Annotated in this window: 38 protein-coding genes and 2 pseudogenes; 29 read left to right on the top strand and 11 right to left on the bottom strand. The window is 64.0% G+C overall.

Annotated elements, in window-relative coordinates:
- Positions 1-920, top strand: a pseudogene (locus NKJ55_RS30155) (class I SAM-dependent DNA methyltransferase); the annotation flags it as partial.
- Between the two features lie 131 nt (positions 921-1,051).
- Positions 1,052-1,240, top strand: coding sequence for a hypothetical protein (locus NKJ55_RS30160; RefSeq protein ID WP_352453058.1), 189 nt, complete (start codon positions 1,052-1,054; stop codon positions 1,238-1,240).
- A 159-nt stretch (positions 1,241-1,399) separates the two neighbouring features.
- On the opposite strand, the gene NKJ55_RS30165 is transcribed toward NKJ55_RS30160, so the two are convergent.
- From NKJ55_RS30165 to NKJ55_RS30175, 3 genes are all read right to left on the bottom strand, one after another.
- Positions 1,400-1,900 carry a hypothetical protein gene (locus NKJ55_RS30165; protein ID WP_352453059.1) on the bottom strand — a complete coding sequence of 167 codons (501 nt, stop codon included), beginning with the start codon at positions 1,898-1,900 and terminating at the stop codon, positions 1,400-1,402.
- 162 nt (positions 1,901-2,062) lie between these two features.
- Entirely contained in the window at positions 2,063-2,284 is a 222-nt protein-coding gene (locus NKJ55_RS30170) for a hypothetical protein (RefSeq protein ID WP_051406161.1), read from the bottom strand.
- A gap of 67 nt (positions 2,285-2,351) precedes the next feature.
- A complete protein-coding gene (locus NKJ55_RS30175) occupies positions 2,352-2,624 on the bottom strand; it encodes a DUF4242 domain-containing protein (protein WP_023677971.1) in 273 nt (90 codons plus the stop codon).
- Positions 2,625-2,766: 142 nt separating this feature from the next.
- On the opposite strand from NKJ55_RS30175, the gene NKJ55_RS30180 reads away from it, so the two are divergent.
- Positions 2,767-5,421, top strand: coding sequence for a helix-turn-helix transcriptional regulator (locus tag NKJ55_RS30180; RefSeq protein ID WP_352453060.1), 2,655 nt, complete (start codon positions 2,767-2,769; stop codon positions 5,419-5,421).
- Between the two features lie 148 nt (positions 5,422-5,569).
- Here NKJ55_RS30180 and secA read toward each other — a convergent pair whose 3' ends face one another.
- Positions 5,570-8,302 carry a preprotein translocase subunit SecA gene (secA, locus tag NKJ55_RS30185; protein ID WP_352453061.1) on the bottom strand — a complete coding sequence of 911 codons (2,733 nt, stop codon included), beginning with the start codon at positions 8,300-8,302 and terminating at the stop codon, positions 5,570-5,572.
- A gap of 252 nt (positions 8,303-8,554) precedes the next feature.
- On the opposite strand from secA, the gene NKJ55_RS30190 reads away from it, so the two are divergent.
- Positions 8,555-9,472: a peptidylprolyl isomerase gene (locus NKJ55_RS30190; RefSeq protein ID WP_352453062.1), complete on the top strand. Its 918-nt coding sequence runs from the start codon at positions 8,555-8,557 to the stop codon at positions 9,470-9,472.
- A gap of 43 nt (positions 9,473-9,515) precedes the next feature.
- Here the strand turns inward: NKJ55_RS30190 and NKJ55_RS30195 are convergent, their stop codons facing one another.
- Positions 9,516-10,172, bottom strand: a complete 657-nt coding sequence (locus tag NKJ55_RS30195; RefSeq protein ID WP_352453089.1) for a TetR/AcrR family transcriptional regulator — start codon at positions 10,170-10,172, stop codon at positions 9,516-9,518.
- Between the two features lie 109 nt (positions 10,173-10,281).
- Between NKJ55_RS30195 and NKJ55_RS30200 the strand changes: the two genes are divergently transcribed.
- Complete coding sequence (locus tag NKJ55_RS30200) at positions 10,282-10,518, top strand: putative antibiotic biosynthesis monooxygenase (protein WP_352453063.1); 237 nt, start codon at positions 10,282-10,284, stop codon at positions 10,516-10,518.
- A gap of 3 nt (positions 10,519-10,521) precedes the next feature.
- On the opposite strand, the gene NKJ55_RS30205 is transcribed toward NKJ55_RS30200, so the two are convergent.
- Positions 10,522-11,748 (bottom strand): caspase family protein, encoded by a 1,227-nt coding sequence (locus NKJ55_RS30205; protein ID WP_352453064.1) that lies wholly within the window; start codon positions 11,746-11,748, stop codon positions 10,522-10,524.
- A gap of 179 nt (positions 11,749-11,927) precedes the next feature.
- Between NKJ55_RS30205 and argJ the strand changes: the two genes are divergently transcribed.
- From argJ to NKJ55_RS30230, 5 genes are all read left to right on the top strand, one after another.
- The gene (gene argJ, locus NKJ55_RS30210) at positions 11,928-13,169 is read left to right on the top strand and encodes a bifunctional glutamate N-acetyltransferase/amino-acid acetyltransferase ArgJ (RefSeq protein WP_352453065.1); all 1,242 of its coding nucleotides are present in this window, start codon (positions 11,928-11,930) and stop codon (positions 13,167-13,169) included.
- A complete protein-coding gene (locus tag NKJ55_RS30215) occupies positions 13,169-13,948 on the top strand; it encodes a GNAT family N-acetyltransferase (RefSeq protein WP_031212044.1) in 780 nt (259 codons plus the stop codon). Before argJ ends, NKJ55_RS30215 begins: the two co-directional genes overlap by 1 nt.
- Positions 13,945-14,367, top strand: a complete 423-nt coding sequence (locus tag NKJ55_RS30220) for a (deoxy)nucleoside triphosphate pyrophosphohydrolase (protein ID WP_023677979.1) — start codon at positions 13,945-13,947, stop codon at positions 14,365-14,367. Before NKJ55_RS30215 ends, NKJ55_RS30220 begins: the two co-directional genes overlap by 4 nt.
- A gap of 127 nt (positions 14,368-14,494) precedes the next feature.
- Entirely contained in the window at positions 14,495-14,800 is a 306-nt protein-coding gene (locus NKJ55_RS30225) for a hypothetical protein (RefSeq protein ID WP_023677980.1), read from the top strand.
- 126 nt (positions 14,801-14,926) lie between these two features.
- A complete protein-coding gene (locus tag NKJ55_RS30230; protein ID WP_352453066.1) occupies positions 14,927-15,106 on the top strand; it encodes a Flp family type IVb pilin in 180 nt (59 codons plus the stop codon).
- 50 nt (positions 15,107-15,156) lie between these two features.
- Here NKJ55_RS30230 and NKJ55_RS30235 read toward each other — a convergent pair whose 3' ends face one another.
- Positions 15,157-16,029, bottom strand: coding sequence for a methyltransferase domain-containing protein (locus NKJ55_RS30235; protein WP_352453067.1), 873 nt, complete (start codon positions 16,027-16,029; stop codon positions 15,157-15,159).
- 54 nt (positions 16,030-16,083) lie between these two features.
- Between NKJ55_RS30235 and NKJ55_RS30240 the strand changes: the two genes are divergently transcribed.
- From NKJ55_RS30240 to NKJ55_RS30260, 5 genes are read left to right on the top strand one after another with little or no spacing between them, the layout of a single operon-like run.
- On the top strand, positions 16,084-16,884 hold the full coding sequence (locus NKJ55_RS30240; RefSeq protein WP_352453068.1) for a ComF family protein: 801 nt from the start codon (positions 16,084-16,086) through the stop codon (positions 16,882-16,884).
- A 28-nt stretch (positions 16,885-16,912) separates the two neighbouring features.
- Positions 16,913-17,182, top strand: a complete 270-nt coding sequence (gene grxC / locus NKJ55_RS30245; RefSeq protein WP_352453069.1) for a glutaredoxin 3 — start codon at positions 16,913-16,915, stop codon at positions 17,180-17,182.
- A gap of 10 nt (positions 17,183-17,192) precedes the next feature.
- Complete coding sequence (locus NKJ55_RS30250) at positions 17,193-18,059, top strand: carbon-nitrogen hydrolase family protein (RefSeq protein WP_352453070.1); 867 nt, start codon at positions 17,193-17,195, stop codon at positions 18,057-18,059.
- Entirely contained in the window at positions 18,056-18,481 is a 426-nt protein-coding gene (locus NKJ55_RS30255; RefSeq protein ID WP_352453071.1) for a DUF1178 family protein, read from the top strand. The genes NKJ55_RS30250 and NKJ55_RS30255 overlap by 4 nt, the downstream gene beginning before the upstream one ends.
- 8 nt (positions 18,482-18,489) lie before the next feature.
- Positions 18,490-19,185 (top strand): hypothetical protein, encoded by a 696-nt coding sequence (locus NKJ55_RS30260; protein WP_352453072.1) that lies wholly within the window; start codon positions 18,490-18,492, stop codon positions 19,183-19,185.
- Positions 19,186-19,262: 77 nt separating this feature from the next.
- On the opposite strand, the gene NKJ55_RS30265 is transcribed toward NKJ55_RS30260, so the two are convergent.
- Positions 19,263-20,063: an SDR family NAD(P)-dependent oxidoreductase gene (locus NKJ55_RS30265; RefSeq protein ID WP_352453073.1), complete on the bottom strand. Its 801-nt coding sequence runs from the start codon at positions 20,061-20,063 to the stop codon at positions 19,263-19,265.
- 180 nt (positions 20,064-20,243) lie between these two features.
- On the opposite strand from NKJ55_RS30265, the gene NKJ55_RS30270 reads away from it, so the two are divergent.
- Together NKJ55_RS30270 and NKJ55_RS30275 are read left to right on the top strand one after the other, a co-directional pair.
- Positions 20,244-21,464 carry a helix-turn-helix domain-containing protein gene (locus NKJ55_RS30270; RefSeq protein WP_352453074.1) on the top strand — a complete coding sequence of 407 codons (1,221 nt, stop codon included), beginning with the start codon at positions 20,244-20,246 and terminating at the stop codon, positions 21,462-21,464.
- A 9-nt stretch (positions 21,465-21,473) separates the two neighbouring features.
- Positions 21,474-22,127, top strand: coding sequence for a Vgb family protein (locus NKJ55_RS30275; RefSeq protein ID WP_352453075.1), 654 nt, complete (start codon positions 21,474-21,476; stop codon positions 22,125-22,127).
- 40 nt (positions 22,128-22,167) lie between these two features.
- Here the strand turns inward: NKJ55_RS30275 and NKJ55_RS30280 are convergent, their stop codons facing one another.
- Positions 22,168-22,653, bottom strand: coding sequence for a MarR family winged helix-turn-helix transcriptional regulator (locus tag NKJ55_RS30280; protein ID WP_352453076.1), 486 nt, complete (start codon positions 22,651-22,653; stop codon positions 22,168-22,170).
- A gap of 100 nt (positions 22,654-22,753) precedes the next feature.
- On the opposite strand from NKJ55_RS30280, the gene NKJ55_RS30285 reads away from it, so the two are divergent.
- Entirely contained in the window at positions 22,754-23,644 is an 891-nt protein-coding gene (locus NKJ55_RS30285) for a DMT family transporter (RefSeq protein ID WP_352453077.1), read from the top strand.
- A 19-nt stretch (positions 23,645-23,663) separates the two neighbouring features.
- On the opposite strand, the gene ubiG is transcribed toward NKJ55_RS30285, so the two are convergent.
- On the bottom strand, positions 23,664-24,413 hold the full coding sequence (gene ubiG, locus NKJ55_RS30290; RefSeq protein ID WP_352453078.1) for a bifunctional 2-polyprenyl-6-hydroxyphenol methylase/3-demethylubiquinol 3-O-methyltransferase UbiG: 750 nt from the start codon (positions 24,411-24,413) through the stop codon (positions 23,664-23,666).
- A 214-nt stretch (positions 24,414-24,627) separates the two neighbouring features.
- Between ubiG and NKJ55_RS30295 the strand changes: the two genes are divergently transcribed.
- From NKJ55_RS30295 to NKJ55_RS30340, 10 genes are all read left to right on the top strand, one after another.
- Complete coding sequence (locus NKJ55_RS30295) at positions 24,628-25,197, top strand: putative glycolipid-binding domain-containing protein (RefSeq protein WP_352453079.1); 570 nt, start codon at positions 24,628-24,630, stop codon at positions 25,195-25,197.
- A gap of 122 nt (positions 25,198-25,319) precedes the next feature.
- Positions 25,320-27,551: a sensor domain-containing diguanylate cyclase gene (locus NKJ55_RS30300; RefSeq protein WP_352453080.1), complete on the top strand. Its 2,232-nt coding sequence runs from the start codon at positions 25,320-25,322 to the stop codon at positions 27,549-27,551.
- 163 nt (positions 27,552-27,714) lie between these two features.
- Entirely contained in the window at positions 27,715-28,968 is a 1,254-nt protein-coding gene (locus NKJ55_RS30305) for an aspartate kinase (protein ID WP_254816709.1), read from the top strand.
- A gap of 175 nt (positions 28,969-29,143) precedes the next feature.
- Entirely contained in the window at positions 29,144-31,414 is a 2,271-nt protein-coding gene (ptsP, locus tag NKJ55_RS30310) for a phosphoenolpyruvate--protein phosphotransferase (RefSeq protein ID WP_352453081.1), read from the top strand.
- 8 nt (positions 31,415-31,422) lie between these two features.
- Complete coding sequence (prfA, locus tag NKJ55_RS30315) at positions 31,423-32,502, top strand: peptide chain release factor 1 (RefSeq protein ID WP_352453082.1); 1,080 nt, start codon at positions 31,423-31,425, stop codon at positions 32,500-32,502.
- Entirely contained in the window at positions 32,495-33,373 is an 879-nt protein-coding gene (gene prmC / locus NKJ55_RS30320) for a peptide chain release factor N(5)-glutamine methyltransferase (RefSeq protein ID WP_352453083.1), read from the top strand. The genes prfA and prmC overlap by 8 nt, the downstream gene beginning before the upstream one ends.
- A 304-nt stretch (positions 33,374-33,677) precedes the next feature.
- Positions 33,678-34,619 (top strand): DUF4167 domain-containing protein, encoded by a 942-nt coding sequence (locus NKJ55_RS30325; RefSeq protein WP_352453084.1) that lies wholly within the window; start codon positions 33,678-33,680, stop codon positions 34,617-34,619.
- Between the two features lie 234 nt (positions 34,620-34,853).
- Positions 34,854-37,460 carry an ATP-dependent chaperone ClpB gene (gene clpB / locus NKJ55_RS30330; protein ID WP_352453085.1) on the top strand — a complete coding sequence of 869 codons (2,607 nt, stop codon included), beginning with the start codon at positions 34,854-34,856 and terminating at the stop codon, positions 37,458-37,460.
- 147 nt (positions 37,461-37,607) lie between these two features.
- Positions 37,608-37,973 (top strand): MmcQ/YjbR family DNA-binding protein, encoded by a 366-nt coding sequence (locus NKJ55_RS30335; RefSeq protein WP_352453086.1) that lies wholly within the window; start codon positions 37,608-37,610, stop codon positions 37,971-37,973.
- A gap of 236 nt (positions 37,974-38,209) precedes the next feature.
- Positions 38,210-39,691, top strand: coding sequence for a L,D-transpeptidase family protein (locus tag NKJ55_RS30340; protein ID WP_352453087.1), 1,482 nt, complete (start codon positions 38,210-38,212; stop codon positions 39,689-39,691).
- A 165-nt stretch (positions 39,692-39,856) separates the two neighbouring features.
- Here NKJ55_RS30340 and NKJ55_RS30345 read toward each other — a convergent pair whose 3' ends face one another.
- Complete coding sequence (locus NKJ55_RS30345; RefSeq protein WP_352453088.1) at positions 39,857-40,489, bottom strand: TMEM175 family protein; 633 nt, start codon at positions 40,487-40,489, stop codon at positions 39,857-39,859.
- A 168-nt stretch (positions 40,490-40,657) separates the two neighbouring features.
- Here NKJ55_RS30345 and NKJ55_RS30350 point away from each other — a divergent pair.
- A pseudogene (locus NKJ55_RS30350) lies at positions 40,658-41,866 on the top strand (MFS transporter); the annotation flags it as partial.
- Positions 41,867-41,985 lie beyond the last annotated feature (119 nt).

Below are 41,985 nucleotides of genomic sequence, written 5' to 3' on the forward strand. Positions count from 1 at the left end.
CAAACCCTTCCGCTGGAAAGCCGACCCCGACAAAATCATCGCAGCCGCAAGCCGAGGGCACCAGACGTTGGATTCAATCCACTAGAGGCTGGCGTGGGTTCTGGATTATCGATTTCGGGTTGCGATCTGAGATCGAAGCGCAACAATATGAACAACCGTTTGAGCTTGCTTGGCATACGATACGCCCCGTCAGGCTGAAGAACTCTGAACAAGTGGCACGCGACAAATGGTGGATTTTCTGGCGACCTCGCCCGGAATTTAAATCGGCGTCTTCTCATTTCAAACGTTTTATTGGCACTCCTCGCGTAGCGAAGCATCGGTTATTCGTCTGGTTGCCAAATGCGGTCTGCCTTGATTCAGCCGCAGTGGGGATTGCACGCGACGACGACACTTTTTTTGGGATTATGCATTCGCGTTTTCACGAGGAATGGTCGCTTCGGCTTGGCACATGGCTCGGCGTCGGAAACGATCCTCGCTATACTCCCACTACTACGTTCGAGACTTTTCCGTTTCCGGAGGGCTTGACACCTGATGTTCCGGCGGCGAACTACGAACGTGATCTACGTGCGAAGCGTATTGCTATTCTTGCAGAGCAACTGGATCAGAAGCGTCGCGCTTGGCTCAGTCCACCCGACCTCGTGGACGTCGTGCCAGAAATCATACCGACCTCCGCATCGGGCGAAGAGCCGGTGAGATATCCCGACCGAATCGTCCCAAAGAACGCCGAAGCGGCGCTGGAGCTGAAGGAGCGGACGTTGACCAATCTCTATAACCAGCGGCCGCAATGGCTGGCGAGCTTGCATGAGGCACTCGACCGCGCTGTGGCGGCCGCATATGGCTGGCCGGAGGATATTTCCACGGACGACGCGCTGGCAAAGCTGCTGGCACTCAACCTGGAGCGGGCTGCGGCGGGGCGGTGATAATTACGCCTGCGCATCCATCCGTCGAAGTCATCGGGAGAGCGGAGGCGCTCGCGCTGGAACGAAGCCGGAACATTTGCTAGCATTGTACTAAGGCCTGCGATTCGCGGGCCAGAATGCCGGAGAGTGAAATGGGAAAGAACACGGGTGAAGGTTTTCGCCGGGGCGCTGTAAGGGAACGCACGCAATTTGAGCGACCGGACGGACTTTGGCAGAAGCGTGACGAAACGACAGGCCATCTGATGGAAGTAAAACAGACAGCAGGGCCATTCAAAGGTATTGCCAAAGAACCTGACGGCCGAGATGCGGAAAACTCGTAAGACTTAATCTCTGACGTCTGCCGGACAGCGCCCCCCTCTGGCCTGCCGGCCATCTCCCCCTCAAGTGGGGAGATCGGCCAATCGCGAAAGTCCGCGCTGCCCGTCATCCGCCCGTCGGGCACCTTCTCCCCGTAGAACGGGGAGAAGGAAGAGCCCCGCCTACATCCCCTTCATCGCATCACATGAAACATTCGGGTTCATGTCCGCGAACGCGCCGGTCGGGTTGCCCTTCCAGGCCCAGACATGCAGCTCGTAGAACGGGCCGAGGCCGTAGCGGTTGGGGGCGCTGTTGAAGTTGAACAGATGCCCATCGAGCGAGGCCGGGCCTTTCGAGGTGATGTATTCGACCGCGATCAGTTTTAGCGTGCCGTCGGCCATCGGCTCGTACATCACCGCTTCCGGCTTGGCGACATCGACCGCGTCGTCCTTGAGGTAGCCGGGATTGACATAGTGGATGCCCATGGCGCCGCCGGTGATGCCGCTGGCGCAGGGAATGGGCGCGTAGCCCTCGGCGGTCGCCGCCGCCACATTCTCGAAGCGGCTGTTGGCCGCGCGTACCTTGTCGGCCAGCGGATTGCCGTCCTTTGCCTGGGCCGCGGTGGCGGCGATCGACAGGATGGCCAGGGCGGCAAGGCGCCCGGTGCAAAGATTGATATTCATGTTCTCTCCGGTTGTTTGAGGACGCGCACCGATCGGGTCTGCTCAACGCTGCGGCGTCCGTTGGAATTTTGCGAAACAGGTCGCTCGTCCTGTTTTCATGTCGGCCGCAATGATGCGGCCGGTTGCACGGCTTGTTTCAGTCCGTCCAAACGGCGCGGCGTACTAATGGTCCCACCAATAATATTCCCAGTATTCGCGCCGCTGCTCACGGTCGGGCAGTCCCATGTCCTGCCTCAGATAATCGTCTTGCGGGGGCAGCCGGCGCCGCCTGCCCAGCAGACGCGAAGGCAGCGCCGCCGCGATCCGCCATAGACGGCCAAGCAGGGAACCGCCGGGGTTTCCCACGACAGGCGCCGGTTCGCCGACCGGCATGCCATCAGGCATGTCGCAATTGCCGCGAATGGCAGTTTGATACTCATCCTTTTGTCCGCCACTTGGGGTTTGCCTGCCATCAACGGTAAAAGTAGGGGTCAAGAACCCGCACCTCCGTGATCTTGTCGACAGGCAGCGAATTCTTCTGGGCGGTGCTGCGGATCGCCTCGGGCGAGGGCGCGTCGTAGATGCAGAAGCTGCGCTTCTTGTCCGGCGACACGTAGGACTGCAGCCAGGTAACGCCCTTTTCGGCATTGCGCATGACGACACCGCCCAGCGCGTCGGCGCCGGCTTCGTTCATCGGCACGTTGAGGCCGTCCGGGAAGGTGCGTTCGATCAGATAGCGAGGCATGGAAGCCTTCCTTTCTCCAGTGGGTCACGCCCGGTTTGAGCGCGGCTCGACATTGATCACGCCCGGCAAGAGCGCACATCGGAGCCTTTCCCCATTTTTGGCGGGACGATTCCCTATGTTGGCAGCGTTATGAGCGGGGGACATGTTGGCGGGTCCATCGCGGGTCCGCCTTTTCGGCGAACTCGATCTGCGTGAGCGAATGATGCTTCTGGAACGGCAGACACAGCTGGAGCGACTCGACGGGCTGCTGGCCGATGCCGGGCGCGGGCGTGGCTGCGTCGCGGTGCTTGCTGGCGAGGCCGGGGCCGGCAAGACCGCGCTTGTCGAGGCCTTCATCGACCGGACTGCGCAAGCCACGCGCATATTCCGCAGCGCCTGCGAGGATCTGTCGATACCCGATCCGCTCGGGCCGCTTTACGATCTGGCGCGGGACGCGCAATGGGCGCTGCCGCAGGCGATCGATCATCGGCAAGGACAGAGGCTGCCGCTGTTTTCGGATGCGCTCGACATCTTCGAGACAAAGGCGCAGCCGACCCTGCTGGTGATCGAGGACTTGCACTGGGCCGATGATGCGACGCTCGATTTCGTCCGCTTTCTCGGCCGGCGCATCGCCAACAGGCATCTCTTGCTGCTGCTGACGGCGCGCACCGATCGCAGCGAGGGACAGATGCGGGTGCGCCGCGCGCTCGGCGAGATACCGGCAGGCAGCGTCGCGCGCATCGACGTGCCGCTGCTCAGCGAGTCGGCGGTGCTGTCACTGGCCGAGGCGGCGGGGCGTGATGGCGACGCCATCTACCGGGCGACGGCGGGCAACGCCTTTTTCGTCACCGAACTGTTGTGCAGCGGATGCGAGGAAAAAACGGCGCTGCCGGCAAGCGTGCGCGACGCGGTTCTGGCGCGGGCCGAGCGCCTGTCGGCCGGCGCCCGCGCGATGCTCGACGCGGTGTCGGTGTTTCCACGGCGGGCCGATGCCTGGGCGTTGCAGGGCCTGTGCGGCGTCGCCAGCGCCGGCCAGCTTGCCGAATGCGTCGCCAACGGCTTGTTGGAGGATCAGGGCGACGGCTATGCGTTCCGGCACGAGATCGCCCGCCGCGCCATCGAGGCGATGCTGACGACGAGCCACCGGCGGCAGTTCAACCAGCGCGCCCTGGCCGCCCTGCTCGAAAACAGTGAGGTCTCCACCGGCCGCCTGGTGCATCACGCGGTGGAGGCGCACAATCTGCAGGCGGTGCGCGAGCTGGCCCCGGTTGCGGCGCGCGAGGCCTCCCGCGTCGGCGCCCATCGCGATGCGGCCGGCTTCTATGAAGCCGTGTTGCGGCAGGCCGACGGCCTGCCGGTGGAGGAGCGCACGGCGCTCCATGAGAAATATGCCTTCGAGTGCCACCTCATCGGCAAGATCGACGAGGCCATCGCCGCGCAGGACCAGGCGCGCCGGCTGCATCAGGCCCAGGGGAATACGGCGAAGGAAGGGGATTGCCTCAGATGGCTGTCGCGCTTTGCTTACCTGCTTGGCGACCGCATGGCTGCCGATGCCCTTGGCGAGCAGGCGGTTCAGCTGCTGGAGACCGCGCCGGCCGGGCCGGAGCTGGCCATGGCCTATTCCAACCTCTCGCAACTGGCGATGCTGGCCGAAAGGCTCGACGACACGCTGCGGCTCGGCAACAAGGCGATTGCGCTCGCCGAACAACTGAACCGGCCCGACATCGTCTGCCACGCGCTCAACAATGTCGGCAGCGCCGAGCAGTGGCTGGATCTGGCAAACGGACGGCTGCACCTTGCTCGCAGCCTGGAGATCGCGCTGGAGCAGAATTTTCAGGAACATGCGGCGCGCGCCTTCACCAACAGCGCCTGCAGCGAGATGAACCAGCTCGGCTTCGCTGAGGCGCGGTCGTTCCTCGATCGCGGCATCAACTATTGCGTCGAAAACGATCTCGTCACCTGGCGCGACTATATGCGCGGCGTGCTGGCCCAGTTGCTGCTGCGCCAGGGGCAATGGGAAGAGGCTGCCGGCGAGGCGCTCGAGGTGATCGCCAACGATCAGGCGACGATGCTGGTCCGCTATCCCGCCGTGGTGGCCCTGGCAAAGTTGCGGATACGGCGCGGCGACCCGTCCGCCGAGCCGCTTTTTGCCGAAATGACGCAGTTCCTGGACAAGGGATTGGAATTGCAGCGGCTGGCGCCCTATGCGGCGCTGATGGCCGAACGGGCGTGGCTCGGCCAGGCTGACAAGGATGAGGCGCTCGGCCTGATCGCACTGGCTGAGAGCTTGTCGACGACGCGGGCGGGTTTCGGCGAGCTGGCGACGTGGCGGCAGAAGCTGGCGCCGGACATGGATCCAGGCGACACCATCGGCATGGCCGCGCCCTACCGGCTGCTGCTCGCCGGCGACTGGCAGGCGGCGGCAGAACTATGGGCCGAGATGAACGCGCCCTACGAACGCGGGCTGGCGTTGGCAGAGGGCGACGAGACCGCGCAGCGCCTGGCGCTGGAGATTTTCGAAAACCTCGGCGCCAGGGCGGTCGCCGTTCACCTGCGCGATATCATGCGCCGCAACGGCGTCAACGGCATCGCAAGGGGGCCGCGCCGAACCACGCGCGCCAATCGCGCCGGCCTGACCCAGCGCCAGATGGAGGTGCTGCAACTGATCGAGCGCGGCTTTTCCAACAAGCGGATCGCCGAGCACCTGACCATCTCGCCGAAGACGGTCGATCACCACGTCTCGGCGGTTCTGGGCAAGCTGGACGCGGTTTGGCGGGGTGAGGCGACGGCCGCGGCGCGCGATTCGGGGTTGATTTGAGCCTGTCTTCTTCGGGTCGCGATCCTTCGCGCCCCCCTCTGGCCTGCCGGCCATCTCCCCCTCAGGTGGGGAGATTGGCTAATCGCAAACGCTGGCTCCGCCCTTCGGGCACCTACTCCCCGTGAACGGGGCGAAGGAAAGCAGTGCCTTACGCAAACGCCCCATGACAATGCTTGTATTTTTTCCCTGACCCGCACGGGCAAGCCTCGTTGCGGCCGACCTTGCCCCAGGTGGCCGGGTTCTTCGGGTCGCGGTCTTCGGGGGCGACGATGGCGTTGGTCTCCTGGCGGACCAGCACGGCCGTCTCGCCGCCTTCGAAATCGTCCTCGCCGGTGAAGCCGTCGATGTGGCTGCCGAACATGTCGGGGGCCTCGGGCGGCGGCGCTTCCGCCGCCTGGCGGACCAGCTCAACGCGCATCAATTGCGCGGTGACGGCCTGGCGCAGATTGCCCAGCATCGCCTGGAACAGCTCGAACGCTTCGCCCTTGTACTCCTGCAGCGGATCGCGCTGCGCATAGCCGCGGAAGCCGACGACCGAGCGCAGATGGTCGAGGTTGACGATGTGCTCGCGCCACAGATGGTCGAGCGTCTGCAACACCACCGAGCGCTCGACATAGGTCATCACGTCGGGACCGAAGCGCTCGGCGCGTTCCTTGGCGGCGGCCTCGGCGGCCTGGCTGACGCGCTCGCGGATGTCGTCCTCGGCGATGCCCTCTTCCTTGACCCAGTCCTCGACCGGCAAATCGAGGTTGAGGAATTCGGCGATCTCGGCCTTGAGGCCGGCGACGTTCCACTGCTCGGCATAGGCATTTTCGGGAATGTTCTTGGCGACGATCTCCTCGATGACGCCTTCGCGCATCTCGGTGATGGTCTCGGACAGGCCCTCGCCGTCCATCAGCTCGATGCGCTGCTCGAACACCACCTTGCGCTGGTCGTTCGAGACGTCATCGTATTTCAAGAGGTTCTTGCGGATGTCGAAGTTGCGCGCCTCGACCTTCTTCTGCGCCTTTTCCAGCGCCTTGTTGATCCACGGATGGATGATCGCCTCGTCTTCCTTGAGGCCGAGCTTCTGCAGCATGCCGTCCATGCGCTCGGAACCGAAGATGCGCATCAGGTCGTCCTGCAGCGACAGGAAGAATTTCGACCGGCCGGGATCGCCCTGGCGGCCCGAGCGGCCGCGCAACTGGTTGTCGATGCGGCGCGATTCATGGCGTTCGGTGGCCAGCACATAGAGGCCGCCGGCGGCGAGCGCCTTTTCCTTCAGCCGGGCGATGTCGTCGCGGATTTCCTTTTCCCTGGCTTCGCGCTCGGGGCCGGCCGGCATGTCGCCAAGCTCCTCGGCGATGCGCATGTCGGCATTGCCGCCGAGCTGGATGTCGGTGCCGCGGCCGGCCATGTTGGTGGCGATGGTGATGGCGCCGGGCTTGCCGGCCTGGGCGACGATCGCCGCCTCGCGCTCGTGGTGGCGGGCGTTCAGCACCTCGAAATCCTTGAAACCTTCCTTGCGCAGGCGTTCGGCCAGCTGCTCGGACTTCTCGATGGAAGTCGTGCCGACCAGCGTCGGCTGGCCCTTGGCGCGGGCTTCCTTGATCTCCTTGACGATCGCCTTGTATTTCTCCTCGACCGTCCGGTAGACCTCGTCGTCTTCGTCAATGCGGATGACCGGCAGGTTGGTCGGGATCTCGGTGACGTCGAGATTGTAGATGTTGGCGAATTCCTCGGCCTCGGTCAGCGCCGTGCCGGTCATGCCGGCGAGCTTCTTGTAGAGGCGGAAATAGTTCTGGAAGGTGACCGAGGCGAGCGTCTGGTTCTCTGGCTGGATCGCCACATGCTCCTTGGCTTCGAGCGCCTGGTGGAGGCCCTCCGAATAGCGGCGGCCGGGCATCATGCGGCCGGTGAACTCGTCGATGATGACGATCTCGCCGTTGCGCACGATATAGTCCTTGTCCCGCTGGAACAGCCGGTGCGCCTTCAGCGCGTTGTTGACGTGGTGGACGATGGCGACGTTCTCGACGTCGTAGAGCGACTCGCCCTTGAGCAGACCCGCATCGCGCAGCATGTTCTCCAGCTTCTCGGTGCCTTCCTCGGTGAAGATCGAGGTCTTCTGCTTCTCGTCGATCTCGTAGTCCTGCGGCTGCAGCTGGATGATGAAGGTGTCGATGGTGTTGTACATTTCCGAACGGTCCTCGAGCGGACCGGAAATGATCAGCGGCGTGCGCGCTTCGTCGACCAGGATGGAATCGACCTCGTCGACGATGGCGTAGCTGTGGCCGCGCTGCACCATCTGGGCGCGCTCGTATTTCATGTTGTCGCGCAGATAGTCGAAGCCGAGCTCGTTGTTGGTGGCGTAGGTGACATCGGCGGCGTAGGCGACGCGGCGCTCCTCGTCGGACAGGCCGTGGACGATGACGCCGACCTTGAGGCCGAGGAATTTGTAGACGCGGCCCATCCATTCGGAGTCGCGCGTGGCCAGGTAGTCGTTGACGGTGACGACATGGACGCCGTTGCCGGCGAGCGCGTTGAGGTAGACCGGCAACGTCGCCACCAGCGTCTTGCCTTCGCCGGTGCGCATCTCGGCGATGCCGCCATTGTGCAGCACCATGCCGCCGATCAGCTGCACGTCGAACGGCCGCATGCCGAGCACGCGGCGGGCGGCCTCACGCACGGTGGCGAAGGCCGGCACCAGGAGGTCGTCGAGACTGGCGCCGTTGGCGATGTCCTGGCGGAACTTGTCCGTGCGGGCCTGAAGCTCGGCGTCGGAAAGCGCCTGCATCTCGTTTTCCATGGCATTGATCGCCTCGACGCGCGGCCGGGTCGATTTGACCCGACGATCGTTGGAGGAGCCGAAAACCTTACGGGCGAGACCGCCGAGACTGACCATCCAATGGCCCTTTCGATAGCATTCCAAGTCATTGCGACGGGCGCCGGCTGGCCCCATCAACTCAACGTGAACGCGGACAAACGCAAAAAGCGCCCGGAAAACGGTTCTGGACGCAAAGTCGTTGGACAGATAAGAGGGGGCTCATTCGATGTCAACGCCGCGCTCGCCCTGTCGACCGCGCCAAATTCCGCCACAATCTTGCTGGTCTGGAAGCCATTCCGCTCTAGCTATCCCGCTTTGGAGATAATCGTAATGTCAGTATTGTTCCGCCGCGCGTCGCTCGCCATCCTTGGTCTGGCATTCGGCCTGTCGGCCCTCTCGCTGTCGCCGCTGATGGCACAGGAGGCCGCCCCTGCCCAGCCGGCAGCACCCGCTCCGGCGGCCAAGCCGGTCGATCCGAACGCCGTGGTCGCCACCATCAACGGCCAGACGCTGACCGAGGCAGACCTTGGGCTTGCCGAGGGCGAGCTGTCGCAGCAGTTCGCGCAGCTTCCGCCCGAGCAGCGCCGCGCCGCGGCGCTTTCGGCGGCGATCGAAATCCGCGTGATGGCGGCTCAGGCGGTGACCACCGGCCTCGACAAGGATCCCGACTTCCAGCGCCGCATGGCCTTCCTGCAGCAGCGCGCGCTGCATGGCGAAATGGTCGAGAAGGGCGTCGTCGACAAGGTTACCGATGCCGAGGTCCGCGCCCGCTACGACCAGGAAATCGCCAACACGCCGCCCACCAATGAGGTGCACGCCCGTCACATCCTCGTGAAGACGAAGGAAGAGGCAGACGCCATCATCAAGCAGCTCGACGGCGGCGCCGACTTCCAGAAGCTTGCCAACGAGCACACCAGCGATCCGAGCGGCAAGACCAGCGGCGGCGATCTCGGCTGGTTCGGACCTGGCCAGATGGTGCCGGAATTCGACAAGGCGGTGTTTGCGCTGGCGGTCGGCAAATATACCGACCAGCCGGTGCAGTCGCAGTTCGGCTGGCACGTCATCAAGGTCGAGGACAAGCGCACCAAGCAGCCGCCGGCGTTCGACCAGGTCAAGGACCAGGCGCGCCAGGCGGTCATCCGCGACAAGTATTTCGCGCTGGTCAAGTCGCTGCGCGCCAACGCCAAGGTCGACATCCCCGATGCGAACCTGAAGAAGACGGTCGACGCGCTGGAAAGCGCCAAATAGGCCAGACTGGGCTACGACAGGGCGCGCTGCCGCCCTGTCGCTTCTATTTGGCAGGGCGAGCGATGATGCGTCGACGCCGCCGCCGGACCGCCGTGGCGTGGTCGGCATCGTCAGCGACTATGCCTTTCAAAACATAGCCGACCGCCCTGCGCAGCGTCGCTTCGTCCTCGTCCAGGCGGTTCGTCAGAAGATGCGTCCAGGCGAACGAGGCAATCAGGTCGGCGACGACAATGGCATCGACGTCGGCTGCCACCTCTCCCCTTGCCTTGGCGCGTTCGACCATCTGGCCGGTATGGACACGACGCCCTCTTGCGTATTCGGCGAGGGCGGCGGCGGCTTTTTCGTCCGACTGCGCCTCGGCAATCAGCGATCTGAACACGCTACCCGACGACGTGTCGCGCCAATGCGCGAACAAGCTCTTCAGGAAGCCGACGAAATCCTCCGCAAGGTTCCCGGTGTCGGGATTGTCGACGCGCTTTTGCCGCTGGTAAACGTCGAGCAGCAAGGCGGCCTTGCTTGGCCACCAGCGATAGATCGTCGGTTTTCCGGCGCGTGCGCGGCGCGCCACCGCCTCGATCGAGAAGCCGGAATAGCCGGCTTCGACCAGTACCGCCTCGGCGGCTTCGAGAATGGCATCGGCGCTTTCCGGGCTGCGCCGTGCGCCAGCCGACTTGCGTCCGGGATCGGTGATTTCGCCCATCTCTTCTTCCTTACCCGCGATTTCAGCAGCCATCATATACAACTCTTGACGAAACGGAACGATCCGTTTTATATGTAACGGAACGTTCCGTAACGATAAGGAGAGTTTGATGAACTCGACCGCCGCCACGCGTTTTTCGCGCCTGCGCTTCGCCGTGCTGGTGCTGCTCGGCGTCTATCCGCTGATCACTGCCATTTTGTACGTGGTTTTTCCGCTGACGCAGGAATGGCAAATCTGGCAGCGCACGCTGGTCATCGCGCCGCTGATGGTCTCGATCATGATCTGGGGGCTGATTCCGGGCGTGCAGCGGGCGTTTCGCGGGTTCATCAACCCAGCGGTCCGCTGATGTTCATTCCAGCGCTTGCGACGTCTCCGAGGCAACGCGCCACGCGCCATCGGCCAGCACGAGTTCCAGCGTCACCCGCGCCTTGCCGGTCAGCCGTGGCGCCAAGTTGTCCTTCGGCACATAGTCGTAGCGCATGGCGAAAACCACGTCGGCACGGTCCTGGCCGTGCGGCGTCACCTCAAGGCTGCCGGGCTCGAGGCCGAACGACCACGATGCCCATTGCGCGAACCAGTCGGTCTTGAACTTGACGATTGCCTCGCTGTCGTAGCGCGTACCGTAGATGGTGGCCGACGCACCGTAGAGCCGCTTGACGGTTTCGCGCATTCTCCTGGCATCAGGCGCCAGATAGTCCTGGCGCAGAAACTGCTCGATGGCGCTCTTGTCGCCGACGGAGCGTTCGAGCGCAGCCACCTGCGACGCGGGAGCCGGGCTGACAGGCGGTTTCGGTTGCTGGGCAGTGTCTGCGCCCGGAACGAATTCGAAACGCTCGAGCAGCGACCCCTGCTCCCAGGGACGCTGCGCCTCGCGCGTTGCAGAAACGACGTCGCGGCGCACCGCGATCATCATGTCGTTGATGCTCTGTCCGGGCTCGGCCATATGCCGCAAAAGTGCGGCCGCAAACGGCGAGTTGCGCCCCGTCCCGTCCATTGCGACAGCGCCGGGCGCTGTCGAGAAGGCGATGAACGAGCCGCGCGTCGACTCGAACTGGGCAAGGCCGGCGAGAGCCGTCGCCGAGCGCGTCGTGGCGCTGCGGCTGAGGCTTCGGGCAAACGGGTTGTTGCGGCAGGCATCGAGAAAGACCAGGCTGACTTTGGTCTGCTGCTCCATGATGTCGAGAACCTCGTCGATCGGCACCGCCTCGAGCTGCAGCTTGACCGGCATGTCCAGCCGGGCGTCGACCGGCACGATGAAGTTGCGCCCGTCGACCTGCAGGCCGTGGCCGGCATAGTAGAACAGTCCGGCACCTGCGCCTTGCAGCGCATCGGAGAATTCGCCGATCTTGCGTTCGAGCTCGCGCTTGCCGAGATCGTTGCCTTCGATCACCTCGAAGCCGATGGCGCGCAGCTTGTCGGCGATATCGAGCGCATCGTTGACGGGATTGGCCAGCGTGCCGGCTTCGGCGTAGCTGCCGTTGCCGACCACAAGCGCCACGCGCCGCGCCGTCTGCGCATCGGCGCGCAGCAGCAGAAAGCCCAGAAACGCCAGTGCCAAGACCACAAGCCTGCCCATGGGGCAGGATCATAGCGCTATCGCTCGCAGCGACGCCAACAAATTTGCAACAGCCTGCTTGCTGCATGAGGCGGTGTCAGGCGTCCGGCACCCGTAACGGCTGTGAAACGCCTTGCGCCAGCGCGTGCTATCGGGCAAACCGGCGTTCCTTTCGCGATTTTTCCCGCCCGGGGTCTTCCATGTCCACACAGGTTTCGCCGCTCGCGCCGAAGAAATATGCCAAGATGCCGGCCATCGAGGGCGTGCGCATCGCCACCGCCGAGGCCGGCATAAAATACAAGAACCGCACCGACTTGCTGGCCATGGTGTTCGACGCCGGCACCACCGTCGCCGGCGTGTTCACCAGGTCGAAATGCCCGTCGGCGCCGGTTGATTTCTGCCGGCAGAACCTCGTGGCTGGCAAAGCACGCGTGCTGGTGGTCAATTCCGGCAATGCCAATGCCTTTACCGGCCAGAAGGGCCGCGCCTCGACGGCACTCACGGGCGAGGTGGCGGCGAAAGCGGCCGACTGCACAGCGGGCGAGGTGTTCCTGGCCTCGACCGGCGTGATCGGCGAACCACTCGACGCCGGCAAGTTCAGCCATCTGCTGGCCGGTCTGGTCAAGGACGGCAAGCCGGAATTGTGGAGCGAAGCCGCCAAGGCGATCATGACCACCGACACCTATCCCAAACTGGCGACCGCGACGGTCAAGCTCGGCGATGCCGACGTCACCATCAACGGTATCGCCAAGGGCGCCGGCATGATCGCGCCCGACATGGCGACGATGCTTTCCTTCATCGCCACCGATGCGCCGATCGCAGCACCCGTGCTGCAGGACCTCCTGTCGCGCGGCACGGCCAAGACCTTCAATGCGGTTACCGTCGACAGTGACACCTCGACCAGCGACACGCTGCTGATATTCGCCACGGGTGCTGCCGCCAGGCGCGGCGCGCCGGCAATTTCCGACCCCAAGGATGCGCGCCTCGGCGCCTTCCGCCGTGCCCTCGGCAAGGTGCTGAAATCGCTGGCACTGCAGGTGGTGCGCGACGGCGAGGGCGCCCGCAAGCAGGTCGAGGTCACCGTCACCGGGGCCAAATCGGCCCGCTCGGCCAAGCGCATCGCGCTGTCGATCGCCAATTCGCCGCTGGTCAAGACGGCAGTCGCCGGCGAGGACGCCAATTGGGGCCGCGTCGTCATGGCCGTCGGCAAGGCCGGCGAACCGGCCGACCGCGACCTTCTGTCGATCTGGTTCGGCGACAACCGCCTGGCCTATCAGGGCGAGCGCGACGCCGCCTATTCCGAGGAGGCGACTTCGGCGTATATGAAGCGCGACGAGATCCGCATCCGCGCCGATATCGGCATCGGCCGCGGCAAGGCGACGGTGTGGACCTGCGATCTCACCAAGGAATATGTCGCCATAAACGGCGATTATCGGAGCTGATGGCGTTGGCTTCCAGACATCCGGCAAGCGTGTTGGCGATCGTGCGCCGCTATGAGGCGGCCGGCTTTCGCGCCTGGCCGGCCGCCGCCGTCCATTATGACGGCACCTGGGTGGTTCGGCTGACGGCCGGCCACCCGGCCAAGCGGCTGAACTCGGTCAATCCGCTCGATCCGGGCGACATCCAGCACATTGCCGAGCGCATCGGCCGTGCCAGCCGCCGCTTCGACGCCTATGGCAGGCCGCTGACCTTTCGCATCTCGCCGCTGTCGGGGCCGGATCTTTCGAAGTATCTCGACAGCGAAGGCTGGAGCATATTCGCGGAGTCGCTGGTCATGCGGCTGCCGCTGGCGGACGCCGCGCTCGACGACGCCATGGACCAGATTCCGTTGAAGGACATCAGCCGTTTCATCGGCGCGGCGCTCAAGGTGAGCGGCTCGGATGTGTCGCTGCGGCCGGGCCTGTCGGAGATCATCGGCGCCATCCAGCCGGAGGCCGGGCTGTTTGCGCTGGAGGCCGGCAGCGAACCGCTGGCAACGTTGATCTGCGTGCATGACGGCGACCTTGCCGGCCTGTTCGAGATCGCCACCGACAGGTCGGTGCGCAACCAGGGCCATGGCCGCCATCTCATCCGGTCGGCGCTGAAATGGGCGCGGCTGCGCGGGGCGCGGGAAGCCTGGCTGCAGGTCGAGGCGGACAACGCGCCGGCGCTGGCGCTCTACCGTTCGCTCGGATTCGACGAAGTCTATCGCTATCGCTATCGCCGGCCACCCGGCGCATGAGCGGCTTGGATACGATCGGCAAACGCCTGCTCCTGGTCGCGGCCTGCGCGCTGGTCGATGCCGACGGGCGCGTGCTTTTGGCGCAGCGGCCCGAAGGCAAGCAACTCGCCGGCCTATGGGAGTTTCCGGGCGGCAAGGTCGAGCCCGGTGAGACGCCGGAACAATGCCTGATCCGCGAATTGTACGAGGAGATCGGCATCGAAACCGACATCCCTTGCCTGGCCCCACTCACCTTCGCCAGCCATTCCTACGATGATTTTCACCTGCTGATGCCGCTGTTCGTCTGCCGTCGATTCCGCGGCATTGCCCAGCCGAAGGAAGGCCAGGTGCTGAAATGGGTGCGGCCGCGCCAGATGCGCGATTTTCCAATGCCGCCGGCCGATGCCCCGCTGATCCAGTTCCTCATCGATCTGCTGTAACGGCCGACCTGCCGTAAATCGGGCAGCGCCGCAACGCGCTGGCAGCAGCGTTAATGAAAGATTTATCTGACCGTGAAAAATTGACGCTAGGCGGTTACGCCGATTCCACCGCTGGGGAGCGATTTGCATGAGCCTTGAAAAGGACTGGGACTCGCCTTGGCCCGACCGCCTTCCTGGCGCCGCCAATGCCGGCATGGGAATATTGCGCATCGCCCTCTTGTTCGGCTCGGCCGCGGTGGCTCTGGCCTTGATCGCGACGCCCTACCTCGACAGCCGGACCCGCTCGCAGTTTGCCCGCGACGGGCTTGATACGATGAGCACCGGCTCGATCGGCCAGCGCGATAGCTATACGCTACGCAAGAGCGTGCTGCAGCCGCTGCCCAGTTCGGTCTGCGTTATACGGGCCGATGGCAGAAGCAGCGGCGACTGCTGACTCCTCAACAGATCTCTAGGATTCGGCTGTTTCCTAGGATGCAGCTGGTTCACCGCGCGTTAAGCCTGTCGCATTAACCTTTCTTAACGGGTCGGCGCTAGGTTCGGGCAAGAGGGATGGGCGCCCATGAAAATCTTGCTGCAACGATTTCTAGAAGACGAGAGGGGTGCGACGGCTATCGAATATGGTTTGATCGTCGCCGTGCTGTCGCTTGCCATTGTCGCTGGTATTGGCCAGGCTGCCGGCGCCATCCAGTGGTTGTTCAGCGACAACAGCAGCAAGCTTGCCAACGCCTTTGCACAGTGACCCGCTTAGCTTTTGCGTGGGATACGCTTAGCTTTTGCGCAAGGATGCGCTCAGGGGCCGCCGGGGTTTTCCAGGATTGTCTTCAGCGATATTTTTGCGGAGCCCGGCTTCAGCGGCTTTTGCTGAGAGGCATCGGGCGCCCAGCCTGACATCCAGACCACCGAGAAACTCGCCCTGACGCGGCCATCGGCATCCGAAAACCGCTCCGCATAGATTTCGGCGGCGCGCGCGAACAGCGCTCGCGTGCCCGGTCGCCTGCTGCGGTCGACAAGCGCGCTGGTCTCGCCCATGGCACGCAGGTCGGCGACCAGGCCAAATAGCGAATCGTAGCGCACCGTGATCGTCTCGACGTCGGCAACCGGCAGTGCCAGGCCGGCGCGCTGCAGCAGCGCGCCGGCATCGCGGACGTCGGTGAACGGGATCACACGCGGGCTGGCGCCGCCATAGAGCTCGGTCTCGGCGGCAAGCAGGCTTTCGCGCAGTTCGGAGAGTGTGCCTGTGCCGGCGAAGGCGCCGAGGAAAAGCCCGTCCGGCTTCAGCGCCCGGCGGACCTGCACCAGCATGCCGGGAATGTCGTTCATCGCCTGCAGCGACAGCAGCGAGACTGCGAGGTCGAGGCTTTCCGGCTCGAATGGCACGGTTTCCAACGGCGCCAACAGTCCTGGCTGGCCACCCAGGAAAGCGGCGTCGGCCTCGACGCGCACGTTTTCCGTCACCTTGCCGCTTTCGGCGAGCACCTCTGCTGCTGCCGGCGTCTGGCAAAACAATGAGGCCGCCTTGCCGAACCTGCGTTCGACGGCGCCGAGCCGGTCGGCAAGATCCTCGGCCGCCCGCCGCATGAGGAAATCCGCGCCGGCGATGGGACGGGTCAGTGCCCGGCGCTTGCGCGCCAGCCAGAGCGAGGTGTCAATTACAGGCTGCAATTGGCAGGTCCTTGTGCTTCGCTCTCTGATATAGTGATGCGGAGGACCAACCACGTGGCCGATCCCATGCCAGAGATCAAGCGTATTGCGATCAAGAGCATTGCCCGCAAGGCATTGGGCTGGCCAGCGCGCCTCTTGTTCCCGCCGGTCTGTGCCGGCTGCCGCCGCCATGTCTCGCAGCCCGGCGTGTTGTGCGGCGCCTGCTGGCCGAAACTCAGGTTGCTGGAACGGCCATGGTGCCCGGTGATGGGCACTCCGTTCACCCACAATATGGGTGAGGGTTTCCTGTCGGCGGAGGCTATAGCCGACCCGCCGCCGTTCGAACGCGCGCGGGCGGCGGTTGCCTATTCCGGCGTTGCCCGCCAGATGGTGCAAGGGCTGAAATACCAGGACCGCACCGATCTGGCGCCGTGGATGGCGCGCTGGATGCTTCGCGCCGGTGCCGAACTCATCGCCGAGGCCGACGTGGTCGTGCCGGTGCCGCTGCACTGGCGGCGTTTCTTCCGACGGCAGTTCAACCAGTCGGCGGAACTGGCGCGGGCGGTGGCGCAGCTCGGGGAGCGGCCTTTCGCGCCATCAGCCATCAGGCGCATCAAACTCACGCGCCAGCAAGTCGGGCTGGTGCGGCGGGAACGCGAGGAAAATGTTCGCGCCGCATTCAAAGTGCCGGATGAGGCGGAGATCGAAATCGCCGGCCGCCGGGTGCTGCTGATCGACGACGTCTACACCACCGGCGCCACCGTCCGCGCGGTCGCCAGGGCGTTGAAGAAGGGCGGTGCCGGCGCGGTCGACGTACTGACCTTCGCGCGCGTGCTGCCGGGGGACTTTCGGGCCGACGAATCGGCGCCTATATAGCCTAGGAACGAGGCAGGATTGCTGACCGATGGTCGATGTGACGATCTACACGCGGATGATGTGCGGCTATTGCACCGCGGCCAAGCGGCTGCTCGACAGGAAGGGCGTGACCTATACCGAGCACGACGCCTCCTTCTCGCCGGAGCTGCGCCAGGAGATGATTTCCCGGGCCCATGGCCGTTCCACCTTTCCGCAGATATTCATCGGCGACACGCATGTCGGCGGCTCCGACGATCTCCACGAATTGGAGGCGGAAGGACGGCTGGACAAATTGCTCGCCAACGGCTCGACCAGATAAGGACATGACCATGGGTGCTTTCAAGGCGGCGGCGATCCAGATGCGTTCGGGAACCAGCCCGGAGCGCAATGCGGTCGATCTGGAACGGCTGGTGCGCGAGGCGGCAGGCCTTGGCGCGACCTATATCCAGACGCCGGAAATGACCGGCGCGCTGATCCGCGACAGCCAGGCGCGGGCCGCTTCCTTCACCTCCGAGGACAAGGACATCATCGTCTCGACGTCGCGGCGGCTGGCGAGCGAGCTCGGCATCTTCCTGCATATCGGCTCGACCGCCATTCTGCGCGCTGACGGCAAGCTTGCCAACCGCGCCCTTCTGTTCGGGCCGGACGGCGCCACGATTGCCACCTACGACAAGATCCACATGTTCGACGTCGATCTCGACAATGGCGAGAGCTGGCGCGAATCCGCCGCCTATGAGCCGGGCACCGAGGCCGTCGTCACCGAAATCGATGGCGCGAAGCTCGGCTTTGCCGTCTGCTACGATCTGCGCTTTCCGCAGCTGTTCGGTGCCGAGGCGCTGGCCGGCGCCGATCTGCTTTCGGTGCCCGCCGCCTTCACCCGCCAGACCGGCGAAGCGCATTGGCATGTGCTGCTCAGGGCGCGCGCTATCGAGAACGGCGCCTATGTCGTTGCCGCCGCGCAAGGCGGCGTGCACGAGGACGGCCGCGAAACCTATGGCCATTCGCTGATCGTCGATCCCTGGGGCCGCATCGTCGCCGAAGCTGCCCATGACGAGCCGGCGGTGATCGTCGCCGAGATCGACCCGGCGCAGTCAGTCGCTGCGCGCAAGAAGATACCGAATCTCAAGAACGCACGCGATTTTGCCGTAAACGCCGGTTCGGCGGAGGCAATGCCGCTCAGGGGTGCCGCCTCTTGATCCGCTTTTCCCTGATCTGCGAACACGAGCACGAATTCGAGGCCTGGTTCCGCAGCAACGACGATTTCGACACACAGAAGAGGCGCGGTTTCGTCGATTGCCCGGCCTGCGGCTCGCACAAGGTCGACAAGGCGCTGATGGCGCCTGCCGTCTCCACCGGGCGCAAGCGCGAAAGCATCGCGCTGGCCATGGGCGAGGCGCAGAAGCAGGCGCTGGCGCAGCTCAAGGCGATGGCGGAGAAGGTGCGCGAAAACGCCGATTATGTCGGCGACAAATTTGCCGAGGAAGCGCGCAAGATCCATTTCGGCGAAAGCGATCCGCGCGGCATCTATGGCGAGGCGACGCTAGACGAGGCCAAGAGCCTGGCCGAAGACGGCGTCGAGTTCATGCCTATTCCAAGCTTCCCCGACGACCGCAACTGAGGAAAGTCTTGCCCCATCCGGAGAAGACTGAAAAGCGGCGTAGTTCAGAGATAGTGATCCGTGTTTTCAGCTGGTTGGCTATAAAGTCGATCGACAAGAGAACGATCGATGGGTTGCCAATTTTCTATAATGGCGAGAGCGGTGGGAAAGATGCAGATAAGGTTGCCGCCGCGCTGCGATTGATTCAAGAATTTGACCCTGTTCGATATAGCCGCCTGGTCCGCGATCTCAAACGGATCTGGATTACAATCAATCCAGGTGCCGCTGCGCAATTTGTGAAATCGACTTCGACTTGCGAGCTTGATCGGCGATTTGTTCTAGGCGAGCACACGCCGACCGACCAGATCGCCAGCGCGATAGTGCATGAGGCGACGCATGCGCGTCTCCATCAGCGAGGCATTGGCTATGAGGAGGAATTGCGCCACCGGGTGGAGTGGGTTTGCATGAGACGTGAACTGGCTTTTGCGGCGAAACTGCCGGACGGGGCGAGTATTCGTCAATGGGTCGAAGCTCGACAAACGGAACCCTCGGATTTTTCCAATGTAGCGATGAATGGTCGGCAAATTGATAGCGCGCGTGATGCCTTGCTCCATCTCAATGCTCCAGGTTGGCTGGCAGACTTGATCGTCTTTTTCGCCCGGCGGCGATATCAGAGGCGTATCAGGCGACAAGAAGCTGAAGCGCATTTCGACAAGCGAAAATGATGCTCCGTTTCGCTTGTGGGGATTCGCTTCCGCCCAGAGCGGCGATGCCGCCGCCCCCTGCACAAGCGTCCGCAATTTCAGGCCGAGCAGCAAGGATGGGCCTCGCGGGTAATCGTTTCGCTGCTTCTTTCATGCCCACTGCCTGACGGGCTTGCTTCACTTGACGGACTTGCTTCCGCATAGGCTGCAAACTGGCGTTCAAGCGCCTTGACTGCACTGCTGCGCCAGCCCTCCGCCAGGGATTCCGACATGGGATCGGGGAAGATTTCCTCTTCGCCGTTCTCCACGCCGTTCAGGATTGCCCGCGCGACAGACTCCGGAGAAGCCTTCGCGATGTCCAGGCCCCGTGTCATGTCCGTGTCCACCGGGCCGGGAAGGACCCTGTGGACGCTGACACCCCGTCCGGCCAAAAGGGTGCGCAACGACTGCGACAGCGAGAACGAGGCCGCCTTCGAGACCGAGTAGGCCGGACTGAACGGCACGGCGGCAATCGAGGCCAGCGACAGAATGTTGACGATGGCTCCCCGCGACCGGGCCAGCAACGGCAGCAGAGCCTGGGTAACGTCGTACGAGCCGAAGAGGTTTACGGCGAGCTGTTGTTCGAGCACACGACGGTCGCTGAGGTCATCGAAGGGCGATACGCCGGCGTTGTTGATGAGGATATCGAGAGCATCGATCTTCTCGACCGCCTCCCGGATATGCGCAGCGTTGGTCACATCCATGGTCAGGGACGTCACACGCCGATCCGGATGAGCCATCGGTTGGCGGCTTGCGGCGAAGACGCGCTTTACGCCTCTGCTCAGGGCTTCCTCGACCAGTGCCCGACCGATGCCCCGATTGGCTCCAGTCACCAGGATGGTTGTACCTTCGATCTTCATTGCGTCTCTCCTAATGCTTATCGTTGTGTTCGAGCCCAGTGCACAGTCTAGCCGCGACTCAAGGTTGGCGCGCCGCAACTCAGGTTGGCTACAGTCGCCGTTGTCGATACGACTGGTTGGTGAGATGGACTTAGCGCCGGATGTCGAAGCCATGGGAGTGACAAGTGTGACGGGATTCCGATGGACTCGCTGATCACGGCCGCGGCGCATGCGCTTGCGGCGGGCGATCCGCTCGGCGCCTTGAAGCGGGTTGCGCTGCGCGACGATGCGCCGGCACTGGCGTTGCGCGGTATCGCGATGGCGCAGCTTGGCGACCTGGTTCGGGCGAACGTTCTTCTCAAGAGGGCGGCGCGCGCATTCAGCCCGAGGGAGGCTGTGGCCCGCGCGCGGTGTATCGTCGCCGAGGCCGAGATCGCGCTCGTCTCGCGCGACCTTGCCTGGCCGGCCAAGGCACTCGACGCCGCACGGGCGACGCTTGAAAAGCATGGCGACCGCGTCAACGCCGCGCATGCGCGCAACCTCGACGTTCGGCGCCTGCTGCTGATCGGCCATCTCGACGAAGCCGAGCGCAGGCTGGACGGCTTCGATCCCTCGCTGCTGCCGCCGGCATCGCGGGCCGCCCACGAGCTGGCTGTCGCCGGCATCGCCATCCGCCGCTTGCGGACCGGCCCTGCGCGCGCCCCGCGTGGCCTGGCGGCGCGGGCGGCGCGCGCGTCCGGCATCCCCGCGCTGATCGCGGAGGTGGAGAGCGCATCGCTGGTGCTGGACACGCCGGCCGCACGCCTTGTCGCGCGTGGCGGGGAACGGCCCCTCCTGCTCGATGAAGTCGAAGCGCTCCTGGCGTCGGGGGCGCTCGTGGTGGATGCATGCCGCAATGTCGTGAGGGTCGCAGATACGGTCGTCTCGCTGGCGACCCGCCCGGTGCTGTTCGCGCTGGCCCGCGCGCTGGCCGAAGCCTGGCCGGGGGACGTGGCAAGAGCGACGCTCATTGCGCGCGCTTTCCGCGGAAAGGACGCGGACGAATCACATCGCGCACGGTTACGGGTCGAAGTCGGGCGGCTTCGCGCGGAGCTTCGGAGTTTGGCGGATGTGAGCGCGACGAAGCGGGGCTTTGCGCTGGCCCCGCGCCGCGCAGGTGAGGTCGTCGTGCTGGCGCCGCCCGTCGAAGAAGAGCATGCCGCCGTGCTCGCCTTCCTCGCCGACGGCGAGTCTTGGTCGAGTTCGGCCCTGTCGATTGCGCTTGGAGCCAGTTCGCGTACCGTGCAGCGAGCGCTCGAGCAGCTCGCCCAGGCCGGCAAGGTGCAGTCGTTCGGCCGCGGACGGGCGCGTCGCTGGATGACCCCGCCGCTGACGGGTTTCCCGACAATTTTGTTACTCCCCGGGCCACTGCCGGGCTACTAGGATGGAATCATGGAACGATCCGCAGCCGAAGTCCTTCGAGAGTATGGACCCTTTCCGGGTGTCGACCACGTGGACGGCGTTACCTTCGACGGTGAGCATGTCTGGTTTGCCTCAGGCGACAGATTGAACGCCTTCGATCCGGCAAGCGGCAAAGTGGTGCGCTCGATCGATGTCGCGGCACACGCCGGAACGGCCTTCGACGGCCAGCATCTCTATCAGATCGCCGAGGATCGTATCCAGAAGATCGATCCGAAGAATGGCCAGGTGCTGGCGACGATCCCGGCTCCTGGCAATGGCGGTGATTCCGGGCTCGCCTGGGCCGAAGGAACGCTCTGGGTCGGGCAGCATCGGGGCCGAAAGATTCATCAGGTCGATCCCGAGACAGGGGCAATCCTTCGCACCATCGTTTCCAACCGCGTCGTCACCGGGGTCAGCTGGGTCGACGGCGAGCTGTGGCATGGCACCTGGGAGGGGGAGGAGAGCGATGTCAGGCGGATCGATCCTGAAACGGGAAAGGTCCTTGAGAAGCTCGATATGCCGCCGGGAACAGGCGTGTCGGGGCTCGAATCCGATGGCGGCGACCAGTTTTTCTGCGGCGGCGGAAACAGCGGCAAGATCAGAGCTGTTCGCCGGCCCAAACGAGGCTCGGCGACCAGGATTTAAGCTTTCCACCCTCTCGGCCGGCCCTCTTGGCCGCCCTGGGTTAGCCTAGGCTCGCTATCAGTTTTTCGAGCAGGCGTGCGAGCATGATCTGCTCCGGGCGTGCTAACCCAGAAAGTATCTGGTGCTCGTTGGCGACGTGAGCGGTAACCGCCTCGTCAATCAACGCCAGACCCTTTTTAGTCAGTTGCACGACAATGCCGCGGCGATCGTCGGGGTGCGGCCCGCGCTTGATCAGACCGGATTTCTCGAGCCGATCGAGGCGGTTGGTCATCGCGCCCGACGTTACCATCGTCGCCTCGTAGAGAGCCGTCGGCGTCAGCGCGTATGGCGGCCCGGAACGACGCAGCGTCGCCAGCACATCGAATTCTCCGGATTGCAGCCCGTAACTTGCAAACAGCGGCGCCAGCCGCTCTCGTGCGATCAGCGAGGCGGCCTCGTTCAACCGTCCGAGCACGGCCATCGGCGAGACATCGAGATCCGGCCTTTCCTTTTTCCATTGCCCGATCGCTTTTGCTGCGCGATCCATGTCTCTCACCGTTATGTATCTTGACGTGAAGAATCTTTACCTTATCTTACCTCAGCTTGCGATATCGGCCAAGTGCCGCGAACGGGCGACGGACGGTGCGATGAAATTTCTCTGGGACTCGGCGCTTGGCCTTCTGGTTGTCACCGGTGGACTGCTCGGCCTGACGCTGCCGTTCGGCAAGATCGCGACGGCGGCCGGCGTGGCCGCCATGGTCTGGGCCTTCGTCATCTCGCTTGGTGCCGGCGGCGTGCTTTTGTGCGCATTGCTGCTCAACGGGAAGCGCATACGGCTTACGCCGCACCGGCTGCGCTATTTCTTCGTCACCGCGGCCGTCTCATATGCAATCCCCAATCTGCTGATGTTTTCAGCCATTCCGCATCTGGGCGCCGGCTACAGCGGCATCATGTTCACGCTGTCGCCGGTCGTCACGCTGGTGTTCTCGATGCTGCTCGGCGTCAGGCGCCCGACCATGCTGGGCATCGTCGGCATAGTCGTCGGTTTCGTCGGCGCAGTCATGGTGGCGGTGACGCGCGGCGAAGCGGGCCAGCCGGCCGAATTTTTCTGGGTTGCGATGGGCCTGCTCATCCCGGTCAGCCTCGCCGCCGGCAACATTTACCGCACCGTCGACTGGCCCGAAGGCACCGGCCCGATCGAGCTCGCCGTCGGCAGCCACCTGGCAGCAGCCTTGATGCTGTTTGCCGGCATTCTGGTCCTGCTTGGCGGCAATGCATTCGGCTCGCTCGGCGGCGTGCCGCTGGTCGCTGCGGCACAGGTGGCATCAGCCTCGGCGATGTTCGCCTTCTTCTTCCGCCTGCAAGCGGTCGGCGGCCCGGTCTATCTCAGCCAGATCGGCTACGTCGCGGCGGCGGTCGGGCTGTTTGCCGGGACCCTCTTCCTCGGCGAGCGCTATCAACTGCTGACCTGGGCCGGTGCCGTCATCATCACCGCCGGCGTGTTCATCACCACCAAGGCTCAAAGCCAGAGGCCATAGGGGCCAGAAGGCGTAAGCTTCAGACGGATGCCTTCTCCGCCAGCACCATGTAGTTGACGTCCATGTCCTTCGAGCGCTGCCAGCGGTCGGCGAGCGGGTTGTAGGTGACGCCGGTGCGGTCGACGACGGTCAGGCCGGCGCCGGCAAGCGCCTTTTCCAGTTCCTCGGGGCGCACCAGCTTGCCGAACTGGTGGGTGCCGCGTGGCAGCCAACGCAGCACATATTCGGCGCCGATGATGGCCAGGCCCAGGGCCTTCAGCGTGCGGTTGATGGTGGCGACGAACATGATGCCGCCGGGCTTGACCATCTCGCCGCATTTGGCCAGGAACAGATCGACATTGGCGACATGCTCGACCACTTCCATGTTGAGGATGACGTCGAATTTTTCGCCGGCATCGGCAAGGTCTTCCGCGGTCGTGGCGCGATAATCCACGCTCACGCCGACTTCCGCCGCATGCAGCTTGGCCACTTCGATGTTGGTGGCGGAGGCATCGGCGCCGACCACTTCGGCGCCAAGCCGCGCCATCGGCTCGCACAAAAGCCCGCCGCCGCAGCCGATGTCAAGGAAGCGCAGGCCTTCGAACGGCCGTGCCGCACGCGGATCGCGGCCGAAGCGGGCCGCCACCTGGTCGCGGATATAGGCAAGCCGGATCGGGTTGAACTTGTGCAACGGGCGGAACTTGCCGTTCGGGTTCCACCATTCGGCGGCAAGGGCGGAAAATCGTTCCACCTCTCCGGCATCGATCGTCGATCGTCGGGGCTCAGGCATGGCGTGGTCTCCTCGGACGCTAGGAAGTCGGGCGCGAGGCTGCGAATGTCAAGGCGCGAAATTCACCGCCGGCGGTGCGATGCGCGCGATGCCTTCCGGCGCCGCCTTTTGCCGGCTGCATTTGTGTCAGCAGGTGTCAGTTGATGGTGTGCCGGAAGGAAACGCCTAGGCTTTGGCGGACGAAGCAGAGACATCGGGTTCGGAGGAGTGCGCAATGATGCGAGCGGTTGCTTCCATTCTTTGGCGCGGGCTTGACCAGGAAGGCCACGACGCTTGCCTTCTGTCGGAAGCGAGTTCCGGGTGGAACCTCAGGGGACACGCGCTTTTCGTCCAGGACGGCGAGCCGTGCAACATCGCCTACGAGGCGGACTGCGACGCCGATTGGCATACACGATCGGCGCGCGCCGACGGCTTTCTCGGCACGCAAGAGCTGCATTACAGGATCGACCGGCTGACCGAGCGCCAATGGACGCTGAACGGCGAGCATCAAGCGGAAGTCGACGGTCTCATCGATGTCGATCTCGGCTTCACGCCCGCCACAAACCTTTTGGCGCTTCGCCGTTTTGCCCTCGATGTCGGTATGGCGACGCCCGCGCCGGCAGCCTATCTGACATTTCCCGAACTCAGGCTCGTTCGCCTCGAGCAAACCTATCAGCGCGTCGATGCTGCACATTACGCCTATGCCGCCCCGATGTTCGGCTACCACGAGACACTGGAGGTCTCGCCGCTCGGTTTCGTCCTCGACTATCCGCGCCTGTGGCAGGCCATCGTGCGGACGGGCTGAACCGCCCGCGTTGGGAGTGCAGCTGGCCGGTGTGGCTTAACGGCAAATTTACGATATTGGCGGTTTCTTGACGTTGGGTCAGTGTTTGGCATTTAGATTGCTGTCCGAGTAGGGGCAGCCGGGTGCGCATAAGAACCCAGATAGTCGCGACATTGTTCAGCGCCGTGGCCTTGATCGGCCTTGTCGGCGGCGTTGCGATCGTCTCGCAGATATCGCTGACCAAATCCGTGGCCCTGGCCGAGGCGACAAGCGTCGCACGGCAGTTGGCCGAAACTATTGCCTTCAGGGCATCGGACGCGCCGCGTTCATTATTCGAGAGACCCGATGCGCTCCGCGAATTCGTGACTTTGCAGCACGGCCGCTCGAAACGCGATCTCGTCATCGTAGACAAAAACAAGGTTATTTTCGCCGACGTTCCGGGAGAAGAGCAAAATATCGGCACGACGTTCGACTACGATCCCGGCAATGAAATCGCCCGGACGATTGACGACGGCGTGCCGCGCAACTTCGTCGAGGCCAGTGCCGACGTGGCCGATCCGATTGACCTGGTTGCGGTGCCGATCGAGGATGCACCCGGCAAGATCGTCGGCGCCGTCCTGTTCGAGTATACGCCGCTGCTGCGTGCCGCACAGCAGCGCACGAATGATATGCTGTGGCTTGTGGGCTTGTGTACCGCGGCAGCCGTGCTGATCGCGGCGGCCTCCGCCTTCCTGTTGTTGCGAGGCTTCAGTAAAGGCCTTGCTGGTCTCAACCGCGGCATCGAATCGCTGGCGCGCGGCGACGCCGGGGCCCGTATCGGCCGCACCTCCGATGACGAGTTCGGACAGTTGGCGCAAGGGTTCGACACTATGGCCTCCGAAATCGAAGCCTCGCGCGCTCAACTTGTCGATCAGAAGGCCTACATCGAAGACATCGTCCAGACCGTTGCCGAAGGCATCGCCGTCATCGACGGCAAGGGTCAGGTCGTGTCCGTCAATCCGGCGGCAGCCGAGATCATCGGGCGGCGCAGCGACAAGGTCGTGGGGCAGGACTGGCAGTCGGCCCTGGATATTAGGGGGCCGTCGGGAGACAAGCCCGCGTCGGGAGCATCTCCGGTCGAACTGGCCATGACCACCGGCCGCCGCCACCAGAATGAGGTGAGGCTGGCAAAACCGGATGGGACCTCCTTGCCCGTGGTCGTCAGCTGCAATCCGCTCAACCGCGCCGATGGCGGCATCGTGCTGACGCTCAGCGACATCAGCGACCTGCGCAGTGCCGAGCGGGCGGTGCACGATCGTGCCGAAGAACTGGCGAGGCTCAATCGTGAACTGAAAGAGACATCGGCGGCCACGACCCGCCTGGTCAAGCTCGGCGAACTGCTTCAGGCCTGCGTCACTTTTCGCGAGGCATTTTCCGTCGTCGGCTCCGCCATGCCTGATTTCTTCGGCGGATTGAGCGGAACCGTTCACCTGACCAGTGCGTCGCGCAACCTCGTGGAGGAGATGGCGCATTGGGGCACCATCCGGTCGAGCGTCGGCCAGTTCGGACCGGAAGATTGTTGGGCGCTGCGGCGCGGCCAGGAGCACGTCGCCGGTCCAGGCATGCTGACGCCGCGCTGCAACCACATCACCGAAAATGGCGGCCGCGGTTATGTCTGTATGCCTCTAGCAGCGCAGGGAGAGACACTTGGCATCCTGCATCTGTGCGAGCCGAATGCCGTTGACAAGCCGGAGTGGCTTGCCGAACGGCAGCAGATACTGCGTGGCGTCGTCGATACGCTGGCGTTGGCGCTTGCCAATCTGCGGCTGCGCGAGACGTTGCGGCAGCAGTCGATCCGGGATCCCAACACCGGGCTCTACAATCGCCGCTACCTTGAGGAGACCAGCAGCCGCGAGCTCAGGCGCCTGGAACGTGCCGAGCAGCCGCTGACGTTGATCATGCTCGACGTCGATCATTTCAAGCAGTTCAACGATACGTTCGGCCACGAAGCGGGGGATCTCGTCCTCAAGCAGGTGGCCGCCACGCTGGTCGACCATGTCAGGGAAAGCGACGTGGTTTCGCGCTACGGCGGCGAGGAATTTGCCTTGATGATGCCTGGAACGTCACTGGCCGATGGCGCCGATCGCGCCGAAGCTCTGCGAAAGGCGATCAAGCAGCTGCATGTCACGCACCGCGGCCGCACGCTCGGCACGATCACCGCGTCGTTCGGGGTCGCCGCCTTCCCGGAGCTCGGAGCCTCATGGGCGGAGATCGTCAATGCCGCGGATCGCGCTTTGTATCAGGCAAAGGCTGAGGGCCGTGACCGCGTCATCGCCGGAGCGGGTCTCGCCCGTGTCGAGCAGCAAAAGCCAAAACTCACCAAGAGCGTGGCTTGAAATCTGGTTGATGGACGGGGCAAGGCGACGGAATCCTCACCGCCTTGCGAAACCGCGATCATTTGGCTAAGGAGGCCGCGCATTGAGCGCCCGGCCACAGCTTGGCGCATTTTTCCGCTTTTCGGCCTCCGGTCCGGCATCCAGTCAAAGGCATTTCGCTTCTATGGCGCGCATCGTGATGAAATTCGGCGGAACCTCCGTCGCCGACATCGCCCGCATCCGCAATGTGGCGCGTCATGTCAAACGCGAGGTCGACGCCGGCCATGAGGTCGCCGTCGTGGTCTCGGCGATGGCCGGCAAGACCAACGAGCTCGTGCAATGGACGCGCGAGGCCTCGCCGATGCACGATGCGCGTGAATATGACGCCGTGGTCGCCTCCGGCGAGCAGGTCACTGCCGGCTTGCTGGCGATCGCGCTGCAGAATATCGGCGTGCATGCCCGCTCCTGGCAAGGCTGGCAGATCCCGATCAAGACCGACAACGCGCATGGCGCGGCGCGCATTCTCGACATCGACGGCGCGTTCTTGATCAAGCGCTTCGGCGAAGGCCAGGTGGCGGTGGTCGCCGGTTTCCAGGGCATCGGGCCGGACAATCGGATCGCGACGCTCGGCCGCGGCGGTTCCGATACCAGCGCTGTCGCCATCGCGGCAGCGGTCAAGGCCGACCGCTGCGATATCTACACCGATGTCGACGGGGTCTACACGACCGATCCGCGCATCGAGCCGAAGGCGCGGCGGCTGGCCAAGATTTCGTTCGAGGAAATGCTCGAAATGGCCTCGCTCGGCGCCAAGGTCCTGCAGGTGCGCTCGGTCGAGCTTGCCATGGTGCACAGGGTGCGTACTTTCGTGCGGTCGTCCTTCGACGATCCCGATGCACCCGGAATGGGGGATTTGCTCAATCCGCCGGGAACGCTTATTTGCGACGAGGAAGAGATCGTGGAACAGCAGGTCGTCACCGGAATTGCCTATGCCAAGGACGAGGCGCAGATTTCGCTGCGCCGTGTCGGCGACCGGCCGGGCGTCGCCGCCGGCATTTTCGGGCCGCTGGCCGAGGCCAACATCAATGTCGACATGATCGTCCAGAACATTTCCGAGGACGGCAAGTTCACCGACATGACCTTCACCGTGCCGTCCGGCGACGTCGACAAGGCGCTTGCCGTGCTCGAGCGGCTGAAGGCGACGATCGGCTACGATGTGGTGCAGTCGGAAGCCGGCATGTCGAAGGTCTCGGTCATCGGCATCGGCATGCGCAGCCATGCCGGCGTCGCCGCCACCGCCTTCAAGGCGCTGGCCGACCGCGCGATCAACATCCGCGCCATCACAACGTCCGAAATCAAGATTTCGATCCTCATCGATGGTCCCTATACGGAACTAGCAGTTCGCACTTTGCATTCCGTCTACGGTCTGGATAAGCAGTAGCAGGCTGCATCGGCCCGAAAATCGGCGGCAATTTTCGGAAAGGCCGGATCGAAAGCCTTGGAGCGGCCTTTATGCGTCCAATTGGACGCACGGCGCTCTAATTGAGTTGTTGCGTTTGTGCCGCTGTGCAGGGCAACCTGCACCGGTTGAAATGCTATTGGAGGAAGAAGCCGCGATGCGTGATTCGGCCAGTGGCCCGCGCGTTTTGCTGAAACGGCTCCGCGAGCTCATGCAAGAGCCGCTGGAGCCGCAGGAGCGGCTTGACCGAATCGTGCGCGATATCGCCTCCAACATGGTTGCCGAGGTCTGCTCGCTCTATGTGCTGCGCGCCGATTCGGTGCTCGAACTCTACGCCACCGAAGGCCTGAACCCGAACGCCGTCCACCTGGCGCAGCTCAGGCTGGGCCAAGGCCTGGTCGGCACGATCGCGGCCTCGGCGCGGCCGCTCAACCTCTCCAATGCACAGGAGCATCCTGCCTTCGCCTACCTGCCGGAGACAGGGGAAGAAATCTATAATTCCTTCCTCGGCGTGCCGGTGCTGCGGGCAGGGCGGACACTCGGCGTCCTGGTCGTGCAGAACAAGACCATGCGCCATTATCGCGACGACGAGGTCGAGGCGCTGGAAACAACGGCGATGGTGATCGCCGAGATGATCGCCACCGGTGATCTGGAGCGGCTGACAAGGCCCGGCCTCGAGCTCGATCTGCGCCGCCCGGTAAGCTTTACCGGCCTATCCTTCAACGAAGGCGTCGGTCTCGGCCATGTGGTGCTGCACGAGCCGCGCATCGTCGTCACCAATCTTTTCAACGAGGACAGCGAGGAAGAGGTCAGGCGGCTCGACGCGTCGCTCGGCTCGCTCAGGCTCTCCATCGACGACATGCTGGAGCGCCGCGACGTCGCCTTCGAGGGCGAGCATCGCCAGGTGCTCGAAGCCTATCGCATGTTCGCCAACGACCGCGGCTGGGTGCGCCGGCTCGAGGAGGCGATCCGCAACGGCCTGACCGCCGAAGCGGCGGTCGAAAAGGTGCAGAGCGACATGCGTGCCCGCATGCTGCACATGACCGATCCATATCTGCGCGAACGGATGAGCGATTTCGACGATCTCGCCAATCGGCTGCTGCGGCAGCTGATGGGGCGCGGACCGGAGGACGTCGCGGCCTCGCTGCCCAAGGACGCCATCATCGTCGCCCGCTCGATGGGTGCTGCGGAGCTGCTCGATTATCCCAGGGACAAGCTGCGCGGGCTGGTGCTGGAGGACGGCGCCGCGACCAGCCATGTCGTCATCGTGGCGCGGGCCATGGGCATACCGGTCGCCGGCCAGATGAAGGGCGCCGTTTCCATGGCGGAAAACGGCGATGCCATCATCGTCGACGGCGAGGAAGGCGCGATCCATCTGCGCCCGCAGCCCGACCTCGAGGCGGCCTATGCCGAGAAAGTGCGTTTCCGGGCGCGCCGGCAGGAGGTCTACCGCGAGCTGCGCAAGAAGCCGTCGGTGACCAAGGACGGTGTCCAGGTCGACCTTCTGATGAATGCCGGGCTGGCGGTCGACCTGCCGCAACTGGCCGAAGCGGGCGCGGCCGGCATCGGCCTGTTCCGCACCGAGCTGCAATTCATGGTCGCCTCGACCTTTCCGCGCGCGGAAGCCCAGGAGCGCTTGTACCGTGACGTGCTCGAGGCGGCGCGCGACAAGCCGGTGACGTTCCGCACCATCGATATTGGCGGCGACAAGGTGCTGCCCTATTTCAAGGGCTCGATCCAGGAGGAAAATCCGGCTCTCGGCTGGCGGGCCATCCGCCTGACGCTCGACCGGCCAGGATTGCTGCGCACCCAGATCCGCGCGCTGCTCAAGGCGTGCGGCGGACGCGAACTGAAACTGATGCTGCCAATGGTGACGGAACTCGGCGAGATCGCGCAGGCGCGCGAGATCATCGACCGCGAGGTCCGGCATTTGTCGCGCTTTGCCCATCATTTGCCGACCAGCCTCAAGGTGGGGGCGATGCTGGAGGTGCCGTCGCTGCTGTTCCAGCTCGACGAGTTGATGAAGGCGGTCGATTTCGTCTCGGTCGGCTCGAACGACCTGTTCCAGTTCGTCATGGCGGTGGACCGCGGCAACACCCAATTGTCCGACCGCTTCGACCCGCTGTCGACGCCGTTCCTGCGTGTTTTGAAGCAAATTGCCGATGCCGGGGCTCGCAACCAGACGCCGGTGACCTTGTGCGGCGAACTTGCCGGCAAGCCGATCTCGGCGATGGCGCTGATCGGCCTTGGCTACCGCTCGATCTCGATGTCGCCGGCATCGATCGGCCCGGTCAAGGCGATGCTGACGGAACTGCCGCTCAGCGAGTTGGAAGCGTTCTTCGACGACAATCTGATGGCGCCGGCGCATGGCCTGCCGATGCGGGCGCTGCTGCAAGCCTTTGCCGACGACCGCTCTATACCGCTATAGACTTCGCCATGATCAACCTGCCCCGCGACCGTATGGATCAAGTCGTCAAGCGTTTCGACATGCTCGAAGCGCAGATGTCGGCCGGGCCAGCGCCGGACGCCTATGTCAGGATGGCCTCCGAATATGCCGATATCCAGGAGATGGTGGCAAAGATCAGGGCGCTGCGCGCCGCCGAGCGCGAACAGGCCGATCTGGAGGCGATGCTCGCCGACAAGGGCACCGACGCCGAGATGCGGGCCTTGGCCGAGGCCGACCTGCCAGGGGTCAAGCATCACATCGAGGCGCTGCAGAAGGACATCCAAATCCTGCTGTTGCCCAAGGATGCCGCCGACGACAAGAACGCCATCCTCGAGATCCGCGCCGGCACCGGCGGCGACGAGGCGGCCCTTTTCGCCGGCGACCTGTTTCGCATGTACGAGCGCTATGCCGCGGCGCATGGCTGGCGTTTCGAGACGGTGTCGGCCAGCGAGGGTGAGGTCGGCGGCTACAAGGAAATCATCGCCACCGTTTCGGGCAAGGGCGTCTTTGCCCATCTGAAGTTCGAATCCGGCGTGCACCGGGTGCAGCGCGTGCCGACGACCGAAGCGGGCGGACGCATTCATACCTCGGCGGCGACGGTCGCGGTGCTGCCGGAAGCCGAAGAGGTCGACATCGACATCAGGGCCGATGACATCCGCATTGACACGATGCGCGCCTCGGGTTCCGGCGGCCAGCACGTCAACACCACCGATTCGGCCGTGCGCATCACCCATCTGCCGACCGGCATTATGGTGGTGCAGGCGGAAAAGTCGCAGCACCAGAACCGGGCGAAGGCCATGCAGATCCTGCGCGCCAGGCTCTACGACCTCGAGCGCAGCAAGGCGGACGAGGAACGTTCCGAATCGCGCAAGTCGCAGGTCGGCTCGGGCGACCGCTCGGAACGCATCCGCACCTATAATTTTCCGCAGGGTCGCGTCACCGATCATCGTATCAACCTGACGCTCTATAAGCTCGACCGGGTGATGATGGGCGAACTCGACGAGATCATCGACGCGCTGATCGCCGATCACCAGTCGAAGCTGCTCGCCGATATCGGCATCGATGGCTGACAGCCTGCCCGCCACGCTGGCGCCGCTGCTGCGGGAGGCGCGAAACCGGCTCACCGCAGCCGGGATCGCGGATCCGGCGCTCGATGCCAGGCTGATCGTCGAGCATTTTTCCGGCACCAGTCGCACGCAGGCCATCGCCGATCCCGGGCGCGCTGTCGATGCGGACGTGACGGCGGTAATCGAAGCCGCCTTGCGGCGGCGCATCGCCGGCGAACCGGTGTACCGCATCCTCGGTTATCGCGAATTCTACGGCTTGCGCCTGTCGCTTTCGCCGCAAACGCTGGAGCCGCGGCCGGATACCGAAACGCTGGTCGAGGCTATACTGCCCTTCGTCAAGGCAATGGCGGCAAGCGAGGGCGACTGCCGCATCCTCGATCTAGGGACCGGTACCGGTGCCATCGCGCTGGCGCTGCTCAGCGCCGTTCCGGCCGCGACCGCCACCGGCGTTGACATTTCGCAGGAGGCGCTGGCCACAGCCATGCGTAATGCCGGGGAATTGGGGCTCGCCGGCCGGTTCACGCCACTCAAATCCGACTGGTTTGAAAAAGTTTCTGGCCGGTACCATGTAATTGTCGCAAACCCTCCCTATATACCCTCAGACGACATTGGAAATCTGCAGGACGAGGTCCGCGGTTTCGATCCACGCCAGGCCCTCGATGGCGGCGTGGACGGTCTGAGCCCCTACAGGAAGATCGCCGCGGGAGCGGCAGCGTATTTGGAACTCCAAGGCAGAATTGCGGTCGAGATCGGCCATACGCAGCACCAACAGGTTACGGAGATATTCTCCGCGGCCGGGTACCGTTCGGTCGGGGTGTTTCGTGATCTCGGCGGAAACGACAGAGTTCTTGTGTTCGAACGGTGGAAGCCGTGATGCAGTGCGAAAAAAGCGCTTGGCAATACCGGGGAATGCGGCTAGGGTCGCGTTAACCGGATGAGACGAAGCAGGCAGTGCTCTTAGCGATTCGGTTTTCCTTGGAAATAGCTGCCTTCTTGCGCAAACGACGCCCAAGCTTCGTGCGGGAATCGTCCGGCAAGTGAAGTAACCGGAACAGGATGGCACGTGGCGCCAACGCAATTGATGCGGGCGAACGCCGGTGAAGGAACGAAACGGCTGGCCGCATGAGCGCCTCCGTTCGTGAAGAGTTTTTCGAAAATTTCAAAGTGAAGAGAGTCTAATGAGGCCACAACAGCAAAACAGGCGCATGCGCGGTCGCAACAACAGTGGCGGCGGCGGCAACAACAATAACAACAACAATCGTAAGGGGCCAAATCCCCTGACGCGTAACTATGAGAGCAACGGCCCGGACGTGAAGATCCGCGGATCGGCTCAGCAGATTGCCGAGAAGTACGCAACCCTTGCCCGTGACGCGCAAAGCTCCGGCGACCGGGTGATGGCGGAAAACTATCTCCAGCATGCAGAGCACTATAACCGCATCATCGCAGCCGCTCAGGCGCAGATGCCGATCCAGAACGCCCAGCAGAATCGCGACGATTTCGACGATGACGGCGACGAGGATCGCGACGAGTTCGACAATGCCGGCAACAACAATGCCAACGAGGCATCGGCTTCGGCCAATCACGGGGCCGGCCCGCAGCCGGTCATCGATGGCACGCCGGCCGAGCTGGCGCTGAACCAGGAAAACAGCCGCGACAATCGGGGCGGCCGCGACAACCGTGACGGCCGCGACAACAATGGCGGACGCCACCGCGACCGTCGCCCCAATGGCGGTTACGGCCAGAACGGCCAGCGCGGCGAGTATGGCGCGCGCGGCGAGCAGCAGGGTGGCCAACGCGTCGAACAGCCACGGCGCGACGAGACGCCGGCGCAGGCGGAGCCCGTGCCGGCCGCTGAGCCGGTCTTTGTGAGCGAGCCCGCACCGCAATTCGAAAACCTTTCGCCAGCGGGTCTCGCCGCCCAGGCCGAGCTCAACGAAGCCGCGGCCGAAAACAGCCCGGCACGCCGCCCCAGGCGTCCGCGCCGTCCGCGGCTCGATGTCGAACAGGCAAATGGCGGCAACGACAATGCCGTCCCTGACAGTGCCGAGACTGGCAAGGTCGATGCAGCGCCGGCTGAAGACGCAGGCGGTCAACCTATTATTGCCGACGTCGAGAATTGATCGAAGAAACGTTCAGGCGATCTTAGCGCATCGTTTACCCTAGGCGGCGGAGAGAAATCTCCGCCGTTTTTGTTTGCGCGCTCGGAATATTATGCGTTCGCCAGTGTCGAGTCTTGAGGGGCCATGGTTTGCGTCCCATATCTTGCGTGAACAGGATCCGGCTCGAACGGGCGGGTCCGTCACCGCAATCTGATCCGGTGCCGCGAAGCGGGCCGGTGACGGAAGGAGACAGGCATGAATCTTGAAAAATATTCCGAGCGCGTGCGCGGCTTTATCCAGTCCGCGCAAACCATGGCGCTTTCCCGCAGCCACCAGCAATTCACCCCCGAGCATATTCTCAAGGTCCTTGTCGATGACGACGAGGGCCTGGCTGCGTCGCTGATCGAGCGCGCCGGCGGCAATGTCCGTGACGTCAAGCTCGGCGTCGAAACGGCACTGGAAGCAATGCCCAAGGTCGAGGGCGGCAATGGCCAGCTCTATTTGGCGCAGCCGCTGGCAAAGGTGTTCTCGACCGCCGAGGAACTGGCCAAGAAGGCCGGTGACAGCTTCGTCACCGTCGAACGGCTTTTGCAGGCGCTGGCCATGGAAAAATCGGCCAAGACCGCCGACATCCTGTCCAAGGCCGGTGTCACGCCGCAGGCGCTGAACCAGGTCATCAACGACGTACGCAAAGGTCGCACCGCCGATTCGGCGAGCGCCGAGCAGGGCTACGACGCGCTGAAGAAATACGCGCGCGACCTGACGGCGGACGCCCGCGCGGGCAAGCTCGATCCGGTCATCGGCCGCGACGACGAAATCCGCCGCACCATCCAGGTGCTGTCGCGCCGCACCAAGAACAACCCAGTGCTGATCGGCGAACCCGGCGTCGGCAAGACGGCGATCGCCGAAGGGCTGGCGCTGCGCATCGTCAATGGCGATGTGCCGGAATCGCTCAAGGACAAGCAACTGATGGCGCTCGACATGGGGTCGCTGATCGCCGGCGCCAAGTACCGCGGCGAGTTCGAGGAGCGGCTGAAGGCGGTGCTTTCCGAAGTCACGTCTGCCGCCGGCGGCATCATTCTGTTCATCGACGAGATGCACACGCTTGTCGGTGCCGGCAAGGCGGATGGCGCCATGGACGCGTCGAACCTGCTGAAGCCGGCGCTCGCCCGCGGCGAACTGCATTGTGTCGGCGCAACCACGCTCGACGAATACCGCAAGCATGTCGAGAAGGATGCGGCCCTTGCCCGCCGCTTCCAGCCGGTCTTCGTCAATGAGCCGACGGTCGAAGACACTGTCTCGATCCTGCGCGGCCTGAAAGAGAAATACGAGCAGCACCACAAGGTGCGCATCTCGGATTCGGCACTGGTCGCGGCCGCTACACTGTCAAACCGCTACATCGCCGACCGCTTCTTGCCGGACAAGGCGATCGATCTCGTCGACGAGGCCGCCTCGCGGCTCCGCATGCAGGTCGATTCGAAGCCCGAGGCGCTGGACGAGATCGATCGCCGCATCATGCAGCTCAAGATCGAGCGCGAGGCGCTCAAGGTCGAGAAGGACGATGCCTCGAAGGACCGGCTCGCCCGGCTTGAGAAGGAACTCTCGAACCTCGAGGAGGAATCGACCGAGCTGACCTCGAAATGGCAGGCCGAGAAGCAGAAGCTCGGGCTTGCCGCCGACCTCAAGAAGCAGCTCGACGAGGCGCGCAACGAACTTGCCATTGCCCAGCGCAAGGGCGAATTCCAGCGCGCCGGCGAACTTGCTTACGGCAAGATCCCGGAACTCGAAAAACAGCTGAAGCAGGCTGAAGCCAGGGACGGCAAGGCCGGCATGGTCGAGGAAGTGGTCGGTCCCGATCACGTCGCCCATATCGTGTCGCGCTGGACGGGGATCCCGGTCGACAAGATGCTGGAAGGCGAGCGCGACAAGCTGTTGCGCATGGAAGACGAGGTCGGCAAGCGCGTCGTCGGCCAGGGCGAGGCGGTGCAGGCGGTGTCAAAAGCGGTGCGCCGTGCGCGCGCCGGCCTGCAGGACCCGAACCGGCCGCTCGGCTCGTTCATGTTCCTCGGGCCGACGGGCGTCGGCAAGACCGAACTGACGAAGGCGCTGGCCAGCTTCCTGTTCGACGACGAGAGCGCGATGGTGCGCATCGACATGTCGGAGTTCATGGAGAAGCATTCGGTCGCCCGGCTGATCGGCGCGCCTCCCGGCTATGTCGGCTACGAGGAAGGCGGCGCGCTGACCGAAGCGATACGGCGGCGGCCCTATCAGGTCGTGCTGTTCGACGAGATCGAGAAGGCGCATCCTGATGTCTTCAACGTGCTGCTGCAGGTGCTGGACGACGGCCGGCTGACCGATGGGCAGGGCCGCACGGTCGATTTCCGCAACACGCTGATCATCATGACATCGAACCTCGGCGGCGAATATCTGGTCAATCTCGGCGAGGACCAGGATGTCGACGTCGTGCGCGACGAGGTGATGAATGTCGTCAGGGCTTCGTTCCGGCCGGAATTCCTCAACCGCATCGACGAGGTGATCCTGTTCCACCGGCTGCGCCGCCAGGATATGGGCCAGATCGTCCAAATCCAGCTCAAGCGGCTGGAAAACCTGCTTGTTGACCGCAAGATATCGCTTTCGCTCGATCAGGAGGCGATCGACTGGCTGGCGGCCAAGGGTTACGACCCGGCCTATGGCGCGCGGCCGCTGAAGCGGGTGATGCAGAAGGAATTGCAGGACCCCCTGGCGGAAAAGATCCTGCTCGGCGAGATCCTCGACGGCTCAACTGTCAAGGTCACCGCCGGCTCCGACCGCTTGAACTTCCGCTCGAAGCCCGCGGTCGTGGCAACCGAGGCAGCCGCCTGAGCTCAAGCCAAAAGCCTGTTCCATCCCGATCGAATCGGGATGGAATTCCTATCTTCAATCTCGACCATGATCCTTTCCGAAAAACCGGCATACCCTTTTGTTACGCCGGCCTTCGGTTCATGGTCCAACATCACTGGCGGGGCGCAGATGACGCTGGACGACTATAACAGCTTCTGCGCCTCGCTGCCTTCGGCGACCCATGTCGTGCAGTGGGGCGGCGCGCATGTCTGGAAGGTCGGCGGCAAGGTCTTCGCGATCGGCGGCTGGGGTGAGGGCAAGGAGCCGTTCGTTACCTTCAAATGCTCCGACATCGCCTATGACGTGCTGAGGGAGCAGCCGGGCCTTCGGCCCGCGCCGTATCTTGCCTCACGCGGCATGAAATGGATCCAGCGCCAGACCGGCGAAAGCATGGATGATGGCGCGCTGAAGGATTATTTGCGCGAAAGCCACCGTCTTGTCGTGCTGAAGCTGACGAAGCAGGCGCGCAAGGAATTGGGACTCGCTGCCGGTTAATCGGTCAGAAATCCGCCATCTTCATGCCCGGTTCATATTGGAACCTTCGTTGGCAACTGATTTGCTGGCGAAGGGGTTCGCCTACCACATCGGCCCGAAATCGAGTTTTGATTTTCGCAAAGCACGATGCGGAGATTTAAAGCGTTAGAGCGTCCTTTGCGCGTCGAAAAAGACGCGCGGCGCTTTGAAGAGACAATGCCGGCGGCGGCAATTACGGACCGGAGAATTTGGCCATCATGTTGCGCACCATCTTCACCCTTTCAGCGCTTGCTGCCGGGCTGCTGGCGTCGAATGCGATGGCCTCGCCAATAGTGGATACCGCGCCACGGGTGGTTCGTGCCGCCAATGGCGGCGGCATTCTTGTCGCCCAGAACGGCAATCTCGATATCTACTACGATGCCAGGGGAAACCGCGTCATCGTCGATGCGGAGACCGGCAAGGTCATCGCCATCCAGCCGCCGCAGACCAGGCTCGACCGCCGCGCCTTGCGCCGCGAGCGCTTGCGCAACCTCGGACCGGTCGAGGACGACCCCTATTATCTCGACGACCCTGAGGACACGGCGCGGTTCCGCCGCAGGCAGATGGAAGACGAGGGCAGGGTCATCATACCGCCGGCTGACGAGTACGACCCCTATGGCGACAATTCGGTGGAAGCCTTCCCCGAAGCGCCACGGGATGACGGCTACGGCAACGGTTATCCGGAGGCAGCGCAGCCGGTAAAGCCGCGCACCATCGAGCGCCAGCCGCTCAACGAGGCCTCGATCGAGCCGGTCGAGCCGACGGTGCCGAACGAGCAGGCGGCCCTACCGCCAGACACAGCCCCGCCGCCAAGCACTGGCGGCAAGACGGCGGTCGACCCGTCGCTTGCGCTCGGCGCCCGCGAGGACGTGGCGGCACTGCAGGTGCTGCTCGACCGTGCCGGTGCATCGCCCGGCGTCATCGACGGACGCTTCGGCTCGAATGTCGACAAGGCGCTCGCCGCCTATAATGAGATCACCGGCAGCAATCTGAAATCGACCGACGCAATCGGCATCCAGGCGGCCCTGGCGCAATCCGGCGGCGATGCCTTCGCCTCCTATACGATCACGCCCGAGGATGCGGCCGGTCCCTATGTCGCTTCGATACCGGAGGACTACAGCCAAAAGGCCCAGCTCGATCGGATGGGCTACACGTCGGTACCCGAAGCGTTGGCCGAGCGCTTCCATATGGATGAAACCTATCTGAACAAGCTCAATCCGGACGCCAATTTCAATCGTCCGGGCACCATCATCAAGGTCGCCAATTTCGGCAGGCTGGTGGCGACGCCGGTGGCGCGCATCATCGCCGATAAGTCCAATAAGCAGGTCCGCGCCTATGATGCGGCGGGCAAGCTGGTCGCAGCCTATCCGGCGACTATCGGCTCGTCCGACACGCCGTCGCCGTCCGGCACGCATGCGGTGTCGCGTGTCGCATTGGACCCGAACTACACCTACAACCCGAACATCAATTTCAAGCAGGGCGAAAACGACAGGATCCTGACCATCCCGCCGGGGCCGAACGGCCCGGTCGGCTCGGTCTGGATTGCGCTGGACAAGCCGACCTACGGCATTCACGGCACGCCGGATCCGTCCAAGATCGGCAAGACCGAAAGCCATGGCTGCGTGCCGCTGACCAATTGGGACGCGCGCGAGCTTGCCAAGATCGTGACGCCCGGCGTTACGGTGGAGTTCGTCGAGTAGGGCATGTTGATATTCAGGTGATGCCGGCCTGCAAACGGCGGCTTCCTCCGCTTCCGGTGCTCACGTACTCAAAAGTACGCTCCGCTCCGGTTCTCGGAAGCCACCATTTTCGGCTCGGCCTGACCTGAATCTCAACACACCTAAAGCGGACAGGCGTCGCTCCATTCACCCGATGACCTTGCGCAGCAGTGGCGCGCGCGGCGCTGCGGCATAGATCAGCTGCACCACCAGGATGAAGCCGACGCTGAGCAACGGGCTGATCAGGCAGAGAGCAGCGCCGACGGCCCACAGGATCTGTGCCTTGACGATGCGCAGATAGACCGTTCGGGTGGTCTCCGCGTCGACACCTTCGGCCAGAAATCCGTTTTTGTCCGCGGAGCGCCAACTGGCGAGCAGCGTCAGTCCGAGCATCAAAAGATTGAACCAGTAGACGAGTACCGCAGTCCTGAATTCGAGGAAGTCGGCGAGAAGGTCGGTCGAGAACGGCAGCAAGGCGATGAAGCCGAGGAAGCAGAGGTTCAGCGTGGCAAGCCGCCGGTCGGATTTTGCAATCAGCCCGTGTTGCGCCTGCTGGCCGAACCAGAAGATGGTCAGCGTCAGGAAGCTGAGCGCATAGGTCAGGAAGCGCGGCGCCAGTGCTGTGATCGCTGTGATCAACTCGCGTTCGGAATGCACCGTTTCATGCGCCGGCACCCTGATCTCGAGAACGATCAGGGTGAGCGCGATGGCGAACACGCCGTCGGTGATGCCGACAACGCGCCCGCGTCCTTCCGCCGAGGGTTCGAGCGGCCGTTTCATGCGGTATTTCCCCCTTGTCTGTAGCGCTGCGAGAAGCTTAGCACGGCACTTGCCGTTTGCACCCTGAGCGGCGTGATCCTGCCTGTGTGGCCAGGTTGGACCTGGTTTCAACGAGAACAGTCTGCTGGCCGGTTGTCGCCGGCGCGCCGGCGATCTAGGTAAGGCGGCATGCACACGCCAACCAAAGTCGGTACCGGCGCCGTTCCCCTGACCGGCTCACTTCCCGCCGATACGTTCTGTCCACAGGCGCAGCGGCGGTTCGTGCTGATCGCCGCGATCCTGGCTTCTGCACTAGGCTTCATCGACGGGTCGGTCCTGGCCATTGCGACGCCGGCGATCCGCGTCGACCTCGGCGCCAGCCTCGCCGAGGCACAATGGATTTCCAATGCCTACGCATTGACACTCTCAGCCCTCATTCTCGTCGGCGGCGCCGCCGGCGATCGCTTCGGCCTGCGCCACTCCTTCGTCGCCGGCATCGTCCTGTTCATTGCCGCCTCGCTTGCCTGCGCGCTGGCGCCTGACCCGGCGGTGCTTATTGCGTTTCGGGCTATCCAGGGTGTCGGAGCGGCCATCACGGTGCCGGGCAGCCTGGCCATTATCGCCAAAGCCTATCCGAAAAAGGAACGCGGCCGGGCGATCGGCATCTGGGCCGCAGCATCAGCACTGACGACGGCGCTCGGCCCGGTGCTGGGCGGCTTCGTGCTGTCGGCGTTCGGCGACGGCATCTGGCGGGCGATCTTCGCCATCAATCTGCCGCTCGGCCTTATCTCGGTCTATCTTCTGCTGGCCAAGGTCCCTGCCGACGCGCCGGTGGAAAAGCGCAGCCTCGATCTCGGCGGCGCTGCACTCGCCATATTGGCGTTCGGAGCTCTCGCTTACGGTCTGACCTCGATCAGTGGCGACGGGGAGGGGCTGATGTCCGGCCCGAGTATTGCCGCCGGTGCGGTTTTGCTCGTCGTGTTCATCGTCTTCGAGCGCCGGCGGCGCGAGCCGATGATCGATCTGTCGTTGTTTCGGATCGGCGCGTTCGCGGGCGCCAATGTGGCGACCTTCTTCCTTTATTTTGCGCTGTCGGCCAATCTGTTCTATCTGCCGATGCTCATGATCGCCGGATGGGGGCTGAGCGCGGCCGAGGTCGGTTTCATCTTCTTGCCGCTTTCGGCATTGATCGCAGTGTTGTCCGGACCGGTCGGCCAGTGGTCCGACCGCATCGGGCCTCGCTTTCCGATCTCCAGCGGCAGTCTGGTTGTGGCTCTTGCCTTTGCCGGACTTGCCTTGCTGGCCTATTGGGGCATCCACAATTTCTGGATCGGGGTATTCCCGCTGATGGCATTGATGGGGCTCGGCATGGCGCTGGTGGTATCGCCGCTGTCGACGCGCGGGAAGGAGGGGGGGGGGGGGGAAGGGTAAGGGGGGGGGGGGGGGCTCCACAACACCCGCGGGCGCCAAGGCGGGGGGTGTGAGGGGGGGGGGGGGGGGGGGGGGGGGGGCGGGGG

Origin of the sequence: Mesorhizobium sp. M0106 (genome assembly GCF_040322715.1) — a bacterium.
Classification (GTDB): domain Bacteria; phylum Pseudomonadota; class Alphaproteobacteria; order Rhizobiales; family Rhizobiaceae; genus Mesorhizobium.

What these genes read in the sequence shown, in the direction of transcription:
- NKJ55_RS30225 (WP_023677980.1), top strand. Translation starts at nt 14,495, where the DNA reads ATGAGCCTTGAAAAGGACTGGGACTCGCCTTGGCCCGACCGCCTTCCT.
- clpB (WP_352453085.1), top strand. Translation starts at nt 34,854, where the DNA reads ATGAATCTTGAAAAATATTCCGAGCGCGTGCGCGGCTTTATCCAGTCC.
- NKJ55_RS30195 (WP_352453089.1), bottom strand. Translation starts at nt 10,172, where the DNA reads ATGGGCGAAATCACCGATCCCGGACGCAAGTCGGCTGGCGCACGGCGC.
- NKJ55_RS30325 (WP_352453084.1), top strand. Translation starts at nt 33,678, where the DNA reads ATGAGGCCACAACAGCAAAACAGGCGCATGCGCGGTCGCAACAACAGT.
- NKJ55_RS30215 (WP_031212044.1), top strand. Translation starts at nt 13,169, where the DNA reads ATGGCGTTGGCTTCCAGACATCCGGCAAGCGTGTTGGCGATCGTGCGC.
- NKJ55_RS30265 (WP_352453073.1), bottom strand. Translation starts at nt 20,063, where the DNA reads ATGAAGATCGAAGGTACAACCATCCTGGTGACTGGAGCCAATCGGGGC.
- NKJ55_RS30200 (WP_352453063.1), top strand. Translation starts at nt 10,282, where the DNA reads ATGAACTCGACCGCCGCCACGCGTTTTTCGCGCCTGCGCTTCGCCGTG.
- NKJ55_RS30305 (WP_254816709.1), top strand. Translation starts at nt 27,715, where the DNA reads ATGGCGCGCATCGTGATGAAATTCGGCGGAACCTCCGTCGCCGACATC.
- NKJ55_RS30180 (WP_352453060.1), top strand. Translation starts at nt 2,767, where the DNA reads ATGTTGGCGGGTCCATCGCGGGTCCGCCTTTTCGGCGAACTCGATCTG.
- grxC (WP_352453069.1), top strand. Translation starts at nt 16,913, where the DNA reads ATGGTCGATGTGACGATCTACACGCGGATGATGTGCGGCTATTGCACC.
- prfA (WP_352453082.1), top strand. Translation starts at nt 31,423, where the DNA reads ATGATCAACCTGCCCCGCGACCGTATGGATCAAGTCGTCAAGCGTTTC.
- NKJ55_RS30160 (WP_352453058.1), top strand. Translation starts at nt 1,052, where the DNA reads ATGGGAAAGAACACGGGTGAAGGTTTTCGCCGGGGCGCTGTAAGGGAA.
- secA (WP_352453061.1), bottom strand. Translation starts at nt 8,302, where the DNA reads ATGGTCAGTCTCGGCGGTCTCGCCCGTAAGGTTTTCGGCTCCTCCAAC.
- NKJ55_RS30295 (WP_352453079.1), top strand. Translation starts at nt 24,628, where the DNA reads ATGATGCGAGCGGTTGCTTCCATTCTTTGGCGCGGGCTTGACCAGGAA.
- prmC (WP_352453083.1), top strand. Translation starts at nt 32,495, where the DNA reads ATGGCTGACAGCCTGCCCGCCACGCTGGCGCCGCTGCTGCGGGAGGCG.
- NKJ55_RS30335 (WP_352453086.1), top strand. Translation starts at nt 37,608, where the DNA reads ATGACGCTGGACGACTATAACAGCTTCTGCGCCTCGCTGCCTTCGGCG.
- NKJ55_RS30280 (WP_352453076.1), bottom strand. Translation starts at nt 22,653, where the DNA reads ATGGATCGCGCAGCAAAAGCGATCGGGCAATGGAAAAAGGAAAGGCCG.
- NKJ55_RS30285 (WP_352453077.1), top strand. Translation starts at nt 22,754, where the DNA reads ATGAAATTTCTCTGGGACTCGGCGCTTGGCCTTCTGGTTGTCACCGGT.
- NKJ55_RS30175 (WP_023677971.1), bottom strand. Translation starts at nt 2,624, where the DNA reads ATGCCTCGCTATCTGATCGAACGCACCTTCCCGGACGGCCTCAACGTG.
- NKJ55_RS30345 (WP_352453088.1), bottom strand. Translation starts at nt 40,489, where the DNA reads ATGAAACGGCCGCTCGAACCCTCGGCGGAAGGACGCGGGCGCGTTGTC.
- ptsP (WP_352453081.1), top strand. Translation starts at nt 29,144, where the DNA reads ATGCGTGATTCGGCCAGTGGCCCGCGCGTTTTGCTGAAACGGCTCCGC.
- NKJ55_RS30220 (WP_023677979.1), top strand. Translation starts at nt 13,945, where the DNA reads ATGAGCGGCTTGGATACGATCGGCAAACGCCTGCTCCTGGTCGCGGCC.
- NKJ55_RS30165 (WP_352453059.1), bottom strand. Translation starts at nt 1,900, where the DNA reads ATGAATATCAATCTTTGCACCGGGCGCCTTGCCGCCCTGGCCATCCTG.
- NKJ55_RS30340 (WP_352453087.1), top strand. Translation starts at nt 38,210, where the DNA reads ATGTTGCGCACCATCTTCACCCTTTCAGCGCTTGCTGCCGGGCTGCTG.
- NKJ55_RS30190 (WP_352453062.1), top strand. Translation starts at nt 8,555, where the DNA reads ATGTCAGTATTGTTCCGCCGCGCGTCGCTCGCCATCCTTGGTCTGGCA.
- argJ (WP_352453065.1), top strand. Translation starts at nt 11,928, where the DNA reads ATGTCCACACAGGTTTCGCCGCTCGCGCCGAAGAAATATGCCAAGATG.
- NKJ55_RS30270 (WP_352453074.1), top strand. Translation starts at nt 20,244, where the DNA reads ATGGACTCGCTGATCACGGCCGCGGCGCATGCGCTTGCGGCGGGCGAT.
- NKJ55_RS30205 (WP_352453064.1), bottom strand. Translation starts at nt 11,748, where the DNA reads ATGGGCAGGCTTGTGGTCTTGGCACTGGCGTTTCTGGGCTTTCTGCTG.
- NKJ55_RS30230 (WP_352453066.1), top strand. Translation starts at nt 14,927, where the DNA reads ATGAAAATCTTGCTGCAACGATTTCTAGAAGACGAGAGGGGTGCGACG.
- NKJ55_RS30250 (WP_352453070.1), top strand. Translation starts at nt 17,193, where the DNA reads ATGGGTGCTTTCAAGGCGGCGGCGATCCAGATGCGTTCGGGAACCAGC.
- NKJ55_RS30170 (WP_051406161.1), bottom strand. Translation starts at nt 2,284, where the DNA reads ATGCCTGATGGCATGCCGGTCGGCGAACCGGCGCCTGTCGTGGGAAAC.
- NKJ55_RS30275 (WP_352453075.1), top strand. Translation starts at nt 21,474, where the DNA reads ATGGAACGATCCGCAGCCGAAGTCCTTCGAGAGTATGGACCCTTTCCG.
- ubiG (WP_352453078.1), bottom strand. Translation starts at nt 24,413, where the DNA reads ATGCCTGAGCCCCGACGATCGACGATCGATGCCGGAGAGGTGGAACGA.